The sequence below is a fragment of the Streptomyces sp. NPDC021080 genome, assembly GCF_044333225.1.
Taxonomy (GTDB): domain Bacteria; phylum Actinomycetota; class Actinomycetes; order Streptomycetales; family Streptomycetaceae; genus Streptomyces.
This window is the reverse complement of sequence record NZ_JBIRQM010000015.1, coordinates 227,008-274,774: the sequence shown is the minus strand read 5'-3', so window position 1 is coordinate 274,774 and position 47,767 is coordinate 227,008. Positions and strand designations below refer to the sequence as shown.

Genomic DNA, 47,767 nt, shown 5'->3' with positions numbered 1-47,767 from the left:
CCTCTCGGGCTTTCCTCCGGGCGCTTCCCTTCGGTCTTGCGTTTCCGACTCTATCAGACCGTTTCCGTATCCGATTTCCTCGGTGCTTTCCAGGTTCCCGCTTCCGCGTTTCCCTTTCCGGCGAGTCCGACTCTATCAGATCCTTTCGGGCCTGACTCCCAGTCAGCGGGATTTGCCTTCCCGGCCGTTGGGCCGTTCCGACGAGTGAGACATTAGCGGATCCCTGGCTCCCGAGCTAATCGGGGGCGTCCTTTCGAACGCGGAATCCTCATTTCGCAAACACGCATGAAAACGAGCCGACGACGAGTCGTCGATCGTTGAATGATGGTGCGGAATGGCTGTCCGGGGACCGACCGGAGTCGACGCTCACGTCGGACAACTCGGAGAACACTACGGACGGGCAGGAGTCGTGTCAACTGCGGTCCGGACAGGCCACCCGAGGCGTACGCTGACGTCCATGACTACGCGTACGTGTCCCCAGCAGTGGTGGGCCGCCTGACGGCGGCCGTACACACGTATGTACCCAACGGCCGCCGCCTCGGCGGCCGTTTTTGTGTTCCTCCTGGGGAGCGGGCCGGCGAACGCGGCGGCCTCGACCAGGAGGTTGAGAGATGACGCGGATCTTCAGCGGGGTCAAGCCGACCGGGCATCTGACGCTGGGGAACTATCTGGGCGCCGTACGCCGCTGGGCCGGGGTCGACCAGCACCGGGCCGAGGCCCTGTTCTGCATCGTCGATCTGCACGCGCTGACCGTGGACCACGATCCGGGGCGGGTCCGCAGGCTCAGCAGGCAGGCCGCGACCTTGCTGCTGGCCTCGGGGCTCGATCCCGAGCTGTGCACCGTGTTCGTACAGAGTCATGTGGACGAGCACGCGCGGCTGTCGTACCTGCTGGAGTGCGTCGCGACCGACGGCGAGATGCGGCGGATGGTCCAGTACAAGGAGAAGGCCGCGCTGGAGCGGAGGCGCGGTGGGAGTGTGCGGCTGTCGTTGCTGACGTATCCCGTGCTGATGGCGGCCGACATCCTGGCGTACGGCACCGACGAGGTACCGGTCGGGGACGACCAGACGCAGCATGTCGAGCTGACCCGGGATCTGGCCGTGCGGTTCAACCAGCGGTACGGGCATACGTTCACGGTGCCCCGGGCGACCCGGCCGGAGGTCGCGGCGCGGGTCATGAACCTCCAGGAGCCGACGTCCAAGATGGGGAAGAGCGACGACGTCGGACCCGGTGTCGTCTATCTGCTCGACGAGCCGGACACCGTACGGAAGAAGATCATGCGCGCGGTGACGGACAGCGGGCAGGACGTCGCTTACGACCCGGAGGAGCGGCCCGGAGTCTCGAATCTTCTGGAGATCCTCGCGGCCTGCGAGGGCGGGGACCCCACGGCCCTGAGCGGTGCGTACGCGTCGTACGGCGCTTTGAAGAAGGACACCGCCGACGCCGTGGTCGAGCTCCTCAGGCCTGTCCAGGAGAGGCACAAGCAGTTGTGCGCGGATCCCTCGTATGTGGAGGGGGTGTTGCGGGGCGGCGCGCGGCGGGCCAGGGAGATGGCGCGGCCGACGGTGGATTCGGCGTACGAGGCCATCGGCCTGCTGGCGCCTTCGGACGGATAGCCGGACCCGCGGTCGCCCTCGGCACCGGACCGGTCCTCGGTACCGACGACGGCTCGGCACCGACGACGGCTCGGCACCGAGGACGGCTCGGTGCCGAGGGCCGGTCGGAGCGGGGTGAGCGCGTCAGCTGTTGCCGGAGGCGAGTTCGCGGCTGCGGTCGCGGGCCGCTTCCAGTGCCGCGATGAGTGCCGCGCGTACGCCGTGGTTCTCGAGTTCGCGGATCGCGTTGATCGTGGTGCCCGCGGGAGAGGTGACGTTCTCGCGGAGCTTGACCGGGTGTTCGCCGCTGTCGCGGAGCATCACGGCGGCACCGATCGCGGACTGGACGATCAGGTCGTGGGCCTTGTCGCGGGGCAGGCCGAGCAGGATGCCCGCGTCCGTCATGGCCTCGACCAGGTAGAAGAAGTACGCCGGTCCCGAACCGGAGAGGGCGGTGCAGGCGTCCTGCTGCGACTCGGGGACGAGAAGGGTCTTGCCGACGGCGCCGAAGACCTCCTCGGCGTAGGCCACGTGCTCCGCGGTGGCGTGGCTCCCGGCGGAGATGACGGACATGGCCTCGTCGACGAGGGCGGGGGTGTTCGTCATGACCCGCACGACGGGGGTGCCCGGGGCCAGACGCTCCTCGAAGAAGGAGGTCGGGATGCCCGCCGCGCCGCTGATGATCAGGCGGTCGGCGGGGATGTGCGGGGCGAGTTCGTCCAGGAGGGCGCCCATGTCCTGGGGCTTGACCGTGAGGATCAGGGTGTCGGCGGTCTTCGCCGCTTCCGCGTTGGAGACCGGGGTGACTCCGTGGCGTTCCTGGAGTTCTCTGGCCCGCTCCGGGCGGCGGGCGGTGACCAGGAGGTCGGTGGGGGCCCAGCCGGCCCGGATCATTCCGCTGAGCAGGGCTTCACCGATCTTGCCGGTGCCGAGGACTGCGACTTTCTGAGGCATGGTTGCGGGTGCCCTCCGAGGGTTGAGTCGTCCGCGTTCATCCTCCCACCGGGATCATGGGGGCGGGTGGGATGTCCGGTGGGCGGACGGGAAACCGGCCCGTCCGCCCACCGCCGCGGAATCCTGCGGGTCCTCGCGCCGTACTACCTCGTACTACGGCTCACTACGGCGTCCTGCGGCGCAGGGTCGCCGCGCCGAGCCCCAGGACCAGCAGCGCGCTCCCGGCGACGATCAGGACATCGCGCACGAAGGCCGTGGTCATGTCGGTGTGCTTGAGGACCTCGTTCATGGCGTCGACCGCGTACGACATGGGGAGGACGTCGGAGATGGCCTCCAGGACGGGGTGCATGTCGGAGCGCGGGGTGAACAGGCCGCAGAGGAGGAGCTGCGGGAAGATCACCGCCGGCATGAACTGGACGGCCTGGAACTCGGAGGCGGCGAAAGCCGACACGAACAGGCCGAGCGCCGTTCCGAGCAGGGCGTCAAGGAGGGCGACCAGCAGGAGGAGCCAGGGGGAGCCGGTGACGTCCAGGCCGAGGGCCCAGACCGCGAGTCCGGTGGCCAGGGCCGACTGGACGATGGCGATGGCACCGAAGGCGAGGGCGTAGCCGGCGATCAGGTCGCCTTTGCCGAGCGGCATGGCGAGGAGGCGTTCGAGGGTGCCGGAGGTGCGCTCGCGCAGGGTCGCGATCGAGGTCACCAGGAACATCGTGATCAGCGGGAAGATCCCGAGGAGGGACGCGCCGATGGAGTCGAAGGTGCCCGGGCTGCCGTCGAAGACGTAGCGGAGCAGGACCAGCATCACGCAGGGGACGAGGATCATCAGCGCGATGGTGCGCGGGTCGTGCCGGAGCTGACGCAGGGCGCGGGCCGCGGTGGCCGTCGTCCGGGAGATGTTCAGCGCGCTCGGGCGGGACGCCGGTGCCGGCTGTCCCGGGGTGCCGGAGGTCTCGGGTGCGGCGGGCGGGGTGGGGCTGGTGGCCGCGGTGGAACTCATCGTGCGGTCTCCTCGCGGGAGTCGGAGCCGGTGGCGGGGGACTTCGCGGCCGTGGCCGGCGCGGGCTGCCGCGCGGCCGCGACCGCTTCGTCCACGAGGTGGAGGAAGGCGGCTTCGACGGTGTCCGAAGCGGTCCGTTCGCGGAGTGCCTCGGGGGTGTCGTCGGCGAGGATCCCGCCTTCGCGCATCAGGAGGAGCCGGTGGCAGCGCTCGGCTTCGTCCATGACGTGGGAGGAGATCAGGAGGGTCGTGCCGCGCTCCTCGGCGATGGCGTGGAAGAGATTCCACAGGTCGCGGCGCAGGACGGGGTCGAGGCCGACGGTCGGTTCGTCGAGGACGAGGAGTTCCGGGGCTCCGAGGAGGGCGACGGCGAGGGAGACGCGGCTGCGCTGGCCGCCCGAGAGGTTGCCGGCGAGGGCGTCGGTGTGGGAGGCGAGGTCGACGTCGCCGATGACCCGGGTGACATCCGCGTGGCGACGTTCGGCGGCGGCCCGTCCGGGGTCGAGGATCGCGGCGAAGTAGTCGAGGTTCTGGCGGACGGTCAGGTCGTCGTAGACGGAGGGCGCCTGGGTGACGTATCCGATGCGGGAGCGCAGTGCGGCGTCGCCGGCGGGGAGGCCGAGGACTTCGAGGGTGCCGCCGACCTTGGCCTGGGTGCCGACGGTCGCGCGCATCAGGGTGGACTTTCCGCAGCCTGAAGGGCCGAGCAGACCGGTGATCTGGCCGCGCGGGACGGTGAAGTCGAGTCCGTGCAGGACGGTGCGGGTGCCGCGGACGACCGTGAGGCCTTCGGCGCGGACGGCGGGCGGGGAAAGGGGCACGGGTGTTCCTGTGGGGTCGGGCGGACGTGGACGAATAATCATCACTCGATGAATATTCCTCCCGTGGAGGTACGCCGGTCAAGGGCCACGCGGTACCGGCCTCGAGGCCGGACGGCCGGGGCGCCGGGTCCCGGAGCATCAGGCGGCGCAGGCGCGCGGCGGCGTGAACGGAACGGGATCGTCCGCGGCGTCGCCGATGCACGCGCTCCCGCGTTCGCGTGACACCGGCCCGGAGGGGCTGCGCGATCAACCGGCTTACCTGACAATGGATTTCAATGTGCGAAACGGTTCCGTGCCGTGGCGCCAGGTCCGTCGTGCCCTCCCCCGGCACGGCACCCACGCATCTCCCGCTGTCGACCGGAGGTGCTGTCGTGATGCGCAAGGCAGATCTGTTCGCGTCCCTCGTCGTCTTTCTGGTGGCGCTGCCCCTGTGTGTCGGGGTCGCCATAGCGTCCGGTGTGCCCGCCGAGCTGGGGCTGGTGACCGGAATCGTCGGTGGGCTGGTCGCCGGGACTCTGCCCGGAAGCAGCCTGCAGGTGAGCGGGCCCGCGGCCGGGCTGACCGTGCTGGTGTACGAGGCGGTGCGGTCGTACGGCGTCCACGCGCTGGGCGTGCTGGTGCTCGGGGCCGGGCTCGTGCAGCTCGGGCTCGGACTCCTCCGGCTCGGGCGGTGGTTCCGGGCCGTGTCCGTGGCCGTCGTGCAGGGCATGCTCGCCGGGATCGGGCTCGTGCTGATCGCGGGTCAGGTGTACGCCATGGGCGACACGGCCGCGCCTTCCGGCGGGCCCGGGAAGATCGCCGGGCTCGTGTCGCTGGCCGGTGCCGCCGATCCCGTGGCGCTGGCGATCGGCGGGGCCACCGTGGCCGTACTGCTGCTGTGGCCGCGCTGGCGTCGGGGCGCGCGGGTGGTGCCGGCGCCGCTGCTGGCGGTGGCGCTCGCCTCGGCCGTGACCGGGGCCTTCGATCTCGCGGTGCGACGGGTCGAGGTCCAGGGGCTGTTCGACGCCGTGCGGCCGCCGGCCGCCGCGGATCTGGGCCGGCTCACGGAAGTGGGCGTGATCGGGACCGTCCTGGCGTTCGCGCTGATCGCGTCGGCGGAGTCGTTGTTCAGCGCGGCGGCGGTGGACCGGCTGCACCGGGGGCCGCGCACCGACTACGACCGGGAGCTCATCGCGCAGGGCGCCGGGAACACGGTGTGCGGGATGCTCGGGGCGCTGCCGATGACCGCCGTGATCGTGCGGAGCGCGGCCAACGTGCACGCCGGGGCGCAGACCAAGGCGTCGCGGGTGCTGCACGGGGTGTGGCTGCTGCTCTTCACGGCCGTGGTGCCCGCGGTGCTCGGGCTGATTCCGGTGGCGGCGCTGGCGGGGCTGCTGGTGCACGCAGGGTGCAAGCTCGTGCCGGTGCGGGAGGTGCGGACGCTGTGGCGCGGGCATCGCGGTGAGGTGGCCGTGCTCGCGGTGACCGCGGTGGCGATCGTGGTGGGGAACCTGTTCGAGGGGGTGCTGGTCGGGCTCGCCCTCGCCGTGGCCAAGACCGCCTGGGACATCAGTCATGTGCACGTGGAAACCGAGGACCGGGGCGCCGCGGGCATGGTCGTACGGGTGGTCGGCAACGCCACGTTCCTGCGACTGCCGAAGCTGCTGGACGCCTTGGAGGCGCTGCCCCACGACCGTGTCGTACGGCTGGAGCTGGGCGGGCTGCGGCACGTGGATCACGCGTGTGCGGCGGCCCTCGACGCGTGGGCCGCCGGGCGGGGTCACGAACGGATCGCCACCAGCAGCTCCACGACGTAGGTCTCCTCCACGAACCCTTCCGGGAAGGCCTGGAGGAGGTGGTCCCGTTCCTCGGCGAAGAACGCCCCGGTGGCCTCCTCGCCGAGGACCAGGAACTGCGAGTGGCTGCCGACGTTGGCGAGCCGGGTGTCCACCGGGACGTGCCGGCTCCAGCGGACCTGGCGGTGGGCGAAGGAGAGGGTGCCGGTGGGGTCGGCTGCCAGGAAGTGTTCGGGGCGGGCGGAACCGGGGCTCTTCTCCGCCTTCCGGTCCTTCTCGTCCAGGCCGAGGAAGCGTTCGGCGCGCCGGGCCGCCGCCTCGATCCACGGGACGTCCAGTGCCTCGGTGTTCCACCACAGGGCCAGCGCCCCGCCGGGACGCAGCACGCGCACCGCCTCCGGCACCGAGCGGCGCGGCTCGGTCCAGTGCCAGGACTGGGCGTAGGTGAGGAAGTCCATGGAGGCGTCGGCGAGGGGCAGGGCGTCGCCGCTGCCCCGCACGATCGGGATGCCCGGGTGGACGCGGCGGAACTCGGCGGCCATGCCGGGGCCGGGTTCCACGGCGAGGACGTCCGCGCCGCGGTCGTGCAGCAGTCCGGTCGAGATGCCGGTGCCCGCCCCCACGTCGGCGACCCCGGCACCGCTCAGGGACCGGCCCGCGAGGTCTTCGACCGCGTCGAGGAGCGCGGGTGGGTACGAGGGGCGGTTGGCGGCGTACTGCGCCGCGGCGGCATTGAAGGAGTGGGCGCGCGCGGCGTGCAGGGTGGTTTCCGGAGGGGTGGAGGGTGAGGACGAGGTCGAGGGCGAGGGCGACGAGGAAGGCGTCATGGGGGTCATGGGGGTCATGATCGCGGGCGGTGCGGGGCGGGGGTAGGGGGTTTTCTGCCGCGCCTCGGGTTCGCGGTGTCGGCCGGTGGGGGGTCGGGGCCGCGCCGGTACATCCGCCCGCATCCGAACGGATCCCACCGGCGTCGAGACATGGACGCGGGTGACGATCCGTCCGGCCTGCGGGCATCTGATGTACCGGCACGGCCCCTCCCGCGCGCGGCCGACAGCGGGTGCGTCGTGGTGGCGCCAGGCGGCCCCTCCGCCGGATCCCGACTACGGGTGCGTCGTGGTGGCGCCAGGCGGTCCCTCCCGCGCGTACTCGACTGCGGGTGCGTCGCGGTGGCGCCAGGCGGCCCCTCCGCCGGATCCCGGCTGCGGGTGCGTCGTGGCTTGGGTGTGGCCAGAGGCCGGTCAGGCGCGGCGGCGCTTCTTCGCGGGGTTGCCGGCTCGGCGAGTGGTGCGGCGGGTGTACTGCTCCCTCGCCGCCTCGTACTCCTCGCGGTGGAGCTTCTCGCCCGGGGCCTCGGTGAGCGAGCGGATGCAGTAGGCGAGGAGGGAGCCGACGAAACCGATGGCGAGGAGGCCGCGCAGGGATGCCTGGCGGTCGGGGTCGGGGCGCTTGGAGAAGGACTCCCAGGTGTGGCCGAACGCGAGGGCGGTGCACACCGCGAACATCACCACGACCATCACGGTCACGGGTGTTCCCACGTCCGCGATGGCCAGGCCCTGATAGGCGAAGCGGAGCACGAAGCAGGCGGCCACCGCGGCGGCCGGCGAGCCGACGGCCACGCCGATCCGGCGGCCGGTGTAGCCGCCGTCGTGCTCCACCCAGGTCGTCCCGAAGAAACGCAGGGGCTCGGGCTGGGGCCCCGCGGGGGTGCCGGTTCCGGTGCTGGTCTCGTCGCTCACCCGACGATTATCGCCCTGGCGACGGTTCCGGCATCGCCCCGGGTGCTCGGGGGCGGGGCACCGGTCAGCTGCACTCCGCGGCTATGTAACCGTCACTGCCCGTGTGCACGTACGCGTCCGAGACGAATTGCCCGTTGGCGATGTTGTCCCAGATGGTCGAGGTCCCGTAGTAGCCGTTGACCGACTCGCCCTGGCACTGGCAGCGGATCGGGACGCTGGAACCCGCCGGGATCGTGCGGATGATGGGGTAGTGCGCGCCAGGCCCGCTGCGGACGTTGACGCTGACGCCAGGTGCGAGCGGATACGTACGGACGTCCGCCGATGCCTGGGGCGCAGCCCCCACCACCGTCAGGAGCGCGGCGGCGAACCCTCCGACCAGCGTTGCCCGTCCACCGGACGTGATCTTCATTGCGGTTCCCTTCGTTTCTTTCGACGTCAGGAACACTTCGGCGCGACGTAGCCGTCGCTGCCTGTCTGCACGTACGCGTCCGCCACGAACTGGCCGTTGGCGATGTTGTCCCAGATGCTGCTCGTCCCGTACGGGCCGGCGACGGACTCGCCCGGGCACTGGCAGTAGATCGGGACGCGCGAGCCCGCCGGCAGGGTCCGGACGACGCTGAAGTGGGTTCCCGGGCCGCTGCGGACATTGACGTTGTGGCCCGGCGCGAGCGGATAGGTGCGCAGCGCCTGCGCGGTGGGCGACATCTCGTCCGCGGCCTCCGCCGCGCCTGTGATCACGATGTCTTCCGTGGCCATATCGAATTCCCCCCGTTGATTGGTTCACGCCAAATTCAAACTGCGTGAGGAGGCTAGCAAGCCGTCGAGGTTTCGTACGAAGGATCGACTAGGCTCTGCGCGTCGCGCATGCGGTCGATCCCACGGGGGTGAGTGATGCCGCCACAGCGCAGCACCGGTACGGACTCGGAAGCGGAACATCCGCGCTATGCCGGGCAGTACCTGCTGGAGGCGAGACTGGGCTCCGGTGGCATGGGAATCGTGCGTCTGGCGCGGTCCGCCTCCGGGTTGCGGCTGGCCGTCAAGGTCGTGCACGCCGAGTTCTCCCAAGATCCCGAGTTCCGGGGGCGGTTCCGCCAGGAGGTGGCGGCCGCGCGCCGGGTCAGCGGTGCCTTCACCGCGCCCGTGGTGGACGCCGATCCCGAGGCCGAACACCCTTGGATGGCAACGCTGTTCATCCCGGGGCCGACGCTCGCCGAGCATGTGAAGCGGAACGGCGCACTGTCCACCGAACGGCTGCGCCATCTGATGGCCGGACTCGCCGAAGCCCTGCGGGACATCCACCGGGCCGGTGTCGTCCACCGCGACCTCAAACCCAGCAACGTCCTGCTGGCGGAGGACGGGCCGAAAGTCATCGACTTCGGCATCTCACGCCCCGCCGACAGTGAACTGCGCACAGAAACGGGCAAGTTGATCGGCACTCCGCCGTTCATGGCGCCGGAGCAGTTCAGCAGACCACGGCATGTCGGCCCGGCCGCGGACGTGTTCGCGCTCGGGTCGGTGATCGTGCACGCGGCCACCGGGAGCGGGCCCTTCGACTCGGACAGTCCCTATCTGGTCGCCTACCAAGTCGTGCACGACGAGCCGGACTTGACGGGCGTGCCGGAGGAACTGCTCGACCTGGTCGCGCGCTGCCTCGCCAAGGAGCCCGAGGACCGGCCCACTCCGGACGAGCTGATGACCGCGCTGCGCTCGGTCTCGGCCTCGTACGACACGCGGGCTTTCATTCCCGAACAGCGCACCGACAGCGGGAAGTCCGTACCGCCAGAGCGAAAGCAGCGTCCGCGGCACGAGCGGCCGGAGGGCGCCGAAGACCGTACCCATGTGGCTGCCCGAAAGAGGGACGGGCTGCAGAGGGACGGACGACGCCGGCGCCTGCCCGCGCTCGTCGTGGCTGCCGGGCTCGCCGTCGCCGCCGGCGTCGTCGGCGCCTTCGGTCTCCCCGGCGGGTCGCAGAGCCCGGCGGCGGAACACCACACCGCTCCCCCGTCCGGCAACGCCTTTCGGCCCTGGAATCTCGACCTGAAGGCTCCCGGCTCCAGAGCCGGAGGCCAGCCACGGTGCACGGACACGCCCCGAGCCTTGCTGTGCGTCCGGCCCGGCGTGCTCGCCGCGGCGATCGATCCGGACGACGGCAAGGTGCTGTGGTCCCGGAGCGACGCGGGGAACACCAGCACCTACTCCATCCCGGCCCCGGTCCTCTCCGGCGGCCTCCTGCTGGTCGAGCGCGGGGACGGGCACCGGCTGAGCGCGCTCGACCCCACCACGGGCGCGACGCGCTGGAGCAAGGACGTCGAGCGCTACGACGGCCGTGTCGCCCACGTCGCCGGCATGGTCCTGCTCACCGGACCCGACTCCGAGGTCGTCGCGCTGGACGCCGCCACCGGCAAGGAGGCGTGGCGTCACTCCGTCCCGGGGATGAGGCTCCCCCAGTTCCAGTCGTTCGGGGACGGGGTCTCCTACGCGACCTCGACACCCACGCTGTCCACGACCCGGGTGGCCGCCGTGGACCCGAAGACCGGTGCCACGAGCTGGCAACGGACCATGAACGGACAGCTGGGCATCGTGGCCGCCCACGACCGAACGGTCTGGTTCACCTCGTCGACCATCGACCAGTACACGGATGCCGTACTGCGCTACGACGTGGCGAACCGCAGGATCCACCGCACCGCGCTGCGCATCCCGCAGGCCCAGGCGCAGGTGGCCGTACAGGGAGACGCGGCTTATCTGCTGGGGAGCGACGGTTCGCTGGTCGCCGTGAACACGAGGACGTCGAAGCAGCTGTGGCGGGTGGAGACGTCCGTCAGCAAGGCGTCGGCCCCCACCGCGGTCGGGCGTCGGCTCTACCTCACCGCCGTGGACGGGCGCCTGATCGCGGTCGACACCGACCGGGGTGCACTGCTCGGCCAGACGAAGGCACGACCGGGGAGCGACAGGGGTTCACTCGTCAGCACACTCCCGGCCCCCCTCACCGCCGGCACCCACGTCTACGCCACCGCCCCCGACGGCTCCCTCTTCGCGGTCGACGGGCGGGATCCCTCGAGTTGGTGAGACGTGAAGGGGCCGCCCCGGCCGGGGCGGCCCCTTCACGTGGATTCGGCGGAACGGCGCCGGGACGGTCAGCCCAGCTTCGAGACGTCGCGCACCGCGCCCTTGTCCGCGCTCGTCGCCATCGCCGCGTAGGCGCGCAGGGCGGCCGTCACCTTGCGCTCGCGGTTCACGGGGGCGTAGACGCCGTTCAGGGCGTCGCGGCGGGTCGCCAACTCCTCGTCGGACACGAGCAGTTCGATCGAGCGGTTCGGGATGTCGATGCGGATGCGGTCGCCGTCCCGGACGAGGGCGATGGTGCCGCCGGACGCGGCCTCCGGGGACGCGTGGCCGATCGACAGGCCCGACGTCCCGCCGGAGAAGCGGCCGTCGGTGATCAGGGCGCAGGTCTTGCCGAGGCCGCGGCCCTTGAGGAACGAGGTCGGGTAGAGCATCTCCTGCATGCCGGGGCCGCCCTTGGGGCCCTCGTAGCGGATGACGACGACGTCGCCGTGCGTGATCTGCTTCTTGAGGATCTTGTCGACGGCCTCGTCCTGGGACTCGCAGACGACCGCCGGGCCCTCGAAGGTCCAGATGGACTCGTCGACGCCGGCCGTCTTCACGACGCAGCCGTCGACGGCGAGGTTGCCCTTGAGGACCGCGAGGCCGCCGTCCTTGGAGTAGGCGTGCTCGGCGGAGCGGATGCAGCCGCCCTCGGCGTCCTCGTCGAGCGCCTCCCAGCGCTCGGACTGGGAGAACGCCTCGGAGGAGCGGACGCAGCCGGGGGCCGCGTGCCACAGCTCGACCGCCTCGGGCGAGGGGGAGCCGGCGCGCACGTCCCAGGTCTTCAGCCAGTCGGAGAGGGACGGGCTGTGGACGGAGTGGACGTCCTCGTTGAGCAGGCCCGCGCGGTGCAGTTCGCCGAGGAGGGCCGGGATGCCGCCGGCGCGGTGCACGTCCTCCATGTAGTACGTGCGGTCCTTGGCCACGTTCGGGGCGACCTTGGCCAGGCACGGCACCCGGCGCGAGACGTCGTTGATCTCGTCCAGGCCGAAGGGGACGCCCGCCTCCTGGGCGGCGGCCAGCAGGTGCAGGATCGTGTTGGTGGAGCCGCCCATGGCGATGTCGAGGGCCATGGCGTTCTCGAAGGCCGCGTGGGTGGCGATGTTGCGCGGCAGGACCGACTCGTCGTCCTGGTCGTAGTAGCGGCGCGTGATGTCGACGACCGTGCGGGCCGCGTCCTCGTACAGGCCCCTGCGGGCGGTGTGGGTGGCGAGGATCGAGCCGTTGCCGGGCAGGCTCAGGCCGATGGCCTCGGTCAGGCAGTTCATCGAGTTGGCGGTGAACATGCCGGAACAGGAGCCGCAGGTCGGACAGGCGTTCTCCTCGATACGGAGGATGTCCTCGTCCGAGATCTTGTCGTTCACGGCGTCGGAGATCGCGTCGACCAGGTCGAGGGTGCGGACCGTGCCGTCGACCAGGGTGGCGCGGCCGGACTCCATCGGGCCGCCGGAGACGAAGACCGTCGGGATGTTCAGGCGCAGGGCGGCCATGAGCATGCCGGGCGTGATCTTGTCGCAGTTCGAGATGCAGATCAGGGCGTCGGCGCAGTGCGCCTCGACCATGTACTCCACCGAGTCCGCGATCAGGTCGCGGGAGGGCAGGGAGTACAGCATGCCGCCGTGGCCCATCGCGATGCCGTCGTCGACCGCGATCGTGTTGAACTCGCGGGCGATGCCGCCGGCGGCCGTGATGGCCTCACTGACGATCCGGCCGACGGGCTGGAGGTGCGTGTGACCGGGCACGAACTCCGTGAAGGAGTTGGCGACCGCGATGATCGGCTTCCGTCCGATGTCCGCACCGGGTACACCGGAGGCGCGCATCAGGGCGCGTGCGCCCGCCATGTTGCGGCCGTGGGTGACTGTGCGGGACCTCAGCTCGGGCATCGTCGCTCGCTCCTTCGGAGAGTTAAGACTGAAGTCGAGCGTACGCCGGTGCTCCAGGATCCGGACAGGCTGTCCGCATCCCGGGACATTCGTCTCGCCCAGCGGGTGTCCTCGTACGGCGTCCGCGCACGTCGGCGGCGTCCGCCGGGGGAAGGCCGGCCCGGCGGCGGCCCCGTTCGCTCATGGGTTCGCCAGGTGCCCCTGCACCACGGGCGCGACTCTGGCCACGATGCGCTCCAGCTCCACCGAGGCCAGCGGCTCGACCTTGATCACGTACCGCAGCATCGCGACCCCGACGAGCTGGGCCGCCGCGAGCTCGGCGCGCAGTTCCGCGTCCGGTACGTCCAGCCGGCCCGCGATGCGGCGCAGCAGCTGGGCGGCGACGAGACGGCGGAAGACGGCGGCCGCGGTGTCGTTGTTCACCGCCGAGCGGACGATCGCGAGCAGCGGGGTACGGCTCGTGGGGTTCTCCCAGATGCCGAGGACGAAGCGGGTCAGGCGTTCCCCGACGTCGTCGAGGGGGCCCTCGACGATCTTCTCGGGTGCGCCGAGCGCCGGGGCGAAGGCGACCTCGATGGCCGCCTCGAAGACCTGCTCCTTGGTGCCGAAGTAGTGGTGCACGAGGGCCGAGTCCACGCCGGCGGACTTGGCGATGCCGCGGACCGACGTCTTCTCGTAGCCGCGCTCGGAGAACTCCTCGCGGGCCGCCTCCAGGATGCGGTCACGGGTGGCGGGGCCCGCCTCCGTCTGGGTACGGGTGGGACGTCCCCGGCCGCGGCGCGGGGCGGGGTCCGTCATCCGCGGGGCACCTTCACGGCGGAGGCGAGGTGGAGCCGGGTGAAGGCGAGGGCCTCGGCGAGGTCGGCCTCGCGCTCCGCGCTGGACATCGCCCGGCGGGTGTTGACCTCGATGACGACATGGCCGTCGAAGCCGGACAGCGCGAGGCGGTCCAGGAGTTCGGCGCAGGGCTGGGTGCCGCGGCCCGGGACCAGGTGCTCGTCCTTGTTGGAGCCGTTGCCGTCGGCGAGGTGGACGTGTCCGAGGCGGTCGCCCATGCGGTCGATCATCTGCAGGGCGTCGGTGCGGGCGGTCGCGGCGTGGCTGAGGTCGATCGTGAAGTGCCGGTAGTCGTCCTTCGTCACGTCCCAGTCGGGCGCGTACGCGAGCATCTCGCGGTCGCGGTAACGCCACGGGTACATGTTCTCGACGGCGAATCGCACGTCCGTCTCGTCGGCCATGCGCCAGATCCCGCTGACGAAGTCACGGGCGTACTGGCGTTGCCAGCGGAACGGGGGGTGGACCACGACGGTGCTCGCGCCGAGCTTCTCGGCGGCGGCCTTCGCGCGCTGGAGCTTGGTCCACGGGTCGGTGGACCAGACCCGCTGGGTGATCAGCAGACAGGGTGCGTGAACGGCGAGGATCGGCATCCGGTGGTAGTCGCTGAGGCGACGGAGCGCGTCGATGTCCTGACTGACGGGGTCGGTCCACACCATGACCTCGACGCCGTCGTACCCGAGGCGCGCGGCGATCTCGAAGGCCGTCGCGGTCGACTCCGGGTACACGGAGGCCGTGGACAGCGCGACCTTCGCATCCGGGATGCGCACCACTGGTTCTGCCACGAGGGACAGGGTACGGGGTGCTCACGGCGGTCGGGCGGGGGGCGGTGAGCTTGGCCGGGAGCCTGCCGTGGGCCCCCGGCGGGGGTGGACCGGCCTCCGGCCGGGGGGTGCTCGTGCCCTCCTGCCTGGGGTGCTCGTGCCTCCGGCCGGGGACGGGGTGGGGCTCCGGCCGGAACCGGCCGGGGCGGCCGGGCGGGATCCGCTTGTGATCGATGCCACGCCCTGCCAGGAGGCCGTGGGCGCCCACTCGCCGCGGGGGCCGGGGCCGTCGGCGGCTTCCCCCGCAGGGGGCCGAGCGCGCCGTTCCCCGCGCCCCTTCAGGGCGCCTGGCCCCTCGGGGTTTCCCTGCGCCCGGAGCGGGGGCGCCCCGTCGCCGCCGGGGCCGGGGCCGGGGCCGGGGCCGGTCAGCGGCCTCCCTCCCAGGGGGCTGAACGCGCCGTTCCCCGCGCCCCCCTTCGGGGCGCCGGGTCAGCCCCCGCTCCCTTCTCTCTTACTCGGACGCCATCTGGTCCAGGCGGCGCAGGATGACGCCCTCGCGCAGGGCCCAGGGGCAGATCTCCAGGGTTTCCACGCCGAACAGGTCCATGGCGGCCTCGGCGACCAGGGCGCCGGCGAGGAGCTGGCCGGAGCGGCCCGGGGAGACTCCCGGCAGCGCGGCGCGTTCCTCGGCCGTCATGGACGCGAGGCGGGGGACCCAGTCCTCCAGGGAGCGGCGCTTGAGCTCGCGCTGCACGTACAGGCCGTCGGTGGAACGCGCGGCACCGGCTATCCGGGCGAGCTGCTTGAACGTCTTGGAGGTGGCGACCACATGGTCCGGCGCGCCGAACCGGCTGAACTCCCCGACCGTCCGGGCGATCTGGGCCCGCACGTGCCGGCGCAGCGCCCGCACGGCCGCCGGGTCCGCCGGGTCGGTGGGCAGCCAGCCCGCGGTCAGCCGGCCGGCGCCGAGCGGCAGCGACACCGCCGCGTCCGGCTCCTCGTCCATGCCGTACGCGATCTCCAGGGAGCCGCCGCCGATGTCGAGGCCGAGCAGCTTGCCCGCCGACCAGCCGAACCAGCGGCGGGCCGCCAGGAAGGTGAGCCGCGCCTCCTCGGCGCCGGTGAGGACCTGCAGCTCGACATCGGTCTCGGCCTGCACCCGGGCGAGAACGTCGTCGGCGTTGCTGGCCTCGCGCACGGCCGAGGTCGCGAACGGCAGCAGGGCCTCGACGCCCTTGTCCTCGGCGGCCTCCAGGGCGTCGTGAATCGTCTCGATGAGCTTGTCGACGCCCTCGGGGCCGATCGCTCCGCTCTCGTCGAGCAGTTGGGCGAGCCGCAGATCGGCCTTGTGCGAGTGCGCGGGCAGCGGGCGGGCACCAGGGTGGGCGTCCACCACCAGCAGATGCACCGTGTTCGAACCAACGTCGAGGACACCGAGTCTCATGTACGGAACGCTACTGCCCGGACGGCGGTTCACGTGGGGCGGGGCGAAAGCCCACGTCGAACGGTGACCTCCGGGCAGTCGCCGAGGCGTCCCCGGAGCGGGCCGAAGCGACTTACCCTGGACGCGTGCCAAAGACGAAAAAGGCGAAGTCCGACAAATCGGCCGCGAGCTCTGTGCGGGCGAAGGCCACCAAGTCCGGGAAGCCCGTGAAGAAGAGCGACGAGAAGGGGCTGGACTTCGCTCGCGCGTGGGTGGAGTTCCCTGACCCGGCCGATGACGAGCAGGTCTTCCGGTGTGATCTGACCTGGCTGACCTCGCGCTGGAACTGCATCTTCGGGAGCGGCTGCCAGGGCATCCAGGCGGGCCGCGCCGACGACGGCTGCTGCACGCTGGGCGCCCACTTCTCCGACGAGGACGACGAGAAGCGGGTGGCCGGGCACGTGGCCCGGCTCACGCCGGAGCTCTGGCAGCACCACGACGTGGGCGTGCAGACGGGCTGGGTGTCCGAGGACGAGGACGGCGACCGCCAGACCCGCCCGTACGAGGGCTCCTGCATCTTCCAGAACCGTCCCGGCTTCGCCGGCGGCGCGGGCTGCTCGCTGCACATCCTGGCCGTCAAGGAGGGGCGCGAGCCGCTGGAGACCAAGCCGGACGTCTGCTGGCAGCTTCCCGTGCGCCGCACGTACGAATGGATCGACCGGCCCGACGACACCCGGGTGCTGCAGGTCTCCATCGGCGAGTACGACCGCCGCGGCTGGGGACCGGGCGGCCACGACCTGCACTGGTGGTGCACGTCGGCGACCTCGGCACACGGCGCCGGTGACCCGGTGTACGTCTCGTACCGTCCGGAGCTGACCGAGCTGATGGGCAAGGCGGGGTACGACCGTCTGGTGCAGCTGTGCGAGGAGCGGCTGGCCTCGCAGCTGCCGCTGCTGGCACCGCACCCCGCGGATCCGGTGGCCTGAGCACCGGTCCGCGCCCGGGGCGTGTACGTCCGAGGGCGTACGTCCGGTGGAGGCGTACGTCCGGTCGGCCCGGGGCCCTACGGCGTGGCCGGGTCGCCGGTGTCGTCCGGCGGCGCGGAGGAGGAGCCCGGGTCCGGGGAGGACGAGTCCGTCCCGGTGGGGGTCGGCGTCGGGTCGGCCGGCGTCGGGGACGGATCCTGGCTGGGGGTCGCGGCCGGGGTGGAACCCGGTTCCGAGGGAGTCGGGACGCTCGCGGTGGGGTCCGGTTTCCCGCCGGTACCGGACGGGCCGGCCTTTCCGTACCCGGTGATCGTGACCACCGCGCCCGCCGGGGCGACCGCCACCCGCGCGGTCCAGTGGCCGGCCGGTTCGCGCAGGTGATCGACGTACACCTTGACCGTCAGCGACTCGCCGGGGTCGAGCGTTCCCGAGGACCGGCTGAGGTAGAGCCAGGCCGCGCCGGTGCGCGCGGACCAGCGGACCGGGGAGCTGCCGGACGCGGTCAGCTTGACCAGGGTCGTGTCGCCGCTGGTTCCGGCCTCCACCGCCAGATGTCCCGGTGTCGTCCCGCGGGCGCTGACGACCTCCACGGACACGTCCGAGGAGCCGCCCCCGGCGAAGCGGGAGCCGGGTCCCGCGCTGGCGTTCCCGGCGTTCTCGTAGCCGCCCGCCTGCCCGCCGTCCAGGCCCTCGGGGTCCTGGGCCCCGCTCGTGCTGGCCGGGCGGCCGTCCACGCCCTCGCCGGTCAGCGGCGCTCCCCGGTAGGCGGCCCACAGGGCGAGCACGGGGGCGGCGACGACGGTGGCGACGATGGTCGTCGTGACGGCACGCGCGCGCAGCCGGTCCCTCCGGGCGGCATGGTCCTTGGGGTCCATCGGAAAGCCGCGCCGGTCGAAGCGCGGGGCACTGGCCCGCGCGCGGGGGGCGTGCGCCATCGCGGTGCACAGGTCCGCGTGCGGGGCCCGGAGCACGGGAAGCGCCGCGGGCGTGACGCTGGTGCCGGGCCAGGCGCCGGGGACCGCGCGCTCGGCGGTACGGCGGCAGCGCGGGCAGTCGTCGACGTGCCGGACCAGCTCACCGCGCAGGGTGGAGCTCAGCACGAGCCGGCTGTCGCCGGTGAGCCGGGCGACGCTGGGGCAGGCGCCCGTCTCCACGACCGCGAGGGCCGCCCGGGTGCGCTCGACCTCGCAGGCGGCGGAGGCGAGCAGCTCGCGCGCCACGGCGAGGTCCATGCCGAGGACGGCGGCGACCTCGTGGGCGGCGAGCTGGTGGCGCACCGCGAGTTCGAGCGCCTCGCGCTGCTCCGGGGTGGTGCCGGCGGCCTCCGGCCAGGCCAGCCGGGCGAGTTCGCGGCGCCGGTGGTGCTCGACCTCCTCGGACACGGGAGCGGCGGCCAGCGCCTCGGCCGCGCGCCGGTCGACGGCGGCCTTGTGCGCGCTGTCGGGCGCGGCCCCTTCGCGGGGTCCCCCCGATGCTCCCTGGGGGCCGCCGCGGTGGGGGGTGCGCCGCCCGGAGGCGTGGGCCGCCTGCCGCTTGCGCCGGGCTTCCGTGAGCTTGCGCAGACAGGACCAGCGGGCGAGCGCGTACAGCCAGGCCCTGCGGTCGCCGGCGGCCTCCGGGCCGCGCGGGCCGCGCCGCTCGGCGAACGCGAGGGCGTCCCCAAGGGCGGCGGTGGCCGCGTCGTGGTCGCACAGTACGGACAGGCAGTAGGTGAACAGGCCGTCCAGGTAGGGCTCGTAACGCGCGGGAGGACGCTGGACCAGCGCGCGGGGGGCGGCGCCACGGGGCACGGCCGCCCGTTTGCGCGCGGCTCCGTGCGCCCGGTGTGCGCCGGTGGTGTGCGTGGAGGTCTCCGGACTGCTGCTCATCACCCGTGCGACCGTAGGTGCCCGGGGCCAGCGGCTTCCTCCCCCTTGAGCACATTTAATCCGTACGGGTGAAACGATCCCTCATAAGGGGACAGGAACCCCTGAGCCCTGGCCTGGGCCGTCACCGGCGGCGATGGCAGTCCATGGCAGATGGGACGGGTCCGGGCCGCGCGGGGCCCGGTCGCGCGGGGGTGGGAAGGGGGCACGGGGGCTCGTGGCGGAGGTTCTCGGCGCGGGGCCCCGGGGCCCGGGGCGCCGCGGTTGCGGACACGCGCCCGGGGCGGCCCCGGAGCCGGGCGCAGGCCTGGTCGTACCGGCGCGTGCCGGGTTGTCAGTGGGTCCGGCTACGGTTCGGTCATGGCTGCCCGTACGAAATCCGCGAAGGACCGGCCGTCCTACCGCTGCACCGAGTGCGGCTGGCAGACGGCCAAATGGCTCGGCCGCTGCGCCGAGTGCCAGGCATGGGGGACGGTCGAGGAGTACGGCGCACCCGCCGTGCGCACGACGGCGCCGGGCCGGGTCACCACGTCCGCGGTGCCCATCGGACAGGTCGACGGCCGTCAGGCCGCCGCCCGCAGCACCGGCGTGCCCGAGCTGGACCGCGTCCTCGGCGGCGGTCTCGTGCCCGGGGCCGTCGTCCTCCTCGCGGGCGAGCCCGGCGTCGGCAAGTCCACCCTCCTGCTGGACGTGGCCGCCAAGTCGGCGAGTGACGAACACCGCACGCTCTATGTGACGGGTGAGGAGTCGGCCAGCCAGGTGCGGCTGCGCGCGGACCGCATCAAGGCGATCGACGACCACCTCTATCTCGCCGCGGAGACCGATCTGTCGGCCGTCCTCGGCCATTTGGACGCGGTGAAGCCGTCGCTGCTCATCCTGGACTCCGTCCAGACCGTCGCCTCCCCGGAGATCGACGGTGCGCCCGGCGGCATGGCCCAGGTCCGGGAGGTGGCGGGCGCGCTCATCCGCGCCTCCAAGGAGCGCGGCATGTCCACCCTGCTGGTGGGCCACGTCACCAAGGACGGCGCGATCGCCGGCCCCCGGCTGCTCGAACACCTCGTGGACGTCGTCCTGTCCTTCGAGGGCGACCGGCACGCGCGCCTGAGGCTCGTCCGAGGGGTCAAGAACCGCTACGGAACCACGGACGAGGTCGGCTGCTTCGAACTGCACGACGAGGGCATCACCGGGCTCGCCGACCCGTCGGGGCTCTTCCTGACGCGCCGCGCCGAGCCCGTCCCCGGCACCTGCCTGACCGTCACGCTCGAAGGCCGCCGTCCCCTGGTCGCCGAGGTCCAGGCGCTCACCGTGGACTCCCAGATCCCCTCCCCGCGCCGGACGACCTCCGGTCTGGAGACCTCCCGCGTCTCGATGATGCTCGCCGTCCTGGAGCAGCGGGGCCGGATCAGCGCTCTCGGAAAGCGGGACATCTACTCCGCGACCGTCGGCGGGGTGAAGCTCTCCGAGCCCGCCGCGGACCTCGCCGTCGCGCTCGCGCTGGCGTCCGCCGCCAGTGACATCCCGCTGCCCAAGAACCTGGTGGCGATCGGCGAGGTGGGGCTCGCGGGCGAGGTCAGACGGGTCACGGGTGTCCAGCGCCGGCTGGCCGAGGCCCATCGTCTCGGCTTCACCCACGCCCTCGTACCGACCGATCCGGGCAAGGTCCCCGCCGGTATGAAGGTCCTGGAAGTGGCCGACATCGGCGCGGCTCTGAGTGTCCTTCCGCGCTCGCGTCGCAGAGAGGCCCCACGGGACGAGGAGTAGCGCCGGTAGACTTTGCCCTGGTCTCGCCCGTCCGTACGAACCGAGGGCGACCGGAAACCCGCGACCGGAGGAGTGCAGTGGCAGCCAACGACCGGGCAGCAGCTCCCGGAAAGTCCGGCGGGAGCTCCGGTGCCGATGGCCTGATGCGCGCCGCACTCAGCGCCGTGGCACCCGGTACGGCACTGCGCGACGGGCTGGAGCGGATCCTTCGGGGCAACACCGGCGGACTCATCGTGCTGGGCTCCGACAAGACCGTCGAAGCGATGTGCACGGGTGGATTCGTCCTGGATGTCGAGTTCACCGCGACCCGGCTGCGCGAGCTGTGCAAGCTCGACGGCGGCATCGTGCTCGACAAGGACATCACCAAGATCCTGCGGGCGGGTGTGCAGCTGGTGCCCGACCCGACGATCCCCACGGAGGAGACGGGCACCCGGCACCGCACCGCGGACCGGGTGAGCAAGCAGGTCGGCTACCCCATCGTCTCGGTCTCCCAGTCGATGCGCCTGATCGCCCTGTACGTCGACGGCCAGCGCCGCGTCCTGGAGGACTCCGCCGCGATCCTCTCCCGCGCCAACCAGGCCCTCGCGACCCTGGAGCGCTACAAGCTCCGGCTGGACGAGGTCGCGGGCACGCTGTCGGCGCTGGAGATCGAGGACCTCGTCACCGTCCGGGACGTCTCGGCGGTCGCCCAGCGACTGGAGATGGTGCGCCGCATCGCCACCGAGATCGCCGAGTACGTCGTGGAACTGGGCACGGACGGGCGACTGCTGACCCTCCAGCTCGACGAGCTGATCGCCGGTGTCGAGCCCGACCGCGAGCTGGTCGTCCGGGACTACGTGCCCGAGCCGACCGCCAAGCGTTCCCGCACGGTCGACGAGGCGCTGTTCGAGCTGGACGCGCTCTCTCACGCCGAGCTCCTCGAACTGTCCACGGTGGCCAAGGCGTTGGGGTACACCGGCTCCCCCGAGGCGCTCGACTCCGCGGTCTCTCCGCGCGGCTTCCGGCTCCTGGCGAAGGTGCCGCGACTGCCCGGCGCGATCATCGACCGGCTCGTGGAGCACTTCGGCGGGCTCCAGAAGCTGCTCGCCGCGAGCGTGGACGACCTCCAGACGGTCGACGGCGTGGGCGAGGCACGGGCGCGCAGCGTCCGCGAGGGGCTGTCGCGTCTCGCCGAGTCGTCGATCCTGGAGCGCTACGTCTAGGAGTCCTCTCCGCCGGCCGGGGCGGCCCGGGGTTCTCCGGGCCGCGATCGGCCGGACCCGGATTCTCCGGACCCCGGTCACGGCCATCAGCCGGACCCCGGTCGTGGCCATCGGCCGGACCGGGGTCACGGTCATCGGCCGCGCTCCCGTCGCACCCGTCGCACCCGTCCGCCGAGCTCCGGGTTCACGCCCTCCGGTCGGGGGTGCTCAGTCCTTGGACAGGACGAACGACGTCTGCGCCTTCGCCAGTCCCGGCGCCTTCGCCTCGACCAGGTAGGTGCCGGCGGAGGCCGAGCCCGAAGGGGGCGTGGCGCACGAGGGGGCGCCGGGCTTGCGGTCCCACTTCACCGTGTGGACGGTCCGACCGCCGGCCGGCACGCGCAGGAGGATGCCCGCGGCGTCCTTCGGGCAGTCGTCCGAGGCCCAGATGTCCTTGTCGCTGCCCGACTGAGTGATCGTCAGAACCGTGCTCTTCGGGCCGAGATCGACCTTGCAGTCGCTGCCCGAGGTGTTCTTGGCGACGATCTCGATCTCGGGCTGCTCTCCGGGCGCGTAGGTGTTGCGCACGCTCTTGAGCGTCAACTTCACGTGATTCGGGGTGCAGTTGGGGACGGTGGAGCCGGCCGGGAGCCGATCGGCCGCCCCGCCGCCGCTCTTGGCCCCGTCGTCGGATCCGCCGCCGGTGCTCGCGCCGGAACCCGTGGAGCCGTCGCCCGAACCGTCACCGGAGCCGTCACCGGAACCGTCGCCGGAACCCCCGCCCGTGCCGCCGCCGCTGTCGGCGTCGCCGCTCGACTCGTCGCGCCCGCCCGGGTGTTGACTGATCGCGGGACCCGAACCGGACGGCCCGGGCGTGATCGTGGAGGCGGGGTTCTTGCCGTTCGACCCGCCCGCGGTGTTGTGGCCGCCGCCCGAACCGGTGCCGACCACCCAGACGGTGAGAAGCGCCAACAGCCCTAGTACGGACAGCAGAACGGCCCTCCGACGCCAGTAGATGGTGGAGGGTAGCGGCCCGACCGGATTGCGCAGAGATCCCACGGCGCAAACTGTACGAGAGATCGGCCGTGCCGCAGGCCCCACCCGCCGCCCCGGTACCAACTTTTCCGGATCATCATCCCGGTGGGCATCCGTTCCGGAGCCGCGACAGCCCCGGGTGCGGTCTTTCACCACCGCCCGCCCCCGGCGTCGTCCCCGCATCGTCACCGGCGCATGGCAGGATCGGTCATGCCATGACTGCACCCACCGAGCCCACCGGGCCCCTCCGCAACGCCCCCGGCGAGGACCTCCACACCCCCGTCATCGCCTGGTTCGACGAGCATGCCCGCGATCTGCCCTGGCGGCATCCCGATGCCGGCGCCTGGGGGGTGATGGTCAGCGAGTTCATGCTCCAGCAGACCCCGGTCAACCGCGTCCTGCCCGTGTACGAGCAGTGGCTGGCCCGCTGGCCGCGCCCCGCCGACCTGGCGCAGGACGCGCCCGGGGAGGCCGTCCGGGCCTGGGGGCGGCTCGGCTACCCGCGCCGCGCCCTGCGACTGCACGGCGCCGCGGTGGCCATAACGGAACGGCACGGCGGCGACGTACCGACCGATCACGCTCAGTTGCTGGCGCTGCCCGGCATCGGCGAGTACACGGCGGCGGCGGTCGCGTCGTTCGCGTACGGCCAGCGCCATCCCGTGCTGGACACGAACGTCCGCCGGGTCTTCGCCCGGGCCGTCACCGGCGTTCAGTACCCGCCGAACGCCACCACCGCAGCCGAACGCAGGCTCGCCCGCGCCCTGCTGCCCGAGAGCGAGAGCACGGCGGCACGCTGGGCCGCCGCCTCCATGGAGCTCGGCGCGCTGGTCTGCACGGCGAAGAACGAGACGTGCCACCGCTGCCCGATCGCCGCGCAGTGCGCCTGGCGGCTGGCCGGCAAGCCGGAGCACGACGGGCCGCCGCGCAAGGGCCAGACGTACGCGGGCACGGACCGCCAGGTGCGCGGCAAGCTGCTGGCCGTCCTGCGGGAGGCGCATGTACCGGTCCCGCAGAGCGCGCTGGACCGGGTGTGGGACGAGCCGGTGCAGCGGGGCCGGGCGCTCGACGGACTCGTCGCCGACGGTCTGGTGGAGCCGCTCCCCGGCGGTCTGTATCGACTGCCTCTCACCTAGTGCCGCGACAGGCGACATTTACCTGTCACGACACCGGACAGGCCCCATAACCGGATCGACCGGGACATAGGTCCAACTCCTCCTACCCCGAACCCACAGCCGTTACACAACCGACGGACAGCCGAGTGCTGGCCGCAGGCTGTCTCGGACAACCCCGTGACAACGCCTCCGTAGCTTCAGTGCCGTACCGCAGGAAGCGCCGCCCGACCGGCGGCGGACGAGCCGGCGGTACGCAGGCGACGGACAACCGGCAGCGGGCGGGTCGGAAACGGGGATGGAGGCGGTTGATCATGGCGCACGGCGAGGTGCTCGAATTCGAGGAGTACGTCCGCACTCGGCAGGACGCGCTGCTGCGCAGTGCCCGTCGCCTGGTCCCCGACCCGGTCGACGCCCAGGACCTGCTCCAGACCGCGCTCGTGCGGACGTACGGCCGCTGGGAGGGCATCGCGGACAAACGTCTCGCCGACGCCTACCTGCGCCGCGTGATGATCAATACGCGGACCGAGTGGTGGCGGGCCCGCAAGCTCGAAGAGGTGCCCACCGAACAACTCCCGGACGCCTGCGTGGAGGACGCCACCGAGCAGCACGCGGACCGCGCGCTGCTGATGGACATCATGAAGGTGCTGGCACCCAAGCAGCGCAGTGTGGTGGTGCTGCGACACTGGGAGCAGATGTCCACGGAGGAGACGGCCGCCGCGCTCGGCATGTCGGCCGGAACGGTCAAGAGCACGCTGCACCGGGCGCTGGCCCGGCTCCGCGAGGAGCTGGAGAGCCGCGACCTGGACGCGCGCGCGCTCGAACGTGAGGAGCGGGAGCGTTGCGCGGCCTAGGAGTCCGGGCCAGAACGGCCCTGAAGGCGGGGAGTTCGGCGGCGGCCGGGTTCGCCGCCCTCGGCCTTTTCGTGACCTCGTGCGCCACCGGGGGCACCGGTGCCCGCGACGAGGGTCCGGCGGGCGGTGACGCGGTCGCCAAGGGCGGTATCAAGCCCGTCGTCTCCAGTGCGCCCACCAGGGCGCCCCGGCGCGTGGACGCGGTCAAGATCGTCAAGGACGACCCGGGGGTCAGCGCCGCGGTCAAGCGTGACCTCAAGCCGTGCGTCGCCGACGAGTACCCGGTCGACGTGTCGTACGGGGACCTGACCGGCGGGTCCGTGAACGACGTCGTGATCAACGTGATGACCTGTGCCGACGCCGTGGGTGTCGGCAGTTACGTCTATCGCGAGAAGAACGGCCGGTACCAGAATGTCTTCAAGACCGAGGAACCGCCGGTCTACGCCGAGATCGACCGGGGCGATCTGGTGGTCACCCAGCAGCTGTACAAGAAGGGCGACCCGGTGTCGTACCCGTCCAGCGAGGAAGTGATCACCTACAGCTGGTCCTCGACGCACTTCGTCGAGCAGTCCCGGATCCACAACGACTACAGCAACGCGGTGGGCGGCTCCGGTTCGCCCGCCCCGGACGCGAACTGAACGGGCGGAGCAGCCGGATGGCAGACCAGACCCACGTCCTGTTCGTCGAGGACGACGACGTCATCCGCGAGGCCACGCAACTCGCCCTGGAGCGCGACGGCTTCGCGGTGACGGCCATGCCCGACGGACTCTCGGGCCTGGAGGCGTTCCGCGCCGACCGCCCCGACATCGCCCTGCTGGACGTGATGGTCCCCGGGCTCGACGGTGTGTCGCTGTGCCGCCGCATCCGCGACGAGTCGACCGTGCCGGTCATCATGCTGTCCGCGCGCGCCGACTCGATCGACGTCGTGCTCGGCCTGGAGGCCGGCGCCGACGACTATGTGACCAAGCCCTTCGACGGCGCCGTGCTGGTCGCCCGTATCCGCGCGGTGCTGCGCCGCTTCGGGCACGCGAGCGGCGGCGCGGGCGCGGCGTCCGAGGGGGACGCCCCGGTGGAGGGCGGGGTGCTCGTCTTCGGTGACCTGGAGATCGACACCGAGGGCATGGAGGTGACCCGCGGCGGTACGCCGGTGGCGCTGACGCCCACCGAGATGCGGCTGCTCCTGGAGTTCTCGGCCGCGCCCGGGACGGTGCTGAGCCGCGACAAGCTGCTGGAGCGGGTGTGGGACTACGGCTGGGGCGGGGACACGCGGGTGGTCGACGTCCATGTGCAGCGACTGCGTACGAAGATCGGCCAGGACCGTATCGAGACGGTCCGCGGTTTCGGCTACAAGTTGAAAGCCTGAGCACGCCATGCGGGGGATATTTCGGCGCTCTGCCGTGGACAGGGCCCCGGCCGCCGGACGGGGACGGTTTCCGGGCGGCCGCGCGGAGGCGGGGGTCGGTGTGAGCGACGTTCGGCGCGGGGGGTTCGGTGCCGGCGGCGACGCCGGCAGGAGCGAGGTGCTCGGCCGGGACACCGGCAGGGACCGCAGCGCCGCCGGGGGCCGGGGTCCCGGCGCGGTCAGGGGCCGGCGCATCGGCATCGGCATCGACCGGGGCACGGATTCGGGTACGAGCATCCGCACGGGCATCCGCTGGAAGCTCAGCACCGCGATCGCGCTGGTCGGCGCGCTGGTCGCCGTCGCGCTGAGCCTGGTCGTGCACAACGCGGCCCGCGTGTCGATGCTGGACAACTCGCGCGACCTGGCCGACGAGCGCATCCAGCTCGCCGAGCGCATGTACGGACCGGGCCGGCCGCCGCCGTTCGGGGCGAAGATAGACGATCCCTCCATTCCGTCGGACCTGCTGGTGAAGGTCTCTCAGGGCCGGCGGGCGACCTACGTGTCGGACAGTTCGAACGGTGTGCCGGACATCTGGGCCGCCGTACCGCTCAGGAACGGCCAGGTGCTGTCCTGGCACGAGCGCTTCACGGACCGCAACGCGGACGTGATGAAGGATCTCGACCAGGCGCTGATCATCGGTTCCATCGCGGTCGTCCTCGGCGGCAGCGCGCTCGGTGTGCTGATCGGCGGCCAGCTGTCGCGCCGGCTGCGCAAGGCGGCGGCCGCGGCGAACCGGGTCGCCAAGGGCGAGCCGGACGTCCGGGTGCGGGACGCGATCGGCGGTGTCGTGCTCGACGAGACCGACGATCTGGCGCGGGCCGTGGACGCCATGGCCGACGCGCTCCAGCAGCGCATCGAGGCCGAGCGCCGGGTCACCGCCGACATCGCCCATGAGCTGCGCACCCCGGTGACCGGACTGCTCACGGCGGCCGAACTCCTGCCGCCCGGCCGCCCCACCGAGCTGGTGCGGGACCGCGCGCAGGCCATGCGCACGCTCGTCGAGGACGTCCTGGAGGTCGCCCGGCTCGACGGGGCCTCGGAGCGGGCCGAGCTGCAGGACATCATGCTCGGCGAGTTCGTGGCCCGGCGGATCGCCGCCAAGGGAGCGGACGTCGAGGTGCGGGTGGTGCACGAGTCGGAGGTCACGACGGACCCGCGCCGGCTGGAACGCGTCCTGCTCAACCTCCTCGCCAACGCGGCCCGGCACGGCAGGCCGCCGATCCAGGTCACCGTCGAGGGCCGGGTCATCCGCGTCCGCGACCACGGCCCGGGTTTCCCGGAGAAGCTCCTCGCCGAGGGGCCGAGCCGCTTCCGCACCGGGAGCACCGACCGTTCGGGCGACGGCCACGGACTCGGCCTCACCATCGCCGCCGGCCAGGCCAGGGTGCTCGGCGCGCGGCTGACCTTCCGCAACGTACGGCCCGCCGGGGCTCCCGACGGCGTACCGGCCGAGGGTGCGGTCGCGGTGCTGTGGCTGCCGGAGCACGCGCCGACCAGCACCGGGAGCTACCCGATGCTGCCGGTGTCCGGGAAGTAGACGCCGCACACGGGCGCCGCGCGCAGGAGAAGGCCCCCGGGGCGGACAACGCCGGGGGCCTTCGTCGTGAGGAGCCGGGGAATCGGGGGGAATCGGGGGCCGGGGTGGGCCGACCCCCGACCGGGTCCGGCCCGGTCCGGCCTTGTCCGGTCCGGTCAGACCGCCTCGGCGAGCGGGACCTGGGGTGCCTCGTCCGACGCTCCGGACTCGGTCGCTCCCGCTCCTGCTCCCTTGAGCGGGACCTCCTTCACGAACACCGCGGCGATCAGCGCGAGCACCGCGACGGCGGAACCGAGCAGGAACGCGGAGTGCGTGCCGGCGGACACCGCGTGCTGGTAGGCGTCCCGGGCCGCGGCCGGCAGCTTGGCCAGGCTGGCCGCGTCGAGCTGCGCCGACTTCTCGGTCATCTTGGAGCCGAGCGCCCCGGCCCGCTCGGCCATGACGTCCTGCACCCGGTGGTTGAACAGCGCGCCCATGATGGCGACGCCGAACGACGAGCCGAGCGTACGGAAGAGGGTGGTGGACGAGGACGCGACGCCCATGTCCTTCATCTCGACGCTGTTCTGCGCGACGAGCATCGTGATCTGCATCAGGCAGCCCATGCCCGCGCCGAGCACCGCCATGTACAGCCCGGAGGTGAACCGCGTGGTCTCGGTGTCCATCTGCGAGAGCAGGAACAGACCGATGATCATCAGCACGCTGCCGACGAGCGGGAAGATCTTGTAGCGGCCGCTGTTGGTGGTGACGCGTCCGGCGACCATCGACACGGCGAGCATGGCGCCGAGCATGGGCAGGAGCAGCAGACCGGAGTTGGTGGCGGACGCGCCCTGGACGGACTGCTGGTACAGCGGGAGGAAGAGGACCGCGCCGAACATCACGAAGCCGGTGATGAAGCCGATCGTCGACATCAGGGTGAAGTTGCGGCTGCGGAAGATGTGCAGCGGCATGACCGGCGCGGCGGCCTTGGTCTGCCAGTACACGAAGCCGACGAGGGCGGCGACGCCGATCCCGATCAGCTCCATGATCCGCGCGGAGCCCCAGGCGTACTCGCTGCCGCCCCAGGTGGTGACCAGCACGATGGAGGAGATGCCGAGGGCGAGCAGACCGGCACCCAGGTAGTCGATCTTCGCCTGGACGCGCTTCTTCGGCAGGTGCAGCACGGCACTGACCGCGATGAGCGCGACGACGCCGAGCGGCAGGTTGATGTAGAAGGACCAGCGCCAGCCCCAGTGGTCGGTGATGCTGCCGCCGACCAGCGGGCCGAGGATCATGGCGAAGGCCATCACGCCGGCCATCATGCCCTGGTACTTGCCGCGCTCGCGGGGCGGAATGAGGTCGCCGATGATCGCCATGACGCCGACCATCAGACCGCCGGCGCCCAGACCCTGGATGGCGCGGAAGCCGATGAGCTGGCCCATGTCCTGGGCCATGCCGCTGAGCGCGGAACCGATCAGGAAGATCACGATCGAGGTCATGAAGGCGCCCTTGCGCCCGTACATGTCGCCGACCTTGCCCCAGATCGGGGTGGAGGCCGCGGTGGCGAGGGTGTAAGCGGTGACCACCCAGGAGAGGTGCTCCAGGCCGCCCAGCTCGCCGACGATCGTCGGCATCGCGGTGCCCACGATCATGTTGTCCAGCATCGCGAGCAGCATGGCGATCATGAGCGCCATCAGGACGACGCGTACGCTCCGCTGCTGCTTCTCACCCCCGGCCGGTTCCCCGGCCTGCTCCGCGGCCGGTTCGGCCGCTTTCGTCTCGTCCGCCATCGTTCCCACTCCCCTGAGTCGTTCCGCTGCCGTCCGGCTACTTACTTGTCGACCGGCAAGCTAAGTACACTCAGGAAAGTAGCGCCGCAACTAGCCGGGCGTCAAGTAAGTAGGGCTAGTTTTGCCTGCCGGTCGACAGGTAAGTTTCAAGGGAGCGCGAGGCATACGAAGATGGGCGGCACCATGGACGGCATCAAGCGGCAGCAGCGCCGGGGCGACACTCGGCAGCGCATCCAGGACGTAGCCCTCGAACTCTTCTCCGAGCAGGGCTACGAGAAGACCTCGCTGCGCGAGATCGCCGAGCACCTCGATGTCACCAAAGCGGCGCTCTACTACCACTTCAAGACCAAGGAAGAGATCCTCATCAGTCTCTTCGAGGATCTGACGCGCCCGCTCGACGAACTGATCGAGTGGGGCAGGCAGCAGCCGCACACGCTGGAGACCAAGCAGGAGGTCCTGCGCCGCTACAGCGACGCCCTCGGCGGCGCGTCCCCGCTCTTCCGCTTCATGCAGGAGAACCAGGCGACGGTACGCGAGTTGAGCATCGGCGAGACCTTCAAGGACCGCATGATCAGCATGCTGGAGATCATCAAGGAGCCCGAGGCGGAGCTGACCGACCAGGTCCGCTGCATCAGTGCGCTCTTCACGATGCACGCCGGCATGTTCGTCCTCAAGGACGTCGAAGGCGACCCCGAGGACAAGCGCAAGGCCGTCCTGGAGGTCGCCATCGATCTGGTGACACAGGCCCACACGGGCGGAGGGGCCCACGGGGGCGAAGCGGCCCACGGGGGCGACGGCTCCTAGCGGCGGGCTCCCGGATCGCCGGGCGGAGTCACCCGGCGCCGACTTCGGACCACGAAGGCACAGTCACCCGGCACCCGTTCCGGACCACGCAGGCGGAATCGCCCGGCGCCGGTTTCGGACCACGAAGACGGAATCGCCCGGCGCCCGTTCCGGGACGCACAGGTACGAGCCCTGGCGCCTGTTCGGCGCCAGGGCTCGCGTCCCTGTTCTCCTCCGGCACTTCATGCCGGGGCTTCGCACCGGATCACCGGCGCGCAGGTGGGTCAGACGGTGACACCCATGCTGTGCAGGAACACCACGGGGTTGATGGCCGAGCCGTAGTTCGGGGTCGTACGGATCTCGAAGTGCAGGTGCGGGCCACTGGAGTTGCCGGTGTTGCCGGACAGGGCTATGTGCTGACCGGTGGAGACGGTCTGGCCGACGCGCACGTCGATGCGCGACAGGTGGGCGTACTGCGAGTACCTGCCGTCGGCGTGCTTGATCACGACGGCGTTGCCGTACGCCGGACCGTCACCGGCGCCGTTGGGGCCCGCCTTGACAACGGTGCCGCCGTGCGCGGCCATGACGTTGGTGCCCTGCGGGACGGCGAAGTCCTGGCCGGAGTGCTTGTGGGCCCACATGCCGCCGGCCTGGTCGAAGGTGGCGGACAGCGTGTACTTCGCGACCGGGTCGATCCAGGAGGCGGCCTTCTTCGCGGCGGCCTTCTTCGCGAGGGCGGCCTTGTTGGCGGCCGCGGCCTTCTTCACGGCGGCCGCCTTGGCCTGCGCGGCGGCCTGGGTCTGCACGCCGTTGGCGGCGGTGACGGTGGCACTGGCGCTGACGCCGGATTCGGCGGCGGTCGCGACCCCTGCGCCCAGTACGGCCGTGGCGCCCAGGCTGACGGCCACAACGGCCGCCCGAGTGCGGACCATGGACGTGAGGGACTTGCGGGACGTGACGCGCTTCGACATGAATACCTCGTGGAGACGGGGACAAGGGACTGAACAACAACTCCGGCGAACCGCTTGCTGCCGTGTTGGCCATTCATTGGTAACCCGCGCCCCCAGCCGCACTCAAACCCCCCATCTACGGTGCAAAGTAGTACTTCACCGCGAAACTTCCCGAACCTTGACACTTCAGACATCCGGCGAGGGATCTTGTCGCTTTCACCCCGAAAACAGGGTTTAACCCCACTTCGGACCACCACACCCCTTGCTAAACCTGCTCCTGGCCACCCCTTCCGGGTGCCCTGCCGAAGGTCCCTCCCCCTCCGGGCCGAAAGTCCTTTTTGTCCGTTTTGCTAGATCCACTATTCGCCCTAGTACCGGACGGAACGCCTGTGCGTCATGTCACCGGGGCGCCCGATCCAGGACCCCCCGAATGTGACGCGGGCTACGCTCCGGCCCCTGTTTTCAAGGGTCTTGGGGAACCGGAGGACCGTTCACCGGCGTCCCACGACGCGGCCGCGCCCGTCGGCTGCCGGAACACACGGTTTTCCTTCTGGCCCAACGCTCTCCCGGGGGATCGGCATGGACCCAGCAACCATCGGCACGCGCCTGGCCTCCAGCGTGGCCGCGCCTCTGGTCAGAAGGCTCTTCGTGACCGAGGGACCGGGAGCCGGGCTCGTGGACAGGCCCGTACGGATATCGGCCTTCGTCTCCTTCCAGGGCGAGAAACGGGCCGCCGGCGAGAAGGACCTGGCCCGCCTCGCGGCCGAGCTGGTCGGACGGGCGCTGCGCGGCCCCGAGCGGCCGTTCCCCGCCGACGAGGAGCCGGCCGTCGTCCACGCCCTCGCCGCGACCCTGCATTCCCTGGGCGACCTCACCATGACCGACGTCCAGGCGGTGGAACTCGGCCACCGGGCGCTCGCCCAGCGGCTGCGCGGGGCCGCCGACAGCCCCGACCGGGACCTGTCCTTCGACGCGGCCGTGTTCTACGAGGGGCTGCTCGACACCGCCTGCCTCCACATCCTGCACTTCTTCACCCAGCGCTCGGCGTTCGTCCCCCGCACCCTCGTGGAGCAGAGCCGCCGGCAGCGCGAGCTGATCGCCAAGGTGGACGAACTCATCGCCCGCACCCCCATGACGGGCGGCACCGACCAGGCGTTCGAGCAGCGCTACCTCGCCCATGCCGCCACCCGGCACGCCCACCTCACCATCTACGGCATCGACCTCGTCAACTCCCCGGAACGCTGGCCCCTCGACGCCGCCTATCTCAGCCTCCAGGCCCTGCGCCCCGGGGACGACGAGCAGACCGCCGCCCCGGAGGGTGCCCCCCTCGCCGCGGCCGGTGCGCTGACCGCCGAACAGGCCCTCGCGGAAGCGGACCTCGTCCTGCTGCGCGGTGTGGCCGGGTCCGGCAAGACCACGCTCGTGCAATGGCTGGCGGTGACCGCGGCGCGCGGGGAACGGGGAGACCGCGTCCCCTTCGTCCTCCCGCTGCGCACCCTCGTCCGCCGTCCCGACGGCCTTCCGGCCCCCGACGCGTTCCTGTCCGCCGTCCGGATCCCCTTCCACGCCACCCAGCCGGACGGCTGGGCCGACAGGGTGCTCCGCCACGGCCGCGGCCTGCTGCTGGTCGACGGACTCGACGAGATCCCCGAACGTGACCGCGAACACACCCGCCGCTGGCTGCGCGAGCTCCTCGACGTCTATCCCGGCAACCAGTGGCTGGTCACGTCCCGCCCCTCGGCCGTACGGGAGGACTGGCTCGCACCGGACGGGTTCACCGAACTCGTCCTCACGCCGATGACCGGCGACGACGTGGCCGCGTTCATCCGCCGCTGGCACGCCGCGGCCCGACTCGACGCCTCCGACACCGACCGCCTCGACGGCTACGAGCGCTCCCTCCTCGACGCCGTCCGCACCAAGCCGGACCTCGGCCGACTCGCCACCAACCCCCTGATGTGCGGCCTGATCTGCGCGCTGCACCGCGACCGCCGGGGCTATCTGCCGCACGGCAGACAGGAGTTGTACGACGCCGCGCTCTCCATGCTGCTGTCGCGCCGCGACGAGGAACGCGACATGTTCGTCACCGGAAGCGGACACGACGGCATCCATCTCACCGAACTCCCGCAGATCCAGCTCCTGCAGCGGATCGCCTACTGGCTCATCCGCAACAACCGGGTGGAGGTGGACCGGGACCGCGCCGAACGCATCGTCGCCGACGTCCTGCCCTCCCTTCCGGCCGCCGCCGGGCAGGGCGACGCCGCACGGATCCTGCGTCACCTCGTCGTGCGCAGCGGCCTGCTGCGTGAACCCGCCCCGGGCACGGTGGAGTTCGTCCACCGCACCTTCCAGGACTACCTGGGCGCCAAGGCCGCCGTGGAGGACGGGGACTTCGGGCTGCTGGTGCGCAACGCCGGGGACTCCCAGTGGGCGGACGTGATCCGGATGGCCGTCGCCCACGCCCGGCCCCGCGAACGGGCCGAACTGCTGGGCTCCATGACCGGAGCGGCGGCACGGCTCGACGGGGCGGCAGCGACCCGCGTACGGCTTCTCGCCCTCGCCTCGCTGGAACACGCCACCCAGCTCGCGCCCGAGGTGCGGTCCGCCGTCGAGGGCGACGCGGCGCCCCTCGTCCCGCCGAGGACGTCGGCGGAGGCCCGCGCCCTGGCCGAGGCCGGCCCCCTCGTCCTGGAACTGCTCCCCGGACCGGAGGGGCTGACCGAGGCCGAGGCCCGAGGGGTCGTGGTCACCGCCTCCCTGATCGGCACCGACGCGGCCATCCCCGTACTGGCACGCTTCCGCTCCCACCCGGCCCTGTCGGTGCGGGCCCAGCTCACCTGGGGATGGCACCGGTTCGACACCGAGCGCTACGCGTCCGAGGTCATCGCCGGGCTCGACCCGACGGATCTGTACTTCACCGCGCACTCGGCCGCCCAGCTGCGGGTCCTGCGCGAACTGGGCGGCCGGCCCAGGCTGCAGATCGTCGGGGACATCGGCTCCGCGGAACTGCGCTCCTGTCTGCCGCCCGGCGAGGTGACGCATCTGGCGCTGCGGTACAACAACCGTCTGCGGGACCTGGACTTCCTGGCCGGGCAGCAGCGGCTGGAGCGGCTCGGCCTCGACCAGTGCACGGAGGTCGACGACCTCGCGCCGCTCGGGGAACTGCCGCTGCGGGCGTTGTCCCTGCTGTCCCACCAGGGGCGGACCCCGTCGCCCGCCGGTCTGGCCGCGCTCAGGTCCCTGCGCGAGCTGAGCGTCGGGCACCGGCTCGCAGGCCCGTCGCTGAGCGAGGCGCTCCCCCCGGACTCGCCGCTGGAAGTCCTCTCCTTCGGACTGGACGTCCTGCGGGAAACCGGGCTGCGGGGACTGGGCCACTGGCGGTCGCTGCGCACCCTGTGGCTGAGCCGGGTACCCGGAGAGCTCGGCCCCGACGACTGGTCCGAGGCCGCCGCGCTTCCGGGGCTCAGGGAACTGCGGATCCACCGGGCCGCCCTGGGGTCCCTCGCATCGGCGCCGCCGCTGCCGTCCGTCGAGCACCTGGAACTGAGAAAACTCGTGGGGAACGAGGATCTTTCCGCGCTGAGGGCCCTGCTGCCGAATCTGCGGACGGTCGATTTCGTCCTCAATTCGGACACCGTCACCGCATCGGAACATCTCACGGGGCAATTGCCGGGCGAACACACGACGACCACGACCCACAACGTTCTGTGACCCGACTCGGCGGAACGCCCGGCAGAACACCCGGCGAAACGCTCCGCAGAACACCCGGCGAATGCCCGGCGGAATCCTCGGCGGAGAAAAGGGGCTGCCCCGGGACCGAAGTCCCGGGGCAGCCCCTTTCAGGCGGACCCTGAGGTCACGCCTCCTTGCTCAGGTTGGGACCGGCACCGCCGGCGGCCTGCTCGATCGGCGGGACGTCGGGGAGCGCCGACTTCTCCTCACCCCGGAAGGTGAAGGTCTTGGCGTCGCCCTCGCCCTCCGTGTCGACGACCACGATGTGGCCGGGACGGAGCTCGCCGAAGAGGATCTTCTCCGAGAGGATGTCCTCGATCTCGCGCTGGATGGTCCGGCGCAGCGGCCGGGCGCCCAGGACGGGGTCGTAGCCCTTCTTCGCGAGGAGCGACTTGGCGGTCGGGCTGAGCTCGATGCCCATGTCCCGGTCCTTCAGACGCTCGTCGACCTTGGCGATCATGAGGTCGACGATCTGGATGATGTCTTCCTCGGTCAGCTGGTGGAAGACCACCGTGTCGTCGACACGGTTCAGGAACTCGGGGCGGAAGTGCTGCTTCAGCTCCTCGTTGACCTTGGCCTTCATCCGGTCGTAGTTCGTCTTGACGTCGCCCACGGCCGCGAAGCCGAGGTTGAAGCCCTTGGAGATGTCCCGGGTGCCGAGGTTGGTCGTCATGATGATGACCGTGTTCTTGAAGTCCACGACCCGGCCCTGGGAGTCGGTCAGACGACCGTCCTCCAGGATCTGCAGCAGCGAGTTGAAGATGTCCGGGTGGGCCTTCTCGACCTCGTCGAAGAGGACGACGGAGAACGGCTTGCGGCGGACCTTCTCGGTCAGCTGGCCGCCCTCTTCGTAGCCCACGTATCCGGGGGGCGAACCGAAGAGGCGCGAGACCGTGTGCTTCTCGCTGAACTCCGACATGTCGAGGGAGATCAGCGCGTCCTCGTCACCGAAGAGGAACTCCGCGAGGGTCTTCGACAGCTCCGTCTTACCGACACCCGAGGGGCCGGCGAAGATGAAGGAACCACCGGGACGCTTCGGGTCCTTCAGACCCGCTCGCGTACGGCGGATCGCCTGCGAGAGCGCCTTGATGGCGTCCTTCTGGCCGATGACCCGCTTGTGGAGCTCGTCCTCCATGCGCAGCAGACGCGAGGACTCCTCCTCGGTCAGCTTGAAGACCGGGATGCCGGTGGCGGTGGCCAGGACCTCGGCGATCAGCTCGCCGTCGACCTCGGCCACGACGTCCATGTCGCCGGCCTTCCACTCCTTCTCGCGCTTGGCCTTCGCCGCCAGCAGCTGCTTCTCCTTGTCGCGGAGAGAGGCCGCCTTCTCGAAGTCCTGGGAGTCGATGGCCGACTCCTTGTCGCGGCGCACGCCCGCGATCTTCTCGTCGAACTCGCGGAGGTCCGGCGGTGCGGTCATCCGGCGGATGCGCATCCGGGAGCCCGCCTCGTCGATCAGGTCGATCGCCTTGTCGGGCAGGAAGCGGTCCGAGATGTACCGGTCGGCGAGCGTCGCCGCCTGCACCAGGGCCTCGTCCGTGATGGACACGCGGTGGTGGGCCTCGTACCGGTCGCGCAGGCCCTTGAGGATCTCGATCGTGTGGGGGAGGGAAGGCTCCGCCACCTGGATCGGCTGGAAGCGGCGCTCGAGGGCCGCGTCCTTCTCGAGGTGCTTGCGGTACTCGTCCAGGGTGGTGGCACCGATGGTCTGGAGCTCACCGCGGGCCAGCATCGGCTTCAGGATCGAAGCGGCGTCGATGGCGCCCTCGGCGGCACCCGCACCGACCAGCGTGTGCAGCTCGTCGATGAACAGGATGATGTCGCCGCGGGTGCGGATCTCCTTGAGGACCTTCTTCAGGCGCTCCTCGAAGTCACCGCGGTAGCGGGAGCCTGCGACCAGCGCGCCGAGGTCCAGGGTGTAGAGGTGCTTGTCCTTGAGGGTCTCGGGCACCTCGCCCTTGACGATGGCCTGGGCGAGGCCCTCGACGACGGCGGTCTTGCCGACGCCGGGCTCGCCGATGAGCACCGGGTTGTTCTTCGTACGGCGGGACAGCACCTGCATGACCCGCTCGATCTCCTTCTCGCGCCCGATGACCGGGTCGAGCTTGGACTCACGAGCGGCCTGGGTGAGGTTCCGGCCGAACTGGTCGAGGACCAGGGACGTGGAGGGGGTGCCCTCGGCAGGACCGCCGGCGGTGGCGGTCTCCTTGCCCTGGTAGCCGGAGAGCAGCTGGATCACCTGCTGCCGCACCCGGTTGAGGTCTGCGCCCAGCTTGACCAGGACCTGGGCGGCGACGCCCTCGCCCTCACGGATCAGGCCGAGCAGGATGTGCTCCGTGCCGATGTAGTTGTGGCCCAGCTGAAGGGCCTCGCGGAGCGAGAGCTCCAGGACCTTCTTGGCACGGGGGGTGAAGGGGATGTGCCCGGACGGGGCCTGCTGCCCCTGCCCGATGATCTCCTCCACCTGCTGGCGGACCGCCTCGAGCGAAATCCCGAGGCTCTCCAGGGCCTTAGCGGCGACACCCTCACCCTCGTGGATCAGGCCCAGGAGGATGTGCTCGGTGCCGATGTAGTTGTGGTTGAGCATCCGGGCTTCTTCCTGAGCCAGGACGACAACCCGCCGCGCGCGGTCGGTGAACCTCTCGAACATCGTTAATCGCTCCTCAGAGCGGTCAGGCAGTAAGGGGACGCTCCCCTCCCTGTCCTTCCGCAGCTTAGTCCCGCAAGCGGGGACCGCTCATTCCAACTGCCGACACCGTCCTTGGCCTCCTGACCCCGAACGCCGACATCTGCTCCAACCTGATGGTGCGAGACGATGTTCCCGCAGGCCAGGCAGATACCCTCTCCCGCTGTACGCCGATGGCGAACGTGAGATGCCCGAGCCCTGCGTGTCGCCTCTCCCACTAGGCATGTCTTACCCGTGCTCACTGACAGTCCATGCCGCGCGCACCGGTTCCCTCCGCTACGGGCGAACACCAATGCCCGGCCGAACGCTCCCGCACGCCCTTTTTCCGGGAACTCTGTGCGGTCACGGAAACGCCCAGCGTAACTCCGGGGCCCTTTCGGCGGTTGCTCCTTGCATGGTTCCCACCGTCCCTGTTCCACGTCGTCCGTTCGAGCCGGGTGATCCGGCCGATCCGGTGTGCCGGTGGTACGAGAACGAACTGGACTGGACGACGGTGCCCGGCTCGCCGGTACGGCTGGTCACGGGGCTGCGCTTCGACGTCCTGGAGGTGCCGGCGGAGGCGGGCTTCCCCGCGCTGAGGCATCTGGGGCCGGCTTCCCCGGTGGCACTGCACGGGGAGCGGATGCGGCTGCTGGTGACCGCGGGGAGCGCGGAGGAGCTGCCGGGGCTGCTCGACTGGCTGGAGTGGGGCGCTCTCGCGCTGGATCTCACGGCGATCGGCGCGGGCGGGAGCATCGAGGCTCCCCCGCCGACGGCCGGTCCGAAAACGCGGAGGGGCCCACGAGGGGCCTCCCGCTGGCTGCGCCGCCCGGAGCCCGGCCGCATGGTGGAGCCGGCGTTGCCGACACTGTCGGCGCTGGGCGGCGGAGCCGTCGGCGGGGGCGTTGGGGGCGCCCCCGATCTCGTACGACTGGTGCAGACGATGGCGACACAATGTCACCGCTTGAGGCTGCGGCGAGCGTGTGCTCAGCCGTTGGCCTTCTCGTAGGCCTCGCGAATGGACGCGGGAACGCGGCCGCGGTCGTTGACCTCGTAGCCGTTCTCCTTCGCCCAGGCGCGGATCTGCGCGGTGTCCTGGCTGCCGCCGGAAGCGACGCGGGCCTTTCCGCGTCCGCCCGAAGCACGGCCTCCGGTACGACGGCCACCCTTGACGTAGGCGTCGAGAAGGCCACGGAGCTTGTCCGCATTGGCGGTCGTGAGATCGATTTCGTACGTCTTGCCGTCCAGCGCGAACGTCACGGTCTCGTCCGCCTCGCCACCGTCGAGGTCGTCGACAAGAAGGACCTGAACCTTCTGTGCCACCGGATTTCCTTTCATCGATAACTTCAGGGCAAGGAGGGCCCGCGGCGTCTGCCGTTTCGCCGTCCCTTGTTATATGCAGTACTGCAGTACGTCGGAAAGCAAACCGCTTTTGCCGGAAAAACACAAACCCCTGGCGGAGACCGGTGGGACTCCGCCCGCCCGGAAACGTGCGCGTTTCGGACATAGGGAACGTGGGCAACGCACTCCGGCGGAATAGCCGGCCGCGATCACAGATGCAGAAGCATCCGGCTGTTGCCCAAGGTGTTCGGTTTCACCCGTTCGAGACCGAGGAACTCCGCGACGCCCTCGTCATAGGAACGCAGGAGCTCGGCGTAGACATCGGTGTCGACGGGTGTCTCACCGATCTCCACGAAGCCGTGCTTCGCGAAGAAGCCGACTTCGAAGGTCAGACAGAAAACGCGTCGAACACCGAGCCAGCGGGCGGTCTGGAGCAACTTCTCCAGCAACTGATGACCGACGCCCAGGCCCTTGACCGCGGGGTTCACCGCGAGAGTGCGGACTTCCGCGAGGTCTTCCCACATCACGTGCAGGGCGCCGCAGCCGACCACCTCGGCGTTGTCGTCGCGTTCCGCGACCCAGAACTCCTGGATGTCCTCGTAAAGGGTGACGGTGGCTTTGTCGAGCAGGATACGGCGGCGCACGTTCGCGTCGAGGAGTCGTCGAACGGCCGCGACATCGCTGGTCCTGGCCCGCCGGACAGTGACGGCTTTTGCGGTGACTTCGGGATGCTCCGCCGGAAGTCCTGCCGGAACCTCCGCGGGATGCTCTGCTGACATGAGCGGACGCTATCGCCCGGAGGCGTCCCCGTCGGCGGCGGGGTTCTCCTCGGAGGGCCCGGACACCGGCGGCCTTTCGGCGGCCTCGGGGGCTTGCGGTTCCGGCCCCTGCACCATGCGTACGGCATCGCTGAGGGCCACCCGCTGTTCCTCGCTCATCATCCCGAAGAAGGCGACGAGAGCGGCCGCCGGGTTGTCGCTCTGCGACCAGGCGTCGTTCATCAGGGCCGCGGAGTAGGCGGCCCGTGTGGAGACCGCCTCATATCGATAGGCCCGGCCTTCCGCCTCGCGGCGCACCCAGCCCTTCTGATGGAGATTGTCCAAAACGGTCATCACCGTGGTGTAGGCGATGGACCGTTCCTGTTGAAGGTCTTCCAGGACTTCCCGAACGGTCACCGGGCGGTTCCACTTCCACACCCGCGTCATGACCGCGTCTTCGAGTTCTCCCAATGGGCGAGGCACAGTTCAGAACAATAGTGGGAGATGGCCAACAAAAAGGGCGTACGACTCGAAGGACGCAGGAAACGTCCGAGTCGTACGCCGCCGACGACGCCGTCCGGTACGGGCGGGCGCGCGCCGAGGGGAGCCCAGGGCGCGCCGGGGGCCGTCCGAGGGGGCTCAGGCCCCGGCGTCCTTGGGGGCCGAGGCCTGCTGGGCGGCCTCCACGCGCGCGAGGGCGGCGTCGACGACCCCGTCCTCCTTGGCCTTGTTGGCCCCGCCCTGACTCCTCACGATCGTCACGATGAGCCCGACGAAGAACACGGCCATCACTACCGGGGGCACGAGCGCGGAGACGTAGTCCATGTCTCCAGAGTAGCCAGGGGGTGCAGCCCGGATCGGTCCGGGTCCGGGCTGCATCTCCCTAGCCCGCCGCGAGCTGCTGCGGCGGGTCGGCCGGCGGCGGGGCGTTCTTGCGCCGCGGCGGGAAGACCTCGCCCGGGGTGGGGACCGGCCGGTCCGGGCGCGGCGTCCGGACCGGCGGCTGGGGCTGCGGCCGCGGCTCGGGCTTGCGGTCGGGTTCCTCGGCGGCCCGGCCCCCGGGCAGGGCCAGCAGACGGGTGCGGGACGGAGGGATCACGGCGACCGCGCGGCCCGCGAGGCGGGCGCGCACGTCCTGCTCGGCGAGGACCCGGCAGCGCTCCAGGAGGGCCGCCGCCGAGGGGTTGCCGCGCAGCGCGCGGAGTGCGGCGAGGTCGTCGGGGTTCGGCCGGTAGCCGACCGCGAGGACGTCCTCCAGGAGGGCGAGGTAGCCGGCCGCGGTACCCGGCAGCGCGGCCCGGTAGCGGGTGAGGTCGGCCAGCAGGAAGGCCCGGAGCCTGGCCCCCTCGCGGACCGCCTCGTCGACGGACTCGGCGAGGCGGAGGCAGTCCTGGACGTCCTCGGCCGAGACGGGGCTGGGGTGCAGGGCGAGGGCGAGGGCACGGCGGAGCACACGCAGCTCCTCCGCACCGAACGCCATGCCGCCGTGGGATCCGTAGGGCGTGGGCATGGGTCGACGATACGTGCTAATCAGACAAAATCCGCATAGCGGAAGAAATGTGGCGCGTCCCGACGCCGGAGGGGCCCCGCGAACGCGGAGCCCCTCCGATCTCTGCCGCCCGCCTCACGCGGGCCGGGTCTCACATGCGCGAGACGTTCCGCTCGTACACGAGGCGCAGCCCGATCAGCGTCAGCCACGGCTCGTGCTCGTCGATCACCGAGGACTCGCCGAGGACCATCGGGGCCAGCCCGCCGGTGGCGATGACGGTGACGTCCTCGGGGTCGTCGGCGAGCTCGCGCGCCATCCGGGTCACGACCCCGTCGACCTGGCCCGCGAAGCCGTAGATGATGCCGGACTGCATGGCCTCGACGGTGTTCTTGCCGATCACCGCGCGCGGCCGGGCCACCTCGATCTTCCGCAGCTGCGCGCCCTTGACGCCGAGCGCCTCGACGGAGATCTCGATGCCGGGGGCGATGACACCGCCGACGTACTCGCCGCGCGCGCTGACCGCGTCGAAGGTGGTCGCGGTGCCGAAGTCGACGACGATCGCCGGTCCGCCGTACAGCTCGACGGCCGCGACCGCGTTGATGATCCGGTCGGCGCCGACCTCCTTCGGGTTGTCCGTGAGGATCGGCACGCCCGTCTTGACGCCGGGCTCGACGAGGACGGCGGGGACATCGCCGTAGTAGCGCCGCGTCACCTCGCGCAGCTCGTGCAGCACGGACGGCACGGTCGCGCAGATCGCGATGCCGTCGATGCCGTCGCCGAGCTCCTCGCCGAGCAGCGGGTGCATGCCCATGAGGCCCTGGAGCAGTACGGCGAGTTCGTCGGCGGTGCGGCGCGAGTCGGTGGAGATGCGCCAGTGCTCGACGATCTCCTCACCGTCGAAGAGACCGAGGACCGTGTGGGTGTTGCCTACGTCGATGGTCAGCAGCATGGCCGGGGTTACTCCGCCGCTCGCAGGTCGAGACCGATGTCGAGGATCGGGGAGGAGTGCGTGAGCGCGCCCACCGCGAGGAAGTCGACACCCGTCTTCGCGTAGGCCCCGGCGTTCTCCAGGGTGAGCCGGCCGGACGCCTCCAGCAGGGCGCGGCCGGCGACGAGCGCGACCGCCTCCTCGCACTCGACGGGCGTGAAGTTGTCCAGAAGGATCAGGTCGGCGCCCGCGTCCACGACGTCGCGCAGCTGGTGCAGGGTGTCGACCTCGACCTCGACCGGGACGTCCGGGAACATCTCCCGTACGGCCTCGAAGGCCTCGGCCACGCCGCCGGCGGCGACCACGTGGTTGTCCTTGACCAGCGCCGCGTCCGAGAGCGACATGCGGTGGTTGACGCCGCCGCCGCAGCGCACCGCGAACTTCTCCAGCGAGCGCAGGCCCGGAGTGGTCTTGCGGGTGTCCCGCACGCGCGCCCCGGTGCCCTCCAGGGCGTCCGCCCACGCGCGCGTGGCGGTCGCGATGCCGGACAGGCGGCACAGGAGGTTGAGGGCGCTGCGCTCGGCCGTCAGCAGGTCGCGGGTGCGCGTGGTGACGCTCAGCAGCTTCTGGCCGGCCTCGACGCGGTCGCCGTCCTCGACGTGTCGCTCGACCTCGAACTCGTCGGTGCAGACCACGGACAGGACGGCCTCGGCGACGCGCAGGCCCGCGACGACACCCGCGTCCCGGGCGGTGAAGTCTCCGGTGGAGACGGCGTCCTCGGGGATGGTCGCGACCGTCGTCACGTCCACGCCGTGGTCGAGGTCCTCCTGGATCGCCACGTTCGCGATGTCCTCGACCTCCAGGGGGTCGAGGCCGGCGTCGGCGAGGAGCTCGGCCAGAGCGGGATCGAGGCCGCACTCCATGTACGCCTCGTCCATGTCTGCGCCGCAGCCGCAGCCGTCGCCGCAGCCGCCGCTCTCGGCGAGGGGAAGGTCGTGGGTGCTCACTTCGGTCACTGCTCCTGGGGACGGGACTGGGGCGCCGCGTGGGGCTGCCGGGACGTCGGGGGGAAGTCTGCGGTATCGGTGGTGCGGACGGCGAGGGTCCGGTCGGGATTCAGCCGTACGACGATGTGGCGGCGCCACTGCTCGTCGTCGCGGTCGGCGCGGTCCTCGCGCCAGTGGCAGCCCCGGGTCTCCTCGCGCAGCAGGGCGGCGGCGACCAGGACGCGGGCCACGCACAGCAGGTTCGTGGCCTCCCAGGTGTCGACGCCGGGCTCGGAGGTCTTGCCGTTCTCGTCGAGGGCGTCCCGGGCGTCGGTGTGCAGCCGCTGGAGCTGCTCGGCCGCGGCCTGGAGGGAGGCGGCGGAGCGCAGCACGCCGGCGCCGCCCGTCATGATCCGCTGGACCGCGAAGCGGGTCTCGGGGGCGAGCAGCGGGTGCGCGGGCGTCTCGGGGTGCGGGACCGGCGCGGGCACGCGCGCGTGCAGGCCGTCCTCGGCGTGGCGCTCCGCGATGTCGGCGGCGATGCGCTCGGCGTAGACGAGGCCTTCCAGCAGCGAGTTGGAGGCGAGCCGGTTGGCGCCGTGGACGCCCGTGCAGGCCACCTCGCCGCACGCGTACAGGCCGGGGACCGTGGTGCGGCCCCGGGAGTCGGTACGGACGCCGCCGGAGGCGTAGTGGGCGGCCGGGGCGACCGGGACGGGCTCGGTCACCGGGTCGATGCCGTGGGCACGGCAGGCGGCGAGGATCGTGGGGAAGCGGTGCTCCCACATGGCGGCGCCGAAGTGCCGGGCGTCGAGGAACATGTGCTCGGCGTCCTGCTCCAGCATGCGGCGTGTGATGCCCTTGGCGACGATGTCCCGGGGCGCCAGTTCGGCCAGCTCGTGCTGTCCCACCATGAAGCGCACGCCGTCGGCGTCGACCAGGTGGGCGCCCTCGCCGCGTACCGCCTCGGAGACCAGCGGCTGCTGGCCCTCCGCGTCCGCGCCGAGGAAGAGCACGGTCGGGTGGAACTGGACGAATTCGAGGTCGGAGACCTCGGCGCCCGCGCGCAGGGCGAGGGCCACGCCGTCGCCCGTGGAGACGGACGGGTTGGTGGTCGCGGAGTAGACCTGGCCCATGCCGCCGGTCGCGAGGACCACGGCGGGGGCGTGGACGGCGCCCACGCCGTCGTGCTGGCCCTCTCCCATGACGTGCAGGGTCACGCCCGCGGTGCGGCCCTCGGCGTCCGTCAGGAGGTCGAGGACGAGCGCGTTCTCGACCGTGCGCAGACCGCGCGCGCGGACCGCCTCGACGAGGGCCCGGGAGATCTCGGCGCCGGTCGCGTCGCCGCCCGCGTGCGCGATGCGCCTGCGGTGGTGGCCGCCCTCGCGGGTGAGTTCGAGGTCGCCCTCGGAGGACTCGTCGAAGTGGGCGCCGGTCTCGATGAGCCGGCGCACCGCGCCGGGGCCCTCGGTGACGAGGGTGCGTACGGCCTCCTCGTCGCACAGGCCCACGCCCGCGACGAGGGTGTCGTCGAGGTGCTGCTCGGGGGTGTCGCCCTCGCCGAGGGCCGCGGCGACGCCGCCTTGGGCCCAGCGGGTGGAACCGTCGTCCAGGCGTGCCTTGGTGACGACGACGGTCCTCAGCCCGGCGGCCTCGCAGCGCAAGGCCGCGGTGAGACCGGCGACGCCGGATCCGACGATCACGACGTCCGCGGTGAGGGCCCAGCCCGGGGCGGGCGCGTGCAGGCGTATGCCGGTGCCGTTGGCGGTGTCTGAACCTGTGCCTTTGCCGGTCACGAGGCGGCTCCGAAGGTGAGGGGAATGTTGTCGATCAGCCGGGTCGTCCCGACCCGGGCGGCGACGGCGAGGACCGCCTCGCCGGTGAAGTCGTCCGGGACCTCCGTGAAGTCGTCGGGGTCGACGAGCGCGAGATAGTCCAGGACCAGCGGCGGCCGCAGGCGGGCCGCCTCGTCGAGCACCAGCCGGGCCGCCGAGCGGACGCCGCCGGGCCAGCCGGGGACGGCCTTGGCGACGGCGTGCGCGTCGGCCGCGGCCCGGGACTCGCCTATGGCGCTGAGGGCCTCGGCGCGCTCGCGCGTGGCGGGCACCTCCAGGGCCCGGGCGCGCAGCGCCTCCTGGGCGGCGTGCCGGTCGCGGCCGGCGAACAGGGCCTGGGAGAGGGCGAGCGCGGTGCGCCGCTCCTCGGCCGAGAGGTAGCGGTTGCGGCTGGAGAGGGCGAGCCCGTCCTCCTCGCGCACGGTGGGAACACCGGTGATCTCGACGCCGAAGTTCAGGTCGCGGGCCATGCGCCGGATCAGGGCGAGCTGCTGGGCGTCCTTCTGGCCGAACAGGGCCACGTCGGGCCGGGTGAGGTGCAGCAGCTTGGCAACGACGGTGAGCATGCCGTCGAAGTGGCCGGGCCGCACGGAGCCTTCCAGGCGTTCGCCCATGGGTCCCGCGGAGATCCGGACCTGGGGCTCGCCGCCGGGGTAGACCTCCTCGACGGAGGGGGCGAACACGACGTCCGCGCCCGCCTGTTCGGCGATCTTCAGATCGGCGTCGAGGGTGCGCGGGTAGCGGTCGAGGTCCTCGCCCTGCCCGAACTGGAGGGGGTTCACGAAGACGGTGACGACCACCTCGCCCGCCTCTCCCGCGATCTCGCGGGCGGTGCGGATCAAGGTGGCGTGACCCTCGTGGAGGGCACCCATGGTCATCACGACGGCTCTGCGGCCGGTGCGGGCGCGCGCGGACAGTTCGCCGGCGGTGCGCAGCAGGGCGGTGGTCATCGGGTGTCTCCCTCGGTCCCCTGGGTCGCGTCCGTCCCGGCGGCGAGTACCCCCAGGAGGTCCTCGGCGAGTTCCGGCTTGAGCAGTCCGTGGGCGAGCGCGCGGTCGGCGGTGGCGCGGGCCATCGCCAGATAGCCGGCGACGGTCTCCGGGGCGTGCCGGCGCAGTTCGGCGACGTGCGCGGCGACCGTGCCTGCGTCCCCGCGCGCGACCGGTCCGGTCAGGGCCGCGTCGCCCGACCTGAGGGCGTTGTCCAGGGCGGCGCCGAGGAGCGGGCCGAGCATGCGGTCGGGGGCCTCGACACCGGCGGTGCGCAGCAGCTCCATGGACTCGGCGACCAGGGTCACCAGGTGGTTGGCGCCGAGCGCGAGGGCCGCGTGGTAGAGCGGCCGGGACTCCTCGGCGATCCACTCGGGCTCGCCGCCCATCTCGATCACCAGGGCCTCGGCGGCCAGCCGCAGCTGTTCGGGGGCGGTGACGCCGAAGGAGCATCCGGCGAGCCGCTGGACGTCCACGGCGGTGCCGGTGAACGTCATCGCGGGGTGCAGGGCGAGCGGCAGCGCGCCCGCCCTGAGGGCCGGGTCGAGCACGCGCGCGCCGTACCGTCCGGAGGTGTGCACCAGGAGCTGTCCCGGACGGACGGCGCCCGTGTCGGCGAGTCCTTCGACGAGCCCGGGGAGCGCGTCGTCGGGAACGGTCAGCAGCACGAGGTCGGCGCGCCCCAGGACCTCCGCCGGGGACATCAGCGGCACGTCGGGCAGGAGTTGCGCGGCACGCCGCCTGGAGGCGTCGGAGACGCCGGAGACGGCCACCGGGCGGTGTCCGGCGAGCTGGAGCGCGGCGGCGAGCGCGGGTCCGACACGGCCGGCGCCGACGACGCCGACGGTCAGCCGCGCGGGGCGGTCCTTGGGCTCTGGCTGGGGATGTGTACTCACTCGACGGCGGCCTTCCGTTCCAGTCCGCTCGGGGTACCGGACGATTTCTCGTCATGTTAACGCGATCGGCCGGAGAGCCGTTCGGCCATCCACAGGCTGTGGGTTTCCCCGAGCCGCCGAAACGGCACGCGCGTCGGCCGCGCGAACGGGATCCGCGCAGGTCACCGCGGGCACGGATTTCGGGATGACCGGGAGGGGCGGCTCGGGCCATCATCCTGGGATGAGCGATACGGCGGCACGGAGCGGTACGGAACCTGCGGAGCAGGACGGACAGGAGACGGCGGAGCCGTCTCCCAAGGAACGGTTCGAGCGGCGCGTGGTGGCCTGGAAGGCGGCCGGGCGGGTCCTGTGGCGGCCCGGCTACCAGCAGACGCTCCGCGAGCGCCTGGACTGGCTGAGCGAGGCGGCCGGCGACGTATGCGATCTCGACGGGCGGATCGACATGTACGGCGACGGCGTCGTGGAGACCCTGGAGGAGCGGGTCGCCGGACTGCTGGGCGCGGAGGCGGCGGCCTTCTTCCCGACCGGGACCATGGCCCAGCAGGTCGCCCTGCGCTGCTGGGCGGGCCGCACCGGGAACCCGACCGTGGCCCTGCACGCCCTCAATCACCCCGAAGTCCATGAGCGGCAGGCGTTCAGCCAGGTCAGCGGGCTGCGCCCGGTCCGTCTGACCGATGAGCCCCGGATGCCGACCGCCGAGGAGGTACGGGACTTCCCCGAGCCGTTCGGCGCGCTGCTGCTGGAACTGCCGCTGCGGGACGCCGGTTTCGTCCTGCCCACCTGGGAGGAGCTCACCGAGGTCGTGGAGGCGGCCCGGGAACGCGACGCGGTGGTCCACATCGACGGGGCCCGGCTGTGGGAGTGCACCCCGCACTTCGGCCGCCCCCTGGCGGAGATCGCCGGCCTCGCGGACAGCGTGTACGTCTCGTTCTACAAGTCGCTCGGCGGCTTCGGCGGTGCCGCCGTCGCGGGGCCGAAGACGCTCGTGGACGAGGCGAAGACCTGGCGGCACCGCTACGGCGGCATGATCATCCA

41 protein-coding genes (1 of these 41 cut by a window edge) are annotated in these 47,767 nt (G+C 71.7%); 15 read left to right on the top strand and 26 right to left on the bottom strand.

What is annotated here, in order from left to right; translation table 11 throughout:
• Nucleotides 1-611: 611 nt before the first annotated feature.
• On the top strand, nucleotides 612-1,616 hold the full coding sequence (gene trpS / locus ACH4S8_RS33220; protein WP_398400703.1) for a tryptophan--tRNA ligase: 1,005 nt from the start codon (nucleotides 612-614) through the stop codon (nucleotides 1,614-1,616).
• A gap of 123 nt (nucleotides 1,617-1,739) precedes the next feature.
• On the opposite strand, the gene proC is transcribed toward trpS, so the two are convergent.
• From proC to ACH4S8_RS33205, 3 genes are all read right to left on the bottom strand, one after another.
• Nucleotides 1,740-2,549: a pyrroline-5-carboxylate reductase gene (gene proC / locus ACH4S8_RS33215; RefSeq protein ID WP_103554842.1), complete on the bottom strand. Its 810-nt coding sequence runs from the start codon at nucleotides 2,547-2,549 to the stop codon at nucleotides 1,740-1,742.
• A 163-nt stretch (nucleotides 2,550-2,712) separates the two neighbouring features.
• Nucleotides 2,713-3,546: an ABC transporter permease gene (locus ACH4S8_RS33210; protein WP_398400700.1), complete on the bottom strand. Its 834-nt coding sequence runs from the start codon at nucleotides 3,544-3,546 to the stop codon at nucleotides 2,713-2,715.
• Entirely contained in the window at nucleotides 3,543-4,409 is an 867-nt protein-coding gene (locus ACH4S8_RS33205) for an ABC transporter ATP-binding protein (protein ID WP_398400698.1), read from the bottom strand. The genes ACH4S8_RS33210 and ACH4S8_RS33205 overlap by 4 nt, the downstream gene beginning before the upstream one ends.
• 332 nt (nucleotides 4,410-4,741) lie before the next feature.
• Here ACH4S8_RS33205 and ACH4S8_RS33200 point away from each other — a divergent pair, with 332 nt between their 5' ends.
• Nucleotides 4,742-6,163: a SulP family inorganic anion transporter gene (locus tag ACH4S8_RS33200; RefSeq protein WP_398400696.1), complete on the top strand. Its 1,422-nt coding sequence runs from the start codon at nucleotides 4,742-4,744 to the stop codon at nucleotides 6,161-6,163.
• Here the strand turns inward: ACH4S8_RS33200 and ACH4S8_RS33195 are convergent.
• The 4 genes from ACH4S8_RS33195 to ACH4S8_RS33180 all read right to left on the bottom strand — a co-directional run bounded on the left by ACH4S8_RS33195 (nucleotide 6,127) and on the right by ACH4S8_RS33180 (nucleotide 8,634).
• Nucleotides 6,127-6,969, bottom strand: a complete 843-nt coding sequence (locus tag ACH4S8_RS33195; protein WP_398400733.1) for a class I SAM-dependent methyltransferase — start codon at nucleotides 6,967-6,969, stop codon at nucleotides 6,127-6,129. The genes ACH4S8_RS33200 and ACH4S8_RS33195 overlap by 37 nt on opposite strands.
• Nucleotides 6,970-7,380: 411 nt before the next feature.
• A complete protein-coding gene (locus ACH4S8_RS33190; RefSeq protein WP_398400694.1) occupies nucleotides 7,381-7,878 on the bottom strand; it encodes an EamA/RhaT family transporter in 498 nt (165 codons plus the stop codon).
• A 64-nt stretch (nucleotides 7,879-7,942) separates the two neighbouring features.
• Complete coding sequence (locus tag ACH4S8_RS33185; RefSeq protein WP_398400692.1) at nucleotides 7,943-8,287, bottom strand: hypothetical protein; 345 nt, start codon at nucleotides 8,285-8,287, stop codon at nucleotides 7,943-7,945.
• 26 nt (nucleotides 8,288-8,313) lie between these two features.
• On the bottom strand, nucleotides 8,314-8,634 hold the full coding sequence (locus ACH4S8_RS33180; RefSeq protein WP_398400690.1) for a peptidase: 321 nt from the start codon (nucleotides 8,632-8,634) through the stop codon (nucleotides 8,314-8,316).
• A gap of 135 nt (nucleotides 8,635-8,769) precedes the next feature.
• On the opposite strand from ACH4S8_RS33180, the gene ACH4S8_RS33175 reads away from it, so the two are divergent.
• A complete protein-coding gene (locus ACH4S8_RS33175) occupies nucleotides 8,770-10,944 on the top strand; it encodes a PQQ-binding-like beta-propeller repeat protein (RefSeq protein ID WP_398400688.1) in 2,175 nt (724 codons plus the stop codon).
• Between the two features lie 68 nt (nucleotides 10,945-11,012).
• On the opposite strand, the gene ilvD is transcribed toward ACH4S8_RS33175, so the two are convergent.
• The 4 genes from ilvD to ACH4S8_RS33155 form a co-directional block, all read right to left on the bottom strand.
• Entirely contained in the window at nucleotides 11,013-12,866 is a 1,854-nt protein-coding gene (gene ilvD, locus ACH4S8_RS33170) for a dihydroxy-acid dehydratase (RefSeq protein ID WP_398400686.1), read from the bottom strand.
• A 180-nt stretch (nucleotides 12,867-13,046) separates the two neighbouring features.
• Nucleotides 13,047-13,664 (bottom strand): TetR family transcriptional regulator, encoded by a 618-nt coding sequence (locus ACH4S8_RS33165; RefSeq protein WP_398400684.1) that lies wholly within the window; start codon nucleotides 13,662-13,664, stop codon nucleotides 13,047-13,049.
• Nucleotides 13,661-14,485: a sugar phosphate isomerase/epimerase family protein gene (locus ACH4S8_RS33160; RefSeq protein WP_398400682.1), complete on the bottom strand. Its 825-nt coding sequence runs from the start codon at nucleotides 14,483-14,485 to the stop codon at nucleotides 13,661-13,663. The genes ACH4S8_RS33165 and ACH4S8_RS33160 overlap by 4 nt, the downstream gene beginning before the upstream one ends.
• A 490-nt stretch (nucleotides 14,486-14,975) precedes the next feature.
• Nucleotides 14,976-15,908: a Ppx/GppA family phosphatase gene (locus ACH4S8_RS33155; protein WP_398400680.1), complete on the bottom strand. Its 933-nt coding sequence runs from the start codon at nucleotides 15,906-15,908 to the stop codon at nucleotides 14,976-14,978.
• Between the two features lie 125 nt (nucleotides 15,909-16,033).
• Here ACH4S8_RS33155 and ACH4S8_RS33150 point away from each other — a divergent pair, with 125 nt between their 5' ends.
• Complete coding sequence (locus ACH4S8_RS33150; protein WP_398400678.1) at nucleotides 16,034-16,873, top strand: hypothetical protein; 840 nt, start codon at nucleotides 16,034-16,036, stop codon at nucleotides 16,871-16,873.
• Nucleotides 16,874-16,950: 77 nt separating this feature from the next.
• Here ACH4S8_RS33150 and ACH4S8_RS33145 read toward each other — a convergent pair whose 3' ends face one another.
• The gene (locus ACH4S8_RS33145) at nucleotides 16,951-18,744 is read right to left on the bottom strand and encodes a hypothetical protein (protein ID WP_398400676.1); all 1,794 of its coding nucleotides are present in this window, start codon (nucleotides 18,742-18,744) and stop codon (nucleotides 16,951-16,953) included.
• A gap of 354 nt (nucleotides 18,745-19,098) precedes the next feature.
• Here ACH4S8_RS33145 and radA point away from each other — a divergent pair, with 354 nt between their 5' ends.
• Nucleotides 19,099-20,499, top strand: a complete 1,401-nt coding sequence (gene radA, locus ACH4S8_RS33140; protein ID WP_398400674.1) for a DNA repair protein RadA — start codon at nucleotides 19,099-19,101, stop codon at nucleotides 20,497-20,499.
• 77 nt (nucleotides 20,500-20,576) lie between these two features.
• Nucleotides 20,577-21,701 (top strand): DNA integrity scanning diadenylate cyclase DisA, encoded by a 1,125-nt coding sequence (gene disA / locus ACH4S8_RS33135; protein ID WP_398400672.1) that lies wholly within the window; start codon nucleotides 20,577-20,579, stop codon nucleotides 21,699-21,701.
• A gap of 207 nt (nucleotides 21,702-21,908) precedes the next feature.
• On the opposite strand, the gene ACH4S8_RS33130 is transcribed toward disA, so the two are convergent.
• A complete protein-coding gene (locus tag ACH4S8_RS33130; RefSeq protein ID WP_398400670.1) occupies nucleotides 21,909-22,739 on the bottom strand; it encodes a hypothetical protein in 831 nt (276 codons plus the stop codon).
• A 191-nt stretch (nucleotides 22,740-22,930) separates the two neighbouring features.
• Between ACH4S8_RS33130 and ACH4S8_RS33125 the strand changes: the two genes are divergently transcribed.
• The 5 genes from ACH4S8_RS33125 to cseC all read left to right on the top strand — a co-directional run bounded on the left by ACH4S8_RS33125 (nucleotide 22,931) and on the right by cseC (nucleotide 27,617).
• Nucleotides 22,931-23,848: an A/G-specific adenine glycosylase gene (locus ACH4S8_RS33125; RefSeq protein ID WP_398400668.1), complete on the top strand. Its 918-nt coding sequence runs from the start codon at nucleotides 22,931-22,933 to the stop codon at nucleotides 23,846-23,848.
• A gap of 290 nt (nucleotides 23,849-24,138) precedes the next feature.
• A complete protein-coding gene (locus ACH4S8_RS33120) occupies nucleotides 24,139-24,678 on the top strand; it encodes a SigE family RNA polymerase sigma factor (protein WP_339130720.1) in 540 nt (179 codons plus the stop codon).
• Nucleotides 24,666-25,316, top strand: coding sequence for a hypothetical protein (locus tag ACH4S8_RS33115; protein ID WP_398400666.1), 651 nt, complete (start codon nucleotides 24,666-24,668; stop codon nucleotides 25,314-25,316). The genes ACH4S8_RS33120 and ACH4S8_RS33115 overlap by 13 nt, the downstream gene beginning before the upstream one ends.
• A gap of 17 nt (nucleotides 25,317-25,333) precedes the next feature.
• Entirely contained in the window at nucleotides 25,334-26,041 is a 708-nt protein-coding gene (gene cseB / locus ACH4S8_RS33110; protein WP_398400664.1) for a two-component system response regulator CseB, read from the top strand.
• A gap of 7 nt (nucleotides 26,042-26,048) precedes the next feature.
• Complete coding sequence (cseC, locus tag ACH4S8_RS33105) at nucleotides 26,049-27,617, top strand: two-component system sensor histidine kinase CseC (RefSeq protein ID WP_398400662.1); 1,569 nt, start codon at nucleotides 26,049-26,051, stop codon at nucleotides 27,615-27,617.
• 155 nt (nucleotides 27,618-27,772) lie between these two features.
• Here cseC and ACH4S8_RS33100 read toward each other — a convergent pair whose 3' ends face one another.
• Nucleotides 27,773-29,383: an MDR family MFS transporter gene (locus tag ACH4S8_RS33100; protein ID WP_398400660.1), complete on the bottom strand. Its 1,611-nt coding sequence runs from the start codon at nucleotides 29,381-29,383 to the stop codon at nucleotides 27,773-27,775.
• Nucleotides 29,384-29,554: 171 nt separating this feature from the next.
• Between ACH4S8_RS33100 and ACH4S8_RS33095 the strand changes: the two genes are divergently transcribed.
• Nucleotides 29,555-30,187, top strand: a complete 633-nt coding sequence (locus ACH4S8_RS33095; RefSeq protein WP_398400658.1) for a TetR/AcrR family transcriptional regulator — start codon at nucleotides 29,555-29,557, stop codon at nucleotides 30,185-30,187.
• Between the two features lie 263 nt (nucleotides 30,188-30,450).
• Here ACH4S8_RS33095 and ACH4S8_RS33090 read toward each other — a convergent pair whose 3' ends face one another.
• Entirely contained in the window at nucleotides 30,451-31,137 is a 687-nt protein-coding gene (locus ACH4S8_RS33090; protein WP_398400656.1) for a M23 family metallopeptidase, read from the bottom strand.
• Nucleotides 31,138-31,695: 558 nt separating this feature from the next.
• Here ACH4S8_RS33090 and ACH4S8_RS33085 point away from each other — a divergent pair.
• On the top strand, nucleotides 31,696-34,824 hold the full coding sequence (locus ACH4S8_RS33085; RefSeq protein WP_398400654.1) for an NACHT domain-containing protein: 3,129 nt from the start codon (nucleotides 31,696-31,698) through the stop codon (nucleotides 34,822-34,824).
• Nucleotides 34,825-34,969: 145 nt separating this feature from the next.
• Here ACH4S8_RS33085 and ACH4S8_RS33080 read toward each other — a convergent pair whose 3' ends face one another.
• Entirely contained in the window at nucleotides 34,970-37,495 is a 2,526-nt protein-coding gene (locus tag ACH4S8_RS33080) for an ATP-dependent Clp protease ATP-binding subunit (RefSeq protein ID WP_386592249.1), read from the bottom strand.
• A gap of 430 nt (nucleotides 37,496-37,925) precedes the next feature.
• Here ACH4S8_RS33080 and ACH4S8_RS33075 point away from each other — a divergent pair, with 430 nt between their 5' ends.
• Nucleotides 37,926-38,519 carry an SCO3374 family protein gene (locus ACH4S8_RS33075; protein WP_398400651.1) on the top strand — a complete coding sequence of 198 codons (594 nt, stop codon included), beginning with the start codon at nucleotides 37,926-37,928 and terminating at the stop codon, nucleotides 38,517-38,519.
• Here the strand turns inward: ACH4S8_RS33075 and ACH4S8_RS33070 are convergent.
• The 10 genes from ACH4S8_RS33070 to ACH4S8_RS33025 all read right to left on the bottom strand — a co-directional run bounded on the left by ACH4S8_RS33070 (nucleotide 38,498) and on the right by ACH4S8_RS33025 (nucleotide 46,732).
• The gene (locus ACH4S8_RS33070; RefSeq protein ID WP_168529346.1) at nucleotides 38,498-38,833 is read right to left on the bottom strand and encodes an Lsr2 family protein; all 336 of its coding nucleotides are present in this window, start codon (nucleotides 38,831-38,833) and stop codon (nucleotides 38,498-38,500) included. The genes ACH4S8_RS33075 and ACH4S8_RS33070 overlap by 22 nt on opposite strands.
• A 227-nt stretch (nucleotides 38,834-39,060) precedes the next feature.
• On the bottom strand, nucleotides 39,061-39,630 hold the full coding sequence (locus ACH4S8_RS33065; RefSeq protein WP_398400648.1) for an amino-acid N-acetyltransferase: 570 nt from the start codon (nucleotides 39,628-39,630) through the stop codon (nucleotides 39,061-39,063).
• A gap of 9 nt (nucleotides 39,631-39,639) precedes the next feature.
• Nucleotides 39,640-40,056, bottom strand: coding sequence for a BlaI/MecI/CopY family transcriptional regulator (locus ACH4S8_RS33060; RefSeq protein ID WP_398400731.1), 417 nt, complete (start codon nucleotides 40,054-40,056; stop codon nucleotides 39,640-39,642).
• A 192-nt stretch (nucleotides 40,057-40,248) separates the two neighbouring features.
• Nucleotides 40,249-40,434 carry a hypothetical protein gene (locus ACH4S8_RS33055; protein ID WP_398400646.1) on the bottom strand — a complete coding sequence of 62 codons (186 nt, stop codon included), beginning with the start codon at nucleotides 40,432-40,434 and terminating at the stop codon, nucleotides 40,249-40,251.
• 58 nt (nucleotides 40,435-40,492) lie between these two features.
• Nucleotides 40,493-41,089 carry a hypothetical protein gene (locus ACH4S8_RS33050; RefSeq protein WP_398400729.1) on the bottom strand — a complete coding sequence of 199 codons (597 nt, stop codon included), beginning with the start codon at nucleotides 41,087-41,089 and terminating at the stop codon, nucleotides 40,493-40,495.
• Nucleotides 41,090-41,249: 160 nt separating this feature from the next.
• Nucleotides 41,250-42,047 carry a type III pantothenate kinase gene (locus ACH4S8_RS33045; RefSeq protein ID WP_398400644.1) on the bottom strand — a complete coding sequence of 266 codons (798 nt, stop codon included), beginning with the start codon at nucleotides 42,045-42,047 and terminating at the stop codon, nucleotides 41,250-41,252.
• A gap of 8 nt (nucleotides 42,048-42,055) precedes the next feature.
• Complete coding sequence (gene nadC / locus ACH4S8_RS33040) at nucleotides 42,056-43,033, bottom strand: carboxylating nicotinate-nucleotide diphosphorylase (protein WP_398400642.1); 978 nt, start codon at nucleotides 43,031-43,033, stop codon at nucleotides 42,056-42,058.
• A gap of 5 nt (nucleotides 43,034-43,038) precedes the next feature.
• Nucleotides 43,039-44,808 (bottom strand): L-aspartate oxidase, encoded by a 1,770-nt coding sequence (locus tag ACH4S8_RS33035; RefSeq protein ID WP_398400640.1) that lies wholly within the window; start codon nucleotides 44,806-44,808, stop codon nucleotides 43,039-43,041.
• Nucleotides 44,805-45,797 carry a pantoate--beta-alanine ligase gene (panC, locus tag ACH4S8_RS33030; RefSeq protein WP_398400638.1) on the bottom strand — a complete coding sequence of 331 codons (993 nt, stop codon included), beginning with the start codon at nucleotides 45,795-45,797 and terminating at the stop codon, nucleotides 44,805-44,807. The genes ACH4S8_RS33035 and panC overlap by 4 nt, the downstream gene beginning before the upstream one ends.
• Nucleotides 45,794-46,732, bottom strand: coding sequence for a Rossmann-like and DUF2520 domain-containing protein (locus ACH4S8_RS33025; RefSeq protein ID WP_398400636.1), 939 nt, complete (start codon nucleotides 46,730-46,732; stop codon nucleotides 45,794-45,796). The genes panC and ACH4S8_RS33025 overlap by 4 nt, the downstream gene beginning before the upstream one ends.
• Nucleotides 46,733-46,952: 220 nt before the next feature.
• Here ACH4S8_RS33025 and ACH4S8_RS33020 point away from each other — a divergent pair, with 220 nt between their 5' ends.
• Nucleotides 46,953-47,767: the 5' portion of a threonine aldolase family protein gene (locus ACH4S8_RS33020; protein WP_398400634.1), read on the top strand. Its footprint extends 397 nt past the window's final position; only the first 815 of its 1,212 coding nucleotides appear in the window; the start codon lies at nucleotides 46,953-46,955; its stop codon lies beyond the right edge, outside the window.

Bases quoted from the DNA above. Each gene is read 5' to 3' on its own strand.
- ACH4S8_RS33090 (WP_398400656.1), bottom strand. From the start codon at position 31,137: ATGTCGAAGCGCGTCACGTCCCGCAAGTCCCTCACGTCCATGGTCCGC.
- ACH4S8_RS33175 (WP_398400688.1), top strand. From the start codon at position 8,770: ATGCCGCCACAGCGCAGCACCGGTACGGACTCGGAAGCGGAACATCCG.
- ACH4S8_RS33165 (WP_398400684.1), bottom strand. From the start codon at position 13,664: ATGACGGACCCCGCCCCGCGCCGCGGCCGGGGACGTCCCACCCGTACC.
- ACH4S8_RS33120 (WP_339130720.1), top strand. From the start codon at position 24,139: ATGGCGCACGGCGAGGTGCTCGAATTCGAGGAGTACGTCCGCACTCGG.
- ACH4S8_RS33080 (WP_386592249.1), bottom strand. From the start codon at position 37,495: ATGTTCGAGAGGTTCACCGACCGCGCGCGGCGGGTTGTCGTCCTGGCT.
- ACH4S8_RS33095 (WP_398400658.1), top strand. From the start codon at position 29,555: ATGGGCGGCACCATGGACGGCATCAAGCGGCAGCAGCGCCGGGGCGAC.
- ACH4S8_RS33075 (WP_398400651.1), top strand. From the start codon at position 37,926: ATGGTTCCCACCGTCCCTGTTCCACGTCGTCCGTTCGAGCCGGGTGAT.
- ACH4S8_RS33085 (WP_398400654.1), top strand. From the start codon at position 31,696: ATGGACCCAGCAACCATCGGCACGCGCCTGGCCTCCAGCGTGGCCGCG.
- ACH4S8_RS33100 (WP_398400660.1), bottom strand. From the start codon at position 29,383: ATGGCGGACGAGACGAAAGCGGCCGAACCGGCCGCGGAGCAGGCCGGG.
- ACH4S8_RS33060 (WP_398400731.1), bottom strand. From the start codon at position 40,056: ATGACGCGGGTGTGGAAGTGGAACCGCCCGGTGACCGTTCGGGAAGTC.
- ACH4S8_RS33125 (WP_398400668.1), top strand. From the start codon at position 22,931: ATGACTGCACCCACCGAGCCCACCGGGCCCCTCCGCAACGCCCCCGGC.
- radA (WP_398400674.1), top strand. From the start codon at position 19,099: ATGGCTGCCCGTACGAAATCCGCGAAGGACCGGCCGTCCTACCGCTGC.
- ACH4S8_RS33045 (WP_398400644.1), bottom strand. From the start codon at position 42,047: ATGCTGCTGACCATCGACGTAGGCAACACCCACACGGTCCTCGGTCTC.
- panC (WP_398400638.1), bottom strand. From the start codon at position 45,797: ATGACCACCGCCCTGCTGCGCACCGCCGGCGAACTGTCCGCGCGCGCC.
- proC (WP_103554842.1), bottom strand. From the start codon at position 2,549: ATGCCTCAGAAAGTCGCAGTCCTCGGCACCGGCAAGATCGGTGAAGCC.
- cseC (WP_398400662.1), top strand. From the start codon at position 26,049: ATGCGGGGGATATTTCGGCGCTCTGCCGTGGACAGGGCCCCGGCCGCC.
- ilvD (WP_398400686.1), bottom strand. From the start codon at position 12,866: ATGCCCGAGCTGAGGTCCCGCACAGTCACCCACGGCCGCAACATGGCG.
- ACH4S8_RS33185 (WP_398400692.1), bottom strand. From the start codon at position 8,287: ATGAAGATCACGTCCGGTGGACGGGCAACGCTGGTCGGAGGGTTCGCC.
- ACH4S8_RS33065 (WP_398400648.1), bottom strand. From the start codon at position 39,630: ATGTCAGCAGAGCATCCCGCGGAGGTTCCGGCAGGACTTCCGGCGGAG.
- ACH4S8_RS33055 (WP_398400646.1), bottom strand. From the start codon at position 40,434: ATGGACTACGTCTCCGCGCTCGTGCCCCCGGTAGTGATGGCCGTGTTC.
- ACH4S8_RS33210 (WP_398400700.1), bottom strand. From the start codon at position 3,546: ATGAGTTCCACCGCGGCCACCAGCCCCACCCCGCCCGCCGCACCCGAG.
- ACH4S8_RS33180 (WP_398400690.1), bottom strand. From the start codon at position 8,634: ATGGCCACGGAAGACATCGTGATCACAGGCGCGGCGGAGGCCGCGGAC.
- ACH4S8_RS33205 (WP_398400698.1), bottom strand. From the start codon at position 4,409: ATGATTATTCGTCCACGTCCGCCCGACCCCACAGGAACACCCGTGCCC.
- ACH4S8_RS33050 (WP_398400729.1), bottom strand. From the start codon at position 41,089: ATGGCGTTCGGTGCGGAGGAGCTGCGTGTGCTCCGCCGTGCCCTCGCC.
- ACH4S8_RS33195 (WP_398400733.1), bottom strand. From the start codon at position 6,969: ATGACGCCTTCCTCGTCGCCCTCGCCCTCGACCTCGTCCTCACCCTCC.
- ACH4S8_RS33200 (WP_398400696.1), top strand. From the start codon at position 4,742: ATGCGCAAGGCAGATCTGTTCGCGTCCCTCGTCGTCTTTCTGGTGGCG.
- ACH4S8_RS33155 (WP_398400680.1), bottom strand. From the start codon at position 15,908: ATGAGACTCGGTGTCCTCGACGTTGGTTCGAACACGGTGCATCTGCTG.
- trpS (WP_398400703.1), top strand. From the start codon at position 612: ATGACGCGGATCTTCAGCGGGGTCAAGCCGACCGGGCATCTGACGCTG.
- cseB (WP_398400664.1), top strand. From the start codon at position 25,334: ATGGCAGACCAGACCCACGTCCTGTTCGTCGAGGACGACGACGTCATC.